Here is a 55129-nt window from a genome sequence, read left to right as displayed (position 1 = left end):
AGCGAGACCGGCCCGGGAACGGCGTACCTCCGGGGAGGAGATGTGCAGTGGGGAGGGGCGGATCCGGCATTTCCGTCCTCCGGACTTCACATCTCCTCCCGAACGGCACGCCGACCCCGACGGGCACGCCGATCCCAACGGCACGCCGACCCCGAGCCGAGCCGGGTTCAGGCGCCCACCGATCCCCCGCGCCGCCCCACGTAGACTGAACCCTCGTGAGTGAACGCGTTCTCGTCAAGCAGCTGCAGTCCCTCCCCGACGGCCCGGTCTCCGTGTCGGGATGGGTCGAGACGGTGCGGGATCAGAAGAAGGTGCAGTTCGTCATCCTGCGCGACGAATCCGGTGCCGTACAGCTGGTCAACCCCGCGACGCGGGCGCTCGCCGAGCCTTCGACGAGCGGAGAGACCGGAGAAACCACCTCGGGTCCCGGATCGGCCGCTGCTCTCGCCCTGACGGAGACGATCTCCGCCCTGACCACCGGCACGTTCCTCACGGTGACGGGCGACCTCAAGCACGACGAGCGCGTCAAGCTCGGTGGCGTCGAGGTGAAGATCGGCAGGCTCGACATCGCGGCCGAGGCGCTCCCCGAAACGCCCATCGCCGCCGACAGCGGCCTGGACAAGCGCATGGACTGGCGCTTCATCGACCTCCGCCAGGCGCGGAACAACCTCATCTTCCGCGTGCAGACCACGCTCGAGCATGCGATGCGCACGTACTGGATCGAGCGCGACTACATCGAGATCCACTCCCCCAAGCTGATGTCGAGCCCCTCGGAATCCAACGCCGAGCTGTTCAGCATGGAGTACTTCGAAGACAAGACCGCCTACCTCGCGCAGAGCCCGCAGCACTTCAAGCAGATGGCGCAGTCGGCCGGCTTCGGCAAGATCTTCGAGATCGGCGACGTCTTCCGTGCCGACCCGTCGTTCACGAGCCGCCACGCGACCGAGTTCACGTCGGTGGATGCGGAGATCAGCTGGATCGACTCCCACGAAGATGTCGCCCGCATGCAGGAAGAACTCCTGCAGGTCGCCATCCAGGCCGTCAAGGACAAGCACGGCGCGGAGATCGAAGAGCTCTTCGGCATCGAGGTGGTCGTCCCGACCCTCCCCTTCCCCCGCATCCCCCTCGCAGAGGCCCGCGAGACGGTGAAGCAGCGCGGGTACGAGATCCCGCGCACCGACGGCGACCTCGACCCCGAGGGCGAGCGCCAGGTCGCCGCGTACATCGAGGAGACCTACGGACACCAGTTCGTGTTCGTCACCGACTACCACCCCGAGATCCGGCCGTACTACCACATGCGTGACCCCGAGACGGGGATGACCAAGTCCTACGACCTGCTCTTCAAGGGCGTCGAGATCACCACCGGCGCCCAGCGCGAGCACCGCGTCCGGGTGCTCGAGGAGCAGGCGGTCGAGAAGGGCCTGGACCTCGCCGGCGTCGCCGACTACCTCGACTTCTTCCGTTACGGCACCCCGCCGCACGGCGGGTTCGGCATGGGCCTCGCGCGCCTGCTGATGCTGCTGCTCGGCGAATCGTCGATCCGCGAGGTGACCTTCCTCTTCCGCGGCCCGACGCGCCTCGCCCCCTGACCGCTCACGCCCTAGCCTGAGGGAGTGACGGACTTCGATGAACTCGACGGCACGTACAACTTCCGCGACCTCGGCGGCCTTCCGCTGGACGACGGCAGCGCGACCGCGTCGGGGGTCTTCTTCCGCGCGGACGCCCTGCATGCCCTGAGCTCGCGCGGAATCGAGCAGCTCACGGCGTCGCCGGTGGACACGATCGTCGACTTTCGCACCCCGGTCGAACGCGACACCGCGCGTGACCGGCTCCCCACCGGCCGCCGGGTGAAGGAGCTGCATCTCCCCCTGCTGGAGGGCGCGATGTCACTCCTCATCGAGGAAGCGCTCACCGCCCATGCGACGGGCGACCGCGACGCCGCGAACCGCGCCGTCCAGCGCGCCCTGGAGAACCTCCCCAGCCTGGCCGATATGTACCGACAGATGCTGGGGCACGGCGCATCCGCCTTCGCCCGCGTCGCCCAGCTCCTCGCCGATGAGGATGCCGGCGTGCTCATCCACTGCACGGCGGGCAAAGACCGCACCGGTGTCGCCACAGCGGTGGTCCTGGATGCGATCGGCGTGCAGCGGGAGGCGACCATCGCCGATTACGCCCTCTCCCAGGAACGGCTGGGCGGAGCGTGGTTCGACCGGATGAAGGGGATGGTGTCGATGATGGGCGTCGAGGTGACTCCGGCCCTCGCCGACCTCATGGCCGGCAGCCCGCCCAGCGCGATCGAAGCGGCGCTGCAGTGGCTTGATGAGCGCGGCGGCGCTCGCGCGTACCTGCGCTCCGGCGGCGCGAGCGACGCGACCCTCGACCGGCTCCGTTCACGCCTCACCGCCTGACCCCCACCCCCGCACACGGTTACGGCCGACGACGAGGTGTTCCTCCACCGTCGTGCGCACGCACGACGGCACACTCGTGCGGGTGCAGCACGCGGCAGCAGAACGCGTGGAATACGGGCAGGCCGCGCGGATCGCCGTGGTGCCCGCCCCGGTCCTCGCGCGCGGGATCAGCTGAGCAGAACGCACACCTCACCGGCAGCACACCCCCTCGCCAGGCGGGCCGCAGGGTGCTCTCATAGGGGGATGCTTCGCCCGGAGGAGCCGCCGGGCGCGTCACCGAGGAGACCCATGCTGGACAACCCCTGGCTGAACTTCGCGATCACCTTCCTCGTGTGCATTCTCGCCGCGATCCTCTTCACGGCGGTGGTGACGATCACCGCCCGTCTCATCGCCCGCCGCCAGGCGTGGCCCCATCAGCTCGTGCGCCACGCGCGGATACCGTTCCGCACCGCCGTGCTCCTCGCGGGAGTGTGGGCCGCGGTGGGCCTCGCGTTCCCCGAGGCGGCGTGGATGCCGACTCTGACGCAGGTCCTCACGATCCTGGTGATCGCCGCATCCGCCTGGCTGTTGAGCGCCCTCGTGACCTTCGGCACGGATGTGACCCTCGGCCGCTACCGCATCGATGTTCCCGACAACCGGGTGGCCCGCCGCATCCGCACCCAGACCCTCATCGTGCGGCGTCTGGCGATCGCACTCATCATCATCATCGCGATCGGCGCGATACTCCTCACCTTCCCTGCCGTGCAGGCGGTCGGGGCGAGCGTGCTGGCGTCGGCGGGTATCGCCTCGATCGTCGCGGGCCTTGCGGCGCAGTCGGTGCTCGCCAATATGTTCGCGGGACTCCAGCTGGCGTTCAGCGATGCCCTGCGCGTGGACGACGTCGTCGTCGTCGAGGGCGAGTGGGGGCGCGTCGGCGAGATCACCCTGAGCTACGTCGTGCTCGACCTGTGGGATGACCGGCGGCTCGTGCTGCCATGCACGTACTTCACCACGCAGCCGTTCGAGAACTGGACGCGCCGCGGCAGCGAACTGCTGGGCGCGGTGGAGTTCGACGTGGATTGGCGCGTCTCACCGGCCCGGATGCGCGAGCACCTGGACGACGTCCTCGCCCGCACCGACCTGTGGGACGGGCGGACATCGGTGCTGCAGGTCACCGAAGCCACGGGCGGACTCATCCGCATCCGCATCCTCGTCACCGCAGCCGACGCACCGACCCTGTTCGATCTCCGCTGTCAGGTGCGTGAAGCGATGGTGACGTGGATGCAGCGCACGATGCCCGACGCTCTGCCCGTCCAGCGGGTACTCGTCACCGAAGACGGCGAGACCGTGACTGAGCCGGATCCTCCCGCGACAGAGGATCCCGGCGCAGGACTGTTCACCGGCAGCGCCGAGGCCGTGGAGCGCGCCTCGGCGTTCACCAATGCCATCCCGGTGATCCCGGGAGATACCGATCAGCGCTAGGCGGTCGCGTCCAGGATCGCCGTGCGAAGGCGGTCGGCGGAGACCCGCCAGTGGGCGTGCAGCTCACCGTCGATGAGGACGACCGGGATCTTCTCCCACCACAGCGCGTGCAGCGCGCGGTCATCCGCGATCGACGCTTGCTCGATCACCACGGTGTCGGCGACGGCGTCGGGAAGGTCGGCCACCACGGCTTCGACGATCTCCTCCGCCACATCGCACAGGTGGCAGTCCGGCTTGCCGATCACCGTCAGGGTTGTCACCCTTCGATCCTAGGCAGACGCCGCCGGGTGCGAGGCGCGGCACGCGTGCGCCGCAGCGATCAGCGCTCGATGTCGTAACCGGCCTCGGCCCATGCGCTGGTGCCGCCCTCGACGTTGGTGGCCTCGAGCCCCCGCGCCGTCAGCGCCTCGACGACACGGGCCGATCGCCCGCCCACCTGGCAGATGACGTCGAAGGGCCCCTCGGGCAACTCGTCGAGGTGCTCCCCCATGCTCGACATCGGCAGGTTCACGGCACCGGGGACATGGCCCGCGGCGAACTCGTCGGGCTCACGGACGTCGATGAGCGGAACGCCCTCGCGTTCGCGCAGCTGCTGAACGGAGATGGACTGCATGGCGGCTCCTCAAAGGTCAGGCGCGGCGCAGCGAACACGAAACGCCCGCCGCGAAGGACAGGCGCTCGGTGCAGGAGCCGCTTACTTCTTGTTGCGGCGCTGGTGGCGAGTCTTACGAAGCAGCTTGCGGTGCTTCTTCTTCGCCATACGCTTACGGCGCTTCTTGATGACAGAACCCACGGAAAACCTCACAATGTCTGGAGTCTGGGTGCCGATGACCGGCTCCCGGGAACACAAGGCTCAGAAAAAAGGCCTCGGATCAGTCTAGCCGACGTCGGCGACGGGTCGTTGCAGGGCCTCGACCACGGCCGACTCCGGCACGCGATAGCTGCGGCCGAACCGCACGGCCGGAAGCTCCCCCGCGTGCACGAGCCGGTACACGGTCATCTTGGACACGCGCATCAGTTCGGCGACCTCGGCGACGGTGAGGAAGCGCACGTCCGGCAGCTCGGCCATGGCGTTCCTTCCCTCGGGGTGCTGACGACACTCTAGAGCGTCGGCGCGACGCGTGTAAACCCGCGTGGCTGCTGGGACGTGTGGGGTTGTCTCACGCGTGCCCTCGCCCGACAGCCCGGGCGTCGACCCTGGAGTTCGCGGCATTCCCAGCGGACGCTGAACGCAATCATGCGCTGTTCTTAATCTGCCCCGGCAGAGTGGAAGCATGAACGACACGTATGCAGCCGGACACAATCCGGCCCCTTCTCGCACCCCCGAAAACAGCATCCCCACCACCCCGGTCGCTCCCGTCACGAACGAGGGCACCCCCAAGAATCGTGAGGCCAAGAGCCGTTCGTGGCCTGTCATCGCGGCCGCGGCCGCCGGCGGTCTCGTCGTGGCCGGACTCGCGTTCGGCGGCGGCGTCGCAACCGGATGGAACCTCGGCCCCGCCCAGACCTCCGGCTTCGAGCTCAGCAACGGCGGCTCCGACGCGGAGCAGCGCCCCGAGGCCGACGAACGTGGTCCGAACGGCCAGGAGGCCGGCCCCCGCTCCGATAACCCGGGTCAGGACAACGATGCCCCGCGCGACGGCGACGGTGGCGGACGAGGCGACGGCGCGGGCCCTCAGGACGGCGCGGGTCCTCGGGACGGCGCGGGTCCGCGTGACGGCGACCGTCCTCGCGAGGGCGCCGGTCCGCGTGACGGCGCCGGTCCGCGTGACGGCGCCGGACCGGGCGACGGGCCCGACGCGCACAGGGACGCTCCCGACGGCGAGCCGGACGAGTCCGACACCGAGCAAGAGGGCGACTCCACCGACGCGGCCGCCTGAGGCGTCAGCGGCCCGGCAGCTTGCGCAGGGCCGTAGCCACCGCGTGCTTTGCCGAGGCGGCCGCGCGACCGACCACATCCGCGGCGTACGCGGCCGTCTCGGGCAGCACGATCGGACTCGGCGGGTCGATCGTGAAGAACGGCACGAGCCAGTCGTCGATCTCATCCAGCGGCGCGGTCTGGATGCTGTAGTAGCGGTGCTGCCCCTCCTCGCGCACCCACACGAGCTCCACGTCGCGGAGAACCTTCAGGTGCTTGGAGACGGTGGGCTGGCTCACACCGAGCGCCTGCACGATGTGCGACACGCTGGTACCGTCCTGACCGGCGAGGGAACGATCCAGGAGTAGCTGGAGGATGTCGCGACGCGTGCGGTCTGCGATCACGTCGAAGATGTCCGCCATGCCTTCAGATTAGCCGCGCTCGAGCCGGAGTACCATGAGCGGGGTTCACGAGCGAGGCGATGCCCGAAGCGTGCGCAGCGAGACGAAGGGGGTCGGGCGATGGCGGCAGCGCCGGCGCGCCCCCGCGCACTGCGTGGATGGCGCGCTGTCCTCGATGGCGGCTGGGATGCGGTGCGCGACCTCACGACGTCGTCGCCGGCACGGTTCGCCGTCATGGTGTTCGTCGCCCTGATTCTGCTTTTCACGGCGCTGTTCTCGCTGCCGGCCGCCGCCGCCGACGGTCAGCGCACACCGCTTGCCGACGCCCTGTTCTCGGCCGTGTCGACGATCTGCGTGACGGGCCTGGCCACCGTCAACATGTACTCGCACTGGTCACCCCTCGGCCACGTGATCACGTATGTCGGCGTCAACGTGGGCGCGTTGGGCGTCCTGACCCTCGCCTCGATCCTGGGCCTGGTCATCTCCAAGCGCTTGGGCCTCCGCGCCAAACTCATCGCGGCAGGTGACTCCAATCCCATGCGCGTGCACGGCGGCCCGGTGAACGAGGGCCAGACGGTGCGGCTGGGCGAGGTCGGGCAACTGCTGGCCACGGTCGCCCTGTCGACCCTCGTGATCGAGGCGGGTCTGTCGGTACTCCTGTACCCCTCGCTCATCCTCGCCGGCATCGACCCGCTCGTGGCGCTGTGGGAGGCGCCGTACTACGCCGCGATGGCCTTCACCAACACGGGCTTCGTCCCGAACGCCGACGGCCTCGTGCCCTTCGCCGACGACTACTTCCTGCTGACGGTGCTGATGGCCGGCGTGTTCCTCGGTTCGATCGGATTCCCCGTCATCTTCACGCTGTGGAAGCACCACTGGCACGTCCGCCGGTGGTCGCTGCACGCCAAGCTGACCCTCATCACCACCGTGATCCTGTTCTTCGCCGGTGCCGGAGTCATCCTGCTGCTGGAGTACAACAATCCGAAGACATTCGGGAGCCTGGACGCGTGGGACACCACGTTCCAGGCGTTCTTCCTCTCGGCGATGACCCGTTCGGGCGGTTTCTCCGTCATCGACATCGGCGATCTGAACGGGTCGACCCTCATCGTCGGGTCGATGCTCATGTTCGTCGGCGGCGGGTCGGCCTCCACCGCCGGTGGGATCAAGGTGACCACGCTCGCCGTCCTGGCCCTGGCCGTGTGGTCGGAGGCGAAGGGCCGACCGTCCGTCGAGGCGTTCGGCCGCCGCATCCCCAGCGACGTGCAGCGCGTTGCCCTGTCGGTCGTCGCGTGGGGCGCGACCATCGTCGCGCTGTCCACCGTGACGATCGGTCAGATCACCCAAGCCCCGATCGAAGAGGTGCTCTTCGACGTCATTTCCGGGTTCGCCACCGTCGGGCTGTCGACGGGGCTGACCGCCGAGCTTCCCGACCCCGCCAAGTACGTCCTCGCGGTCACGATGTTCATGGGCCGCATTGGTACAGTGACACTCGCCGCGGCGGTGGCTGCGACGTCCCGTTCGCAGCTCTACTCGCTGCCGGTGGAAAGGCCCATCGTTGGTTGACCGCATCCGCAGCGACGCACCCGTCCTCGTCATCGGCCTCGGACGGTTCGGCGCGGCCTGCGCCGGCGAGCTCGATCGCCTCGAGCGCGATGTGCTCGCCATCGACGACAGCCTCGAGCTCGTCCAGAAGTGGTCGGAGCGCGTCACCCACGCCGTGCAGGCCGACGCGCGCAACATCGACGCGCTCAAGCAGATCGGCGCGCAGGATTTCCAGGTCGCCGTCGTCGCGGTGGGGTCGCTGATCGAAGCATCCGTCCTCATCACCGCGAACCTCGTCGACCTCAAGGTGCCGCAGATCTGGGCGAAGGCGGTGTCCCAGGCGCACGGCAAGATCCTCGCCCGCGTCGGGGCCAACCACGTGATCTATCCCGAGCGCGAGGCCGGCGAACGCGTGGCGCACCTCGTCAGCGGGCGGATGCTGGATTTCATCCGCTTCGACGACGACTTCGTGCTCGCCAAGATGTACCCGCCGAAGTTCATCCGTGGCGTCGGACTGAACGAGTCCGGCGTGCGCACGAAGTACAACGTCACGGTCGTCGGAGTGAAGAGCCCCGGCCGGCCGTTCCGTTACGCCGAGGCGAACACGGTGGTCACCAACCACGACCTCATCATCGTCTCGGGGACGAACTCCGACATCGAGCGCTTCGCGGCTCTGGACCGCTGACGGGCCGTTCCCTCAGCCGCCGTCAGGCGCCGGCGGCGAGCTCGCGCGCCCTGGCCAGTGCCGCATCGGTCGCGCGACCGAAAACACCCGCGAGATCAGCCTCCTGCAGCACGGTGATCGCCCGCTCTGTGGTCCCCTTGGGGCTGGTGACGCGGCGGCGGAGCTCCGCAGGCTCTTCGTCCGCAGCATCCAGCAGCGCCGCAGCGCCGATGAACGTCTGCTCGGCCAGCAGCCGCGCTTCGGCCTCGCCGAAACCCTTGGCCACGGCGGCCTTGGTGAGTTCCTCGACGAGGAGGAACACGTAGGCGGGACCGGACCCGGAGATCGTCGACAGTGCGTCGATCTGTGACTCCGGCACCTCCACGACCGCGCCCACCGTCTCGAACAACCGCCGGACGATGGCGATGTCGTCGGGGGATGCGGCGGCATCGGCCGCGATCCCCGTGACGGCTTTGCCGACCACGGCGGGGGTGTTCGGCATCGACCGGAGCACGACGGGGCCGGGGCCGAGGATGTCGACGAACGTCGCGATCGGCACCCCGGCGGCGAGCGACACGACGATCGCACCGTCGCGCAGGTGCGGGGCGATCTCGCGGAGCAGGTCCGGGACCATCCCCGGCTTGACTCCGATCAGGACGATGTCGGCCGACGCCGCCGCATGGAGGTTGCCGTCGGGCTGCTCTTCCAACGCGACGCTGGTGACCCCCTCCAGGCCGGAGAGGTCGGCGGCCTTCGCCGCGGTGCGGTTGGTCGCGGTGATCGACGGAGCAAGCCCCGAGCGGACGAGTCCTGCGAGGATCGCACCCCCCATCGATCCCGCGCCGAGGATCGCGATGTCGGGCAGGGGCGTGGGAGATGGCGCGGTCATGGCGCCATCCTAAGGTTTCGCTCGGTGCCCCCGTTCGGGCTTCGCTCGCACGCACGCCCGGCGCGTTCCGTCGCGTCGGGGCCGGAGATATAGTCGAATCGCAGGTGTCCCGACGCCTGCGACGAAGTGCGGAGGATCTCCCCATGACCGTGTTCGACGGCATCGTTTCGCGTCGCATCGAGACGTCCCGACTGAGTGTGAACGTGCTCGAACGGGAGGGCGACGACCCCGCCACCCCGGCCGATCGCACCGTGGTGTTCGTGCACGGCACCGTCGGGTCATCCCTGTTCTGGCAGGAGATCCTGCAGGACCTGCCGAGTGACCTCCGCGTCGTCGCGGTCGACCTCCGTGGCTACGGCGGCACCGAGAACGTCCCGGTCGACGCCACCCGCGGCGTGCGGGACTTCAGCGACGACCTCGCGGCGACCTTCGACGCGCTCGGCATCGAGACCGCGCACCTGGTCGGCTGGTCGCTCGGCGGGGCGGTGGTCCTGCAGTACGCCCTCGATCACCCGGCGCTGACCCTCACCCTCCAGGCCCCGATCTCACCCTTCGGTCTCGGGGGGACGCGCCGAGATGGCACGCGCCTCACCGACGAGGGTGCCGGGACGGGCGCGGGAACGGCGAATCCCGACTACGTCCGCCGCCTGGGTGCGGGAGACACCACCGACGAGGCGGAGACCTCTCCGCGCAGCGTTTTCCGCGCCGAGTACGTCGCCAGCGGGTACTCCAGCGCGCACGAGGACGTCTGGGTCAGCGCGATGCTCGCCACCTCGACGGCGTCGGGCAACTACCCCGGCGACATCGTGCGAACGGCCACATGGCCGGGCTACGCAGCGGGCACGGCGGGCGTGCTCAACGCGCTCGCGCCCACGTACTTCGACGTCTCCGGCATCGTGGAGCTCGCCGACAAGCCGCCTGTGCTGTGGGTGCACGGCGAGGTGGACGCCATCATCTCGGATGCTTCGATCACCGACCCGGGCAACCTCGGTCAGCTCGGCATCCTGCCCGATTGGCCGGGCATCGAGATTGCGCCGCCGCAGCCGATGGTGGCGCAGACGCGCGATGTTCTCGACGCGTACGCCCGGGCAGGCGGCAACGTGACCGACATGCTCCTGCCCGGTGTGGGGCACAGCCCGCACCTCGAGGCGCCGGCGATGTTTCGCCACGCCCTCCTGACCCGCATAGGCTACGTCGGTACCCCCGCAGACCCGGCCCCTTCCACGGAGGCCATTATTCTTCGATCGGCAGACTGAGTATGAGTGCATCTGGTGGCAACCGCGCCATCATCGCCGCGTTCCTCGCGAACATGGGCATCGCCATCGCGAAGTTCATCGCCTGGATCGTGTCAGGTTCCGCGTCGATGCTCGCCGAGGCGATCCACTCCCTCGCCGACTCCGGAAACCAGCTTCTCCTTCTGCTCGGCGGACGCCGGGCGCGGCGTCAAGCCGACCGGGAGCACCCGTTCGGGTACGGCCGGGAGCGGTACGTCTACGCGTTCGTCGTGTCGATCGTTCTGTTCTCCGTCGGCGGTCTCTTCTCGATCTACGAGGGCGTGAACAAGCTCTCGCACCCGCATGAGCTCGAGAACGTGTGGATCCCGATCGTGGTGCTTGTGGTCGCCATCGTGCTGGAGTCGTTCTCGCTGCGCACGGCGATCGTGGAGAGCAACCACGTGCGCCTGCCCGGGCAGTCCTGGGTGTCGTTCGTGCGTCACTCCAAGGCTCCGGAGCTGCCCGTCGTCCTCCTCGAAGACATCGCGGCTCTGATCGGCCTGATCTTCGCGTTGAGCGGTGTGGGACTGGCGGCGATCACCCACAACCCGATCTTCGACGCGATCGGCACCCTGTTCATCGGGGCGCTGCTGATCCTCGTCGCGATCGTCCTGGGGATCGAGACGAAGAGCCTGCTCGTCGGAGAGGGCGCCACCGACGCCGACCACGAGCGCATCGTGACGGCCATCGAGAACGGCCCCGAAGTCGACCGCATCATCCACGTCAAGACGCTGTACCTCGGGCCCGACGAGCTGCTCGTCGCCGCGAAGGTCGCCCTTCCCGCGGCGGAGACGCTCGCCGATGCCGCCACGAGGATCGACACCGTCGAGCAGCGGATCCGCGCGGCCGTGCCGGTCGCCCGCGCGATCTACCTCGAGCCCGACGTCGACCGGGCCCGGGTAGGCGGCCCGGAGGGACCGGCGGGTTCGGCCACGGCGGACCAGACCGGCACGGCCTGACAGGCGGGACCGGTGGAGTACTGCGTTTTCACCGAGCCTCAACAAGGCGCGACGTACAGCGACCAGCTCGCTTTCGCTCAGACCGCCGAACGTCTCGGCTTCGCCGGTTTCTTCCGTTCCGACCACTACCTCGCCGGCGAAGGCCCGGGGCTCCCCGGCCCGACCGATGCCTGGACGACACTGGCGGGCCTCGCCCGCGAGACTAGCCGCATCCGCCTGGGGACGCTCGTGTCCCCGGTGACGTTCCGCCTCCCGGGCCCGCTGGCGATCCAGGTGGCGCAGGTGGACGACATGTCGGGCGGGCGGGTCGAGCTGGGCCTCGGCGCCGGCTGGTTCACGCGCGAGCACGAGGCCTACGGCATCCCGTTCCCCGACAAGCGCTTCGGGCTGCTCGAGGAGCAACTCGAGATCATCACCGGGCTGTGGGCGACCCCTGTCGGTGAGTCGTACTCCTTCTCCGGTGCGCACTACCGGCTCACCGATGCGCCGGCCCTCGCGAAGCCGGTGCAGCGGCCGCTGCCGATCATCATCGGCGGGGGCGGAAAGCGCCGCACACCGGAGCTGGTCGCGCGGTACGCCGCGGAGTACAACATCGGTTTTCCGACGGATGACGGGATCGGCGAACGCATCGACAACCTGCGCGCCGCGTGCGAGCGGGTCGGCCGCGACCCGGGCAGCATCCGCCTCTCGATCGCGATGTCCACGATCGCCGGGGCGAACGACGAGGAGATCGCGCGGCGGGCGGCGCGGATCGGGCGCACGGTGGGGCAGGTGCGCGACGGCACGAACATCGTGGGCGGCCCGGAGGAGATCGCCGAGCGGATCGCGGTGTACCGGTCGCACGGCATCGAGCGCGTCTACTTCCAGTTCCTCGATCCGCGGGATGTGGAGCACGTGGAGTACCTCGGCACCGAGGTACTGCCGCACCTCCCCCGCTGACCCGCGTCGACTCGCCAAAAAACGTGCAGTTTCGCGCGGAAATCCGACGTTTTGTGGCGAGTCGACGGGCGGGTTAGCGGCGTGACGTGAAGAAGCGCCGGAGCAGGGCGGTGGATGCATCGGCCTCGACACCCGCCACCACCTCCACGCGGTGCGGCAGCCGGCGGTCGCGGACGACGTCGTACACCGAGCCGGCCGCTCCCGCCTTGTCGTCCCACGCGCCGTACACGAGACGCGGCACGCGGGCCTGGAGCACCGCCCCGGCGCACATGACGCACGGCTCGAGAGTCACCACGAGGGTGCAGCCGGCGAGGTGCCAGGTGCCGAGGGATGCGGCGGCCTGCCGCAGCGCGACGATCTCGGCGTGCGCCGTCGGATCATGCGTGAGTTCGCGGAGGTTGCGTCCTTCGCCGATCACCGCCCCCGCCGCATCCGTCACCACAGCCCCGACCGGAACATCGCCGTCGGCCTCCGCCTGGGCTGCGAGAGTGAGCGCCCGGCGCATCGCGGCGAGGTCGGCGGGCGGGACGGTCATGCGGCTCCGAGGTACGGACGGGATCGAGCGGATAGATTGAGCCTATGCGTGTGCACGTCGCCGACCATCCCCTCATCACTCACAAGCTCACAGTGCTGCGCGATGTGCGTACGCCGTCGCCGGGGTTCCGGCAACTCACCGAGGAGCTCGTGACGCTCCTCGCCTACGAAGCCACCCGGAATGTGCGCGTCGAACCGTACGCGATCCAGACCCCCGTGACCATGACGACCGGTGTGCGCATCAGCGAGCCGCGCCCGCTCGTCGTCCCGATCCTGCGCGCGGGCCTCGGCATGCTCGATGGCATGGTGAAGCTGCTCCCCACCGCCGAAGTCGGGTTCCTCGGCATGGTGCGCAACGAAGAGACGTTCGAGCCCACCACCTACGCCGAGCGCCTCCCCGACGACCTCAGCGACCGGCAGTGCTTCGTGCTCGACCCGATGCTCGCCACCGGCGGTTCGCTGGGCGCGGCGATCGACTTCCTCTTCCGTCGTGGCGCGCAGGATGTCACCGCGATCTGCCTCCTCGGCGCACCCGAGGGGGTCGCGGCCATCGAGAAGCAGGTCGACGGACGCGACGTCACCCTCGTCCTCGGGGCGCTCGACGAGCGCCTGGACGAGAAGGGGTACATCGTGCCGGGGCTCGGCGACGCCGGCGACCGCCTCTACGGCACCGTCTGACCCGCTACCCGCCCGCCCGCCCGCTTCTGGGAGAAACCACGATCCGGACGAGAAACGACGCGAGGCGCCGTTTCTCGTCCGGAATCTCGTTTCTCGCGGAGGGGACCGGGCGTCAGGCGGAGATGAGCGAGGGCGTCGCGACGTCGGCGCCCACGAGGCGTGCGAAAGCGCTCAAGCGTGCCACGCCCTCGGGCGTGCGCGGCAGGTCGTCGAGGAGGCCGGGCGAATACACGAGGTACGCGGCCTGCATCGCCCGCGACAACGCGACGTTGATGCGGTTGCTAAGCAGCAGGAACTCGGGTCCGCGCGGAGCATCCCGCCCGGACGACGCGGCGAGCGACACGATCGCCACCACCGCCTCCTGACCCTGGAACCGGTCGACGGTCCCGACCGGAACGGTGGGGAAGCCGGCCGCGGCAAGAGCCTCCTCCACCGCGACCTGCTGCGCGTTATAGGGCGTCACCACGATGATGTCTTCGGGCCGCAGCGGCCGGGACGGCAGCATCCGCACCTGGCCGTCGTCGCCGGTCTCGGTGGCCGTCCAGGTCCGTCCGACGAGGTCGGTGACGAGCCGCACGACCTCGGCTGCCTCTTCGGGCGAGGATGTGGCGTTGCCGGAATGCCGGAGGGCGATGGGATGGACGCCCGCCTCGATGCCGTCGAGCACGCGCAGAGCCGTCGAGGGATGCGACGCGAGCTTGCCCTCATACGACAGCCGTGACACCGGCTCGGCGACGCGCGGGTGCATGCGCCAGGTGCGCGAGAGGAAGTATCCGTACTCGGGCGGCACGACCTCGGCACCATCCATCACCCAGCCGAGCGCGGACGTGTCCACCGGCTCGGGGTGCGTGCCCTGACTCACCTGCGGCAGCTGCTGCGGGTCACCTAGGAGCAGAAGGCGGGGCGCGGCGAGCGACACAGCGATCGTCGAGGCGAGGGAGAACTGGCCCGCTTCGTCGATGACGAGGAGGTCGAGGCTTCCACGCGGAATGCGGCCCTCGTGGCTGAAGTCCCACGCGGTACCGCCGACGACGAATCCTCCGATGGCGTGTTCGGCCGTGTAGGCGGCGAGACCGTTCCGCGGGAGCGCCGTGAAAGACGGCGTGCACTCGGGGTCTTTGGGGGTCTTCGCCACGAGCGCTGCCGGTACGCCGGCCGCGACGACGCGGTCGAGCATGTGCTCCACGACCGCATGGGACTGAGCGACCACCCCGACCTTGAACCCGCGTTCGGCGACGAGACGGGCGATCACGTGCGAGCCGACGTACGTCTTCCCGGTGCCCGGAGGCCCTTGCACCGCCAGGTAGCTGCGGTCGAGGTCGGCGACGCTGCGGACGATCGCCGCGACGTCATCGCCGGCCGACGGCGTGAGCCCGCCGGGCTCGCCCTGAGCCTGCCGCAGCGTGCGGGGCGGGCGGCGCAAGAGGATGTCGGTCGCCGCGTCCGCCGGGAGGACCGGTGCGGATGCCAGCACGCCGTCCGCCCACGCGTCGATGGCCGCCTGCTGATTGCCCGCGCGCGGCGGAGCGGCGGGCGTGAGGGCGAGGGGCAGCTCGTGCCACGTGAACCCCTCGACCGCGGTCTCCTCGAGGATCGCGCCGTCGTCGAGCACCTCGACCACGCGCACCCACCGCGCACCGTGAATCCAGCGCGGGCGCGCCTGGTACGGGAAGGGGACGGGCAGCTCGTACACGGCGAACGGTTCCCCGCCGGTGGACAACCGCGTGCCCGGGGCGAGCTCGCCGCGCAGCTCGAGCGTGCGGCGCTCGCCTCCCTTGCCCGACTCCGGGAAGTGCCAGTCCTCCACCACGCGCGACCGAGCAGCATCCACCACCATGACGTCGCGCGTGTCTTCCCACACCGACACGGGTTCGCGCAGGCGCAGGAAATGTGTCGCCCAGAACGATTTCGCCTCGCGCGGGTAGTAGTCGATCGCCGCGGCGCCCAGGCGCAGGGCTCCGGCGTCCGACTCCGGCGCCTGGGCCGCCCAGCGCTGCAGCGCGGTCGCGCGGGGTGACTCGTCGTAGGTGACCTCGTCGGGGTCGAGTCCCTGAGCGGGACGGAGGCCCGCCTCGCGGGCGCGGTCGACGAGCCAGTCGCGCAGGCGCCGCGTCGAGACGCAGTCGTAGCGGTTGTAGTCGGCCAGGTCCGCGAAGATCGCCTCTGCCGCGGCCGCCTCGCCATCGGCCGCGAGCGCGCGTGCTTCGACGTACCGCACGATCGAGTCGTCGCCGCGCTGCACGTCGGACGTCCGCACCTCATCGCCCATGTAGAGCGGCTCGAGCTTCTTGATGGAGTAGGAGCGCGAACCGACCCGCAGCGCGCGACGGACGATCGGGTACAGGTCGACGAACACCCCCTCGCGCAGCAGCCGGTCGACATCGGCCTCTCGTACGCCGTAGCGCGCAGCCATGGTGAGCAGATGCGTCGGCTCGTACGGCGCGTAGTGGTAGATGTGCATGTCGGGATGCTGTTGCCGGCGCAGGGCGATGAGATCGAGGAAGCGCTCCAGCGCCTCCTTCTCCGCGGCGAAGTCGTGCGCCCAGAGGGCGGAGTACTGCTCCTTGGTGTCGACCCACCCGAAGAGGTAGTCCAAGCCCCAGTGGGCACCTTCCCCCTCGGTGTACAACGGGTCACCCTCGAAGTCGAAGAACAGGTCGCCGTGATCGGGCCGGGGCAGGGCGCCCAGCGCCTTCGGCGCGACGACCTCGTACACGGGGACGAGCGGCGCGCTTCCGACCGTCTCATCGGGGGCCGGGCTGCGCAGCTGCAGCCGCGCCTGCGTCCGCAGCGACCCGAAGGTGTCGACGCTCATCCCCGCCGGCGGCACGTCAGCAGCCGCGAGCGCGTCGATCGTGTCGAGGCCGGCGGCGGCGAGGCGCGCGCGTTGCACGGGGCGCATTCCGGCGACCAGCAGCAGGTCACGGGAGGCGACGACCTCCATCTCGCACGTGGCGCAGCGCCCGCACGCCACGACGCCCAGCTCACCACGGGGGTCGCCCCACGGGATGGGGGCACCCGCGGCACCCAGCTCCACGCGACGATCGGCGATGAGCGCCCGCAGCCGCGCGCGGCGCAACGCGAAGACCGGCAGCAGGTCGTCCACGTCGTGCGAGCTGACCGTGCCGTCGCCGAGGAGGAGCTCGACACGATCGGAGCGCGGCACCCCGAGGCGGTCCAGCTGATCGACATATGCCGCCAGCTGCATGAGAGCGGTGACGCGCGCGCGGCGCGCGAGCTTCGTGTCCTGCACGAGCCACCGGCCCCCGCGTGAATCCGTCGAAGCGGGGTGCGCTGAGCCTGACGAAGCGGGGTGCACTGAGCCTGACGAAGCGTCGCGCACCAGGAAGTCGGCGAACCCCACGAACTCGTCGGTCGCGAACGCCGCCTGGTAGACGACGTCGGCATCGGAGGCGAGAGCCGCGCGCGTGCGGTCCACCGCGTCGCTCAGCGCCGCCGCATCCGATGACCGTGTCTCGGGGATCTCGACGACGCCGGAACCGAACTTCTCGCGGTACATCTCCAGAACCCGGAGCTCGTGCGCCGTGCCGAGGCGTCCCGCGCGTTCCAGCGTCGGATCGTCCGGGTCCTCGACGGCCTCGACGCGCCCGAGCTTCGCGTCGATGGCACGCAGCCACGCGAATTCGCACTCGGCAGCCGCCTTCAGGTCGCTCGCGCTCCAGACGATCCGGCCTTCGTTCCCGATGTACCGCATGTTCCCCTTTTCCGTCTTCGACACTAGCCGCGGCCTCCGACGTCAATCCCCGCCGCCGGCCGGAGGCGCACCTGCCAGGATGGGACGGTGAGCACGACGCTTCCCTTCGACAACGCGTACCGGCATGGGTTCGCCCGGATCGCGGCGTGCACCATTCCGATCTCGATCGCCGACCCGGCCACCAACGCCGAATCGGTTCTCGCCACCGCGCGGGAGTGCGACGCCGACTCGGTCGCCGTGGCTCTGTTTCCGGAGCTGTGCCTGAGCGGGTACGCCATCGACGATCTCGTGATGCAGGACCCCGTGCTGGATGCGGTGGAGGCCGCCGTGCTGCGGCTCGTCGAGGAGTCGGCCGACCTTTTCCCCGTCCTCGTCGTCGGTGCGCCGCTGCGGCACCGCAACCGCCTCTACAACTGCGCCGTCGTCATCCACCGTGGCCGGCTCCTGGGGGTGGCGCCCAAGTCGTACCTGCCGACCTACCGGGAGTTCTACGAACGCCGCTGGTACGCCCCCGGCGACGACCAGTCGGGCCAGCACATCGTGGTCGGCGACCTCGAGGCCCCGTTCGGACCGGACATCCTGTTCGAGGCGCAGGATGTGCCCGGTCTCGTGGTGCACGCCGAGGTGTGCGAAGACATGTGGGTGCCGGTGCCACCCTCATCGAAAGCGGCTCTCGCCGGTGCCACGGTGCTGCTGAACATGTCGGGCAGCCCCATCACGATCGGCCGCGCCGATGACCGCACCCTGCTCTCGCAGTCCCAGTCACTGCGCTGCATCGCGGCGTATGCGTACGCCGCGGCGGGTCAGGGCGAGTCGACGAACGACCTGTCGTGGGACGGGCAGACCATGATCTACGAGGGTGGCCAGCTCCTCACGACCTCCGAGCGCTTCCCCGATGGACCTCGCCGCAGCGTCGCCGACGTCGACCTCGACAAGCTCCGGCAGGATCGCCTGCGCCAAGGCACCTTCGACGACAACCGCCGCACGTACGATCCCGAGTTCCGGACGGTGCCGTTCGACCTCGACCCCCCCACGACGGATATCGGCCTGCGCCGGTCGCTCGACCGCTTCCCGTTCGTTCCCGATGACCCCGCGCGACTGGCGCAGGACTGCTACGAGGCGTTCAACATCCAGGTGTCGGGCCTGGAGCAGCGCCTCACCGCGATCGGGGGGCCCAAGCCCGTCATCGGTGTCAGCGGAGGCCTGGATTCCACCCACGCCCTCCTCGTCGTGGCGCGGGCGATGGATCGCATGGGCCGGCCGCGGAGCGACATCCTCGCCTACACGCTCCCGGGCTTCGCCACGAGCGACCACACCAGGGAGAACGCCATCGCGCTGGCGACAGCCCTCGGAGCATCCATCGAGACCATCGACATCCGTCCCGCCGCCGAAGAGATGCTCCACCGGCTCGGGCACCCGTTCGCGTCGGGCGAGCCGGTGCACGACGTCACGTTCGAGAACGTGCAGGCGGGCCTGCGCACCGACTACCTCTTCCGGCTCGCGAACCACCACGGCGGACTCGTCATCGGCACGTCCGACCTGTCCGAACTCGCGCTCGGCTGGGCCACCTACGGGGTCGGCGACCAGATGAGCCACTACGCCGTCAACACCGGCGTGCCGAAGACGCTCATCCAGCACGTCATCCGCTGGGTCATCTCGGCCGGCGAGGTGGATGAGGCGAGGGACGTGCTGCAGTCCGTCCTCGACACCGAGATCAGCCCGGAACTCGTGCCGGCGGGGCAGGACGGGAAGATGCAGTCCACCGAGGACCGCATCGGACCCTACGCGCTGCACGACTTCACGCTCCACCACATCCTGCGCTTCGGATTCCGGCCGTCGAAGATCGCGTTCCTCGCGCACGAGGCGTGGAAGGACGCCGAGGCGGGCGAGTGGCCGCCCGGCTTCCCGGAGGCGGACCGCTACGCCTACGACCTCCCGACGATCGCGCGCTGGCTCGAGGTGTTCCTGAAGCGCTACTTCGCATTCGCGCAGTTCAAGCGCTCCGCCATCCCGAACGGGCCGAAGGTCTCCCCCGCGGGGTCGCTGTCGCCCCGGGGCGACTGGCGTGCCCCGTCCGACGGCAACGCCCGGGCGTGGCTCGCCGAACTCCACGCCGCGCTGCCCGAGGTCTTCCCCTCCTGACGCCCGCCTGACGTTCGCCCCAGGTCCGCGAGAAACGACGATCCGGGCGAGACACCACGCGACGCGGCGTTTCTCGCCGGGGATGTCGTTTCTCGCGCAGAGGCTTACTCGTGGAGGCCGACGCGGTCGGGGATGTCGAACGCCAGCCCGGGCAGCCAGGACCCGGGGTCCGGCCACGGCCGCGACGTCGGCAGAGACGTGAGCAGGCGCGTGAGGGCCGCATCCCGAGGTGTGGTCGGCGCCGTGGCGGGCAGGATGCGCCGGGGCGCGCGGTGTCCGAGCGCCCCCAGCCACCAGTGGCGCCACGTCGCGTCGGCCTGGTCGGGGTCGAGCACGATGTAGTAGTCCGGCATGATGGCCCGCCCGGCCCCGAAGTGGGCGAGCACCGCCTCCACCTCCACCTCGAGAGTGCCGAGGGTGGCGCGCTCCTCGTACAGCTCGACCCACGCGGACGCGACATGCTCGAGGGGATCGGCGTCGTGCACGATCCAGGGGGCGGATGCGGCGGCGATCCGCCGTGCGGCGAGGGCGGGGTCGGTGCCGTGCAGACTGAGGGTCTCGACCCCGGGCAGCGCGTCCAGGGCGCCGAGCGCCTCGTCGGATCCGGCCCCGACGACGGCCACGATGGTCCCGGTTCGCGATGTGTGCGCCATGCTCCACGGTACGACAGGATCCGCTCCCGAGGTCGGCGACCGCGCCGGAACGCCTCCGAAGCGCCCCGCAACCCGCTGCCGCCGGCGGTGGGGCGCCCCTACCCTCGGTTCATGGACGGCTTCGCTGCGATCGACTTCGGGTTCGCCCGCGAGGTGCTTCAGCGCGGTATCGCGGCCATCTACGTCGTGGCGTTCCTGTCCACAGCCGCGCAATTCCGCGCGCTCCTCGGTGAGAACGGCCTGCTGCCCGCTCCGCAGCTACTGGGCTGGGTGCGGTCATCGAAACGGGCACAGCGGATGCTGCATCCCACGATCTTCCGGTGGTGGCCGTACACCGACCGCCGCCTGCTCCTCCTCTGCGGCGCGGGGATGCTGGTCGCTGCATCGCTCGTGGTGGGACTCCCCCAGCTCGGCCCCGCGTGGGTGCCGATGCTGTGCTTCCTGTTCGTGTGGCTGGCGTACATGTCGATCGTCAGCATCGGCCAGACGTTCTACGGCTTCGGGTGGGAGATGCTGCTGCTGGAGGCCGGGTTCCTCGCGGCCTTTCTCGGCTCGTCCTCGTCCCCGCCGCCGACCGTCGTCATCGTCCTGTTCTGGTGGCTCGTGTTCCGCCTGGAATTCGGCGCCGGGATGATCAAGATCCGCGGCGGATCGGAGTGGCGAGATCTCACCGCCCTCACGTACCACCACGAGACGCAGCCGATGCCCGGTCCGCTGAGCCGGCAGGCCCATCTGCTGCCCCGCTGGTTCCACAAGGGCGAAGTGCTCGGCAACCACTTCGCGCAGCTCGTGGTGCCGTGGTTCTTGTTCGTCCCTCTCCTGGGCGTGTGGATCCCCTGGCCCGGGTTCGCCTGGATCGGCACGGTCGCCGGCGCCATCGTCGTCGCCACGCAGCTGTGGCTCGTGGTCACCGGGAACTTCGCGTGGCTGAACTGGATTTCCATCGTGCTCGCGTTCTCGGCGATCAGCATCCCCGGCGCGGGGGCGTCCGCCGCGTTGCCGCTGCCCTGGCTTGTGGTCACCTCGGCGGTCGCGGCGCTGTACGTGGTGCTGAGCTGGCCGGCGGTGCGCAACCTCACCGCTCGCCGACAACTCATGAACGCGAGCTTCAACCGCTGGAACCTCGCCAACGCCTACGGCGCCTTCGGTACGGTCACCAAACGCCGTATCGAGTACATCGTCGAGGGCACCGACTCCGAGGACCCGGGCGATCCCGCCACCGTCTGGCAGGAGTACGGGTTTCGCGGCAAACCGGGGGACGTCCGCCGCATCCCGCCCCAGGTCGCTCCGTACCACCTGCGGCTGGACTGGCTGATGTGGTTCCTCCCCCTCGGCCGATCACTCGAGGACTGGTTCGAAGCTTTCGTCGGGAAACTCCTCGAGGCCGACCCGCGGATGCTGCGGCTCCTCCGGCACGACCCCTTCTCCGGGCGCCGACCGACCTGGGTGCGCGTGACCGCGTACCACTACCGATTCACCACGCGCGCGGAACACCGCCGATCGCGCGCGGTATGGCATCGCACACCCCAGGAAACGGTGCTCGGCCCCGTCCGCCTGCTCCCGACCGGATACCCTGGTCGGGATGGATAACGACCGCCCCGCCCGACGGCCCCCGACCGCCGCGATCATCGGCATCGTCATCGGCGTGGTATTCCTGGCACTGGCAGTGCTGGCGTACCTGTTCGGCGGGGGGCCGATCGTCGCCCTGATCGCCGCGATCGGGGGCGTGCTCACGCTCGCCGCCGCCATCTTCACTCTCGTCCGACCCTGAGGACCCCATGCTCCCCGCGAACGACCCGAAAAAACCGTCCCCGGCGCGCGTCGGCATCTGGATCATCGTGGGTGGGATCGGTGTGTACATGCTGGCATCGGGGATCATCGGGATCCTCACCTCCGGTGGCTGAGCCGGAGCGGAAGGAAGATTGATCGCATGAGACTGCTCGTCGCCGCGCACGCGGACGAACTGACCGCCTTCGAGCCCGAGCTCCCGGGGTTCGACCGACTCCTCACGGGGGTCGGCAAACTGCAGGCCACCTATGCGCTGACACGAGCGCTGGATGCTGCGCACTACGACGAGATCGTGGTGGTCGGAACGGCGGGCGCCGTCGACCCCGGTTTGGCGCCGGGCGTGTACGAGATCGACGCGACGGTCCAGCACGACGTACAGGATCTTGCGGGCGTGCGGGGCCAGCATCTCTCCCTCCCCACCCGGGTGGTCGTGGGGGCCAGAGGAGTCACGATCGCGACCGGAGACTCCTTCGTGGACGACGCGGAGGCGGTGACGGTCATCCGCGGGCTGGGGGCAGGCCTGGTCGACATGGAGTCCTACGCCTACGCGTGGGTGGCCGCGCGATTCGGCGTGCCCGTGCGCATCCTCAAGGCCGTGTCCGACCGCGCCCAGGACGGCGCCACCGAGCTGTGGGACACCGCGGTGCTGGAGTGCTCACGCCAGTTGCGCGAGAGCGTGCGCGAGCTTTACGGCGTCTGATCCGCGCCGGCGGGCGTCATGGGTTCGCCTCTGCGCCGACGTGAGGCCAGGTCGACGACACCGGCGATGAGCGCGAGCCCCAGGAAGACGCCGACCGCGATCATCCCGGTCGCATACGCATCGTGGTAGACCACGAGGTCGGGCTCGCTGCCCTGCTCCCGATACACCGTGGAGTAGAACAGCGCCAGCGCGACCGCCGTGCCGACGGCCGTGCCGATGCGCTGACCGAGCTGACCGATGGATCCGGCGACGCCGCCCTGCTGCACCGGGATGTCGGCCAGCATGAGCGTCTGGTTCGGGGAGATCACCAGGCCCGCAGCGAATCCGCCCAGCACCATGACCGCGGTCATCGCCCACGCCGTCCATTCGGGCGGGGTGAGCAGGACGACGAGGACGAGCCCGCCGACGCTGACCAGAAGACCGACGAGGCCCCAGACCACGAGCGGTCGTCCGAGACGGTTGACCAGGACGCCGCCGATCCAGGAGGAGAACGCCGAGGCGACCGCGAAGCCGATGGTCACCATGCCCGCGAAGACGGGTGCCAGGCCGAGCCCGGTCTGCAGGTACAGCGTGCCGAGGAGGAACATGGCGGGGCCGCCGGCGAAGTAGGCCGCTGAGACCATCACCCCGTTGCGGAAGGACCCGGCACGGAAGACGGAGAAGGGGATCAGCGGCAGCTTTCCCCGCCCGGCGTATCGCCGCTCCCAGACCAGGAACAGCGCAATGAAGACCACGCCGGCCACGAGGAACCACCAGCGCCGCGGGTCGTCCCCCGGAGCGCCCGTGGTGAAGAGGAACGGCCACATGAATGCCAGCACGGTGAGACCGAACAGCACGACACCCACGGGATCCAGGTCGAGTCGCCGGTGCGATTTGGTGCGCGTGCTCGGGAGCATCGTTGCCGCGAGGACGATGACGATGAGGGTCAGCGGGACGTTGATCCAGAAGATGAGCCGCCAGCCGTCGGCCTCGCCGCCCAGGGCGATCAGCAGACCTCCGAGGGTCGGGCCGAGGGCCGTGGCGATGCTGATCGTGGCACCGAACAGACCGAAGGCGCGACCGCGCTCGGCGCCGACGAACAGCTGCTGGATGAGCCCGAGCACCTGGGGCATCTGGATGCCTGCCGCCACGCCCTGGAGGAGGCGGAACGCGAGGAGCCACCCGGCGTCGGGTGCCAGCGCGCACGCCAGGCTCGTGACCAGGAACAGGGACAACCCGACGATGAACAGCATCCGCCGTGATCGCAAGTCGCCCAGGCGGCCGGCGGGGACGAGCACAAGGCCGAACGTGAGGATGTAGCCCGACACGATCAGCTGGAGCTCCGTCGGGCCGGCGTTGAGCGCGGTCTCGATGACCGGCAGCGCGACGTTGACCTTGGTCAGGTCGAGGATGGTGATGGCCGCGACGGAGACGGCGATCCAGTACGCACGCCACCGGTGTGCGGGCGAAAGCACGATGTCGCGGGTGGGCGGGTGCCCGCCGGCTGGGCTCGCGGAGCGGGAGTCGGAGGACATTCCCCTCAGGGTACTCTCCCGCGGCGGGCCCTCCGGCCTCAGGCGAGCGCCGTCGCCCCCGAGCGGATGACGCTGGCGCCCTGGGGGCCCGCCTCCACGAGAAGCTGGGCGGGCAGTTGCTCTTTCATCGCGGCGACATGGCTGATGACGCCGACGGTGCGTCCGCCCTGGCGCAGTTCGTCGAGGGCGCGCATGGCGAGTTCGAGGGTGTCGTCATCCAGCGAACCGAAGCCCTCGTCGATGAACAGGGTGTCGAGGCGGATGCCGCCGGCTCGTGCCGTCACGACCTCGGCGAGGCCGAGCGCCAACGCCAGAGAGGCGAGGAAGGTCTCGCCACCGGAGAGCGACTGCGGAGGACGCGCCTGACCGGTGTAGGCGTCCAGCACCTCGAGGCCGAGACCGGAGGCCGCGCCGCGCGCGGCGAGCGCGTCGGAGTGCTGAAGCCGGTAGCGGCCGTTCGACATGTCGGCCAGGCGCAGGTTCGCCGCAGCGACGATCTCCTCCAGCTCGGCGGCCAGCACGAACGTCTCGAGGGTCATCCGGTGCGTGTTCGGCGCGCGGCCGGACACCGTGTTCGCGAGGCGGGTGACGACGGCCGCTCGCGCGCTGGTCTCGGCGATGGCCCGGTGCGCGGCATCCGTCCGCTCGGCGAGGTCGCGCAGGCGGTCGACCACGGCGGTCGTCTCGGCGACGGTCGCGGCCGCCGCCGTGACGCGGTCGCGCGCGTCGGTCAGCGCGGCGCGCACCGGCTCCAGGTCGATCGGCTCCTCCGGCTGCTCGACAAGGGCGAGCTCGAGTTCGAGGAGGCGGGAACGATCGGCACGCTCGGCGCTCTCGTGTGCCCGCACCTTCTCCTCCATCGACGCGCGGTCGCCGGCGCTGCGCAAGGCCGCCCGTGCCTCGTCGGCATCGGCGAAGACGGAGGCGGCGAGGCGCGCATCCCGATCGACGACAGCGTCGCCCCACACCTGGGCGCGCAGGGCACTGTCGGCCGCGCGATCCCCGAGGGCGCGGAGCAGGCCACGGCGCCGCTCGGCGTCGTCGCGGCGCTCGGCGACCGAAGCCGCATCCCCGCGCGCTGCGTCGACCCGGGCGCGGAGGGCTTCGGCACGCTGCCCGGCGAGGGCAGCCTCCTGCCGGCAGCTCGCGGCTTCAGCCACGAGCGCCTCGCGGGCGGTGGCGGCCTCGGCGTCGGCGGCGGCAAGGCCCGCACGCTCGGCGGACAACCGCTCGAGCGAGGCGAGGTTCTGCTCCGCCACCGCGAGCGCCTTATGCGCGGCCTCGGCGGCGCGTTCGGCCTCCTGGAGGGAACCACTGCCGGCCCGACCCATCGCCGCGGCATGGGCGTCGCTGGCCGCACGCAGCGCCTCGGTGGCTCGTCGGTCGGCGGTCAGGGCGTCGTCCTTCGCGCGGGCGGCTGCGTCGAGTTCGGCGTCGGTGACCGGCTGATCGGACGGCGGTGCGGGATGCGGATGCTCCGCGCCTCCGCAGACCGGGCAGGGTTCACCCGCGACCAGTCGGGCGGCCAGGTCGCCCGCGGCCGACGACAGCCGCCGTTGGAGGAGCAGGGTGTGCCGAGCGGTCGCCTCCGCGAGAGCGGAGCCGCGCTCGACGGCGCGGAGTTCGGCCGTGTGCAGGGGCGCCGCCAGGGCATCGGCCTCGCGCGCGGCAGCGAGGCGGCGTTCGGTGTCCGCGACGAGCGCGGCCGCGGTGGCATGATCCGCCGGCGCAGACGCAAGGGCGCTCAGCTGCGCATCGAGGTCGTGCAGGAGCCCGGGGACGGCCGCTCGCTGGGCATCGAGGTCTTCCACGGCCTGCTCGGCGGCGGTGGCCGCCTCCGTGGCGCGGGCGACGTCCTTCTCGGCGGCGGCCAGCTCGCCCTCGGCGGTCAGCGCCTCCGTGCAGGCGGCGACGACCGCGGCCAGCTCGTCTTCGCGTGCCCGCAGCTGCGAGGGCGTGGTCGCAGTCTCCCCCGCAACGGCCCAGGACTCGATCGCCGCAGCCGCCGCGGCGGCGCTCGTGGCCGCGGCCGCTGCCGCACGATCGGCGGCGTCCAGCGCCGCGCGCAGGTCTTTCGCCGCGCGCGCCCGCGCAAGGGTGCCGCGCTGCTGCTCGATCGCGGGCGCCTCGACTTCGAGACGCGCCAGACGCGCTCGCACCTCGAGCCGCTGGCGCTGCTGCTCGGCGAGCGACACGGCGGCTCGCTCGCGTGCGAGAGCATCGTCCAAGGCGGCGTCGACGGTGCGGAGCTGTTGCGCGGCAGCGTCCGCCCGGTAGGCGGCACGCTCCACCGCGCGGACGACGGCGGCCAGTCGCCCCGCGATCCCGGCCTCGGCCGCACCGTCCTCGGGCAGGAGATCGGAGGAGCGGGCGGTACGCTCGGCCTCCTCCAGCAGCATCCGCACGTTCTCACCTTCACCGGCCAGAGCCGCCTCTGCGTCTTTGCGCATGCGGTCGAGGATCTCGGCGTACTCCTCGTACGTGCGGGTGCCGAACAGCGTCCGCAGCAGCGCCTGGCGCTCGTCGTTGCGGGCGAGGAGGAAGCGGGCGAACCGGTTCTGGGCGAGCAGGATGACCTGCAGGAACTGCTGCTGCGTCAGGCCGACGATCTCGTCGAGATGCGCGGCGACATCGACGGGGCGGGCGGCCACGCCGCTCCAGCGGGCGCCGTCGTACTCCTCGAGCATCGCCCGGTGCGGCTCGGTGGTCATTCCGCCGCCCCGCAGCTTGGGCCTTTCGTATTCCGGCGAGCGGGTGACGCGCCAGCGCCGATCGGCCGCCGTGAACTCGAGGACGACCTCGGTGGGGTCTTCGGGGTCGCAGTGGTCGCTGCGCAAGCGGCGCTCACTGCCGTCATAGCGCGGCACTCCGCCGAACAGGGCGTAGCAGACGCCGTCGAGGACGCTGGATTTCCCCGCCCCGGTGCGCCCGGAGATGAGGAAGATACCGTCGTCGGCGAACGCATCGAAGTCGACGAACTGACGCTCGCGGAAGGGACCGAACCCCGCCAGTTCGAGCCGGTGCAGTTTCATGCGTGCGCCTCCGCGACCGTGCGCGTGTCGACGACGTCGCGGATGAGGTCACGCTCGGCGTCGCTGGCACCGTCGCCCGCGCGCACGTGGGCGAGGAAGGCTTCGAACAGCTCGACATCGTCGCGCGCCGCGCGCACGCGACCCGAGTAGTCGCGGCCGTCGGGAGCCGGGACACCCTCGGGGCTGTGGATGACCGTGGCGCAGAACGCGAACCGGCGCTGCAGGCGCCGCAGGGGCTCGATCTGCGGCGTCGGGTCGGTGTACTGCGCACACACCCAGGCGTCTTCGTCGGCGGCGAACCGCGCGTCGTCGAGGAGTTCGTCGAGCGTTCCGCGCAGGGTGACGAGTCGCCGCGGAACCGGGAGCGGCAACCATTCGACGCCGGACAAGCCCGCGGCATCCAGCTCGACCAGCCAGGAGCCGCGCGGCTTGTCGCCCTCGCCGAAGCTGTAGTGCAGCGGTGCGCCGGCGTACCGCACGCGCTCGGACAGCTGCTGGCGCCCGTGGATGTGCCCGAGCGCGACGTAGTCCGGTCCGTCGAAGGCCGACAGCGGCACGACGTCGAGACCGCCCTGGCGGATCTCGCGTTCCACGCCGGGCGTGGCCTCCACACCCGCGGCGAAGCAGTGCGCCAGGGCCACGGAACGGCCACCGCGCTCGGCGAGGTCGGCGCGGACGAGATCCATCGCGTGGATCATCGTCTGGGCCTGGCTGCGCAGCTCGACACCCTCCCAGCGGTGCCGGACGATCGCCGGCTCGAGGTAGGGGATGCCGTAGAAGTGCACGGGACCGTCGGCGTCGGCGATCGTCACCGGGGTCCCGACAGCACCGGGATCGGTGAGAACCGTGATGCCCTCCCGCAGGAGCGCGGACTGGAACCCGAGGCGTGCGGCGGAGTCGTGGTTGCCGCTGGTGACGACGATGCGGGCCCCCGCCGCGGAGATCGCGGCGAGCGTGTCGGTGAGCAGGGCGTAGCAGGCGGGGGCCGGAGCGGCGGAGTCGAACACGTCACCGGCCAGCACGACGACATCCACGCGGTGCTCCTCCACCTGCGCGACCAGCGCACGCAGCACGTCGCGGAGCGCATCGAGGGTGGCATGTCCGTGGAAGGACCGCCCGATGTGCCAGTCGGAGGTGTGCAGGATGCGCATGCCAGCACGCTACGTCGCCCCTCCGACATCGCCCCGGAGGCACCCCGCACCCCCGTCGACTCGCCAGCAAACGCACGGTTTGGCGCGAGACCGCCGCCGATTGTGGCGAGTGGATGGGACGCGAGAGCGCCACACGACGGAAACACGGGCCGGATAGCCTCGACGCGTGGATCTGCCCGACGTGTGCGTCGTCTATCTCCTCCGCGACCGTGCGGACGGCGGCCTCGACGTGCTCCTCGGCTACAAGCGCCGCGGACTCGGGCTCGGCCGCGTCGTCGGCATCGGCGGCAAGGTGGAGCGCGGCGAGAGCGTCCGCGAGGGCGCGGTCCGGGAGATCACGGAGGAGACGGGGCTGCGGGTGGATGCGGACGACCTCGTCCCCGCCGGAGTGCTCGACTACCTCTTCCCGACGCGACCGGCGTGGTCGCAGCGCTCCCACGTCTTCACCTGCCGACGGTGGGAGGGCGAGCCGGCCGAAACGGAGGAGATCGTCCCGGCGTGGTTTCCCGTCGGCGGCATCCCGTTCGCGGACATGTGGGACGACGCGGCGCGGTGGCTCCCCGACGTCCTCCGCGGCGGCTCGGTCAGCGCGACCTACACGTTCGGCGATGACCTGGCCACGGTCGTGGCGGAGGGCCCGCGCTCGGTCGCGTGACGCACGGGGCGCCGGACACCGTCAGGATGCAGCGGCGACGCGCGGCGCGTACCGGCCCGAGCGCTCGGCGCGGGCGCGTGCCTTCGCGGCTTCCTCATCGCGGTCCTTCGGCGGGGCGACGGCCACGAGGTCGTGGAGGAGGTGTTCGGTGGCATGCGCGATGTCGGCCACCGCCCGGTCGAACGCCTCCTGGTTCGCACGGGAGGGCTTGGTCGTTCCGGCGATCTTGCGCACGTACTGCAGCGCGGCCGCGTGGATCTCGTCGTCCGTCGCGGCCGGTGCGAAGTTGTGGAGGGTGTGGATGTTCCGGCACATGCCGCCACGGTACGCGCGTCGCGTCTCCGCATCCAGAGCCGCTAGCGTCGAGGCGTGGAGCCCGAACTGAGCGATGATGCGTCGGTCAGTTCGTTCACTGCTTCCGGGTCGACCCTCGTAGCCGAAGCCCAGGGCACCGGGCCGACGACGTTCGTGCTGGTGCACGGCATCGGCATGGGCCGTACTGTCTTCGCGGACGCGGCACGGCACCTCCGGCGGCACGGCCGCGTGATCGCGATCGACCTGCCCGGCTACGGCGAGGCCCCTGAACCCGCCCGCACGCCCGCGATCGAGCGGATGGCGGACCTCGTCGCCGCCTTTCTCGTCGCGCGCGTCCCTGGCCGCATCGTGATCGTCGGACACTCGATGGGCTCGCAGGTGGCACTGGAGGTGGCCGCCCGCCACCCCGGCATCGTGTCGTGCCTCGTCCTGGCCGCCCCGACCGTCGACCGCCACGCCCGCAACCTGATCGTCCAGGGGTGGCGGCTCCTGCGCGACGTCGCGAACGAGCACCCGAAGGTCATCTTCGCCGGCGCCCGCGAATACGTCCGCGCCGGGCCGCACCTGAGGCGCAAGTTCCGGGCGATGCTGGCGCATCGGCCGGAGAACACCCTTCCGCGGGTGAAAGTGCCGACGCTCGTGCTGCGCGGCGCGCACGATCCGGTATGCCCGCGGGATTGGTGCCGCTTCGTCGCGGATTCTCTCCCCGACGGTCGGCTGGAGGAGATCCCCGACTGCGGACACGAGATGATGATCCGGGATGCAGCGCCCGCGGCGGCCCGCATCCTGGTGTTCGCCACCGCCTGACACGCAGCACGGGCAGAAAATATTGGCGTGCCGTGTCCACCGGTGTCAACGGTCAAATTCCCCGACGTCCAGGCCGCTAAGTTCCGAGGACCGAAGGCGACGACTGGCAGGGGGCAAGCCGTCCGACCGAGGGTGAACGGGGCAGTTCGTGTCGGAAACGAATCGGGCAGACGGAAGCGGACGGCGCGGCGGGTCGAGGAGGCGACGGCGCGCCATCGCGACGACATCGGCGGCACTGGCCGCCGCGCTCGTCATCGCGGGAGCGACGCCGGCGTTGGCGGCACCGGGGGATCGCGCAGAGGCGGAGGGGTTATTCCTCTCCGGCTCGGGCGGCGCCGTGAACATCGACGCCCTGGCGACGCTGCAGGCGCCGTACAACGCCTTTCCGCCGGGCGGGTCGTCGCGCCAGGCGCTGGACGTCACCGCGCTCGGACTTCTGGACCTCGGGCTCGGCGTCCAGCTCTTCGGCGGCAGTGACGTCGTAGAGCTCGGGGCTGTCGATCAGTACGCCCGGACGGACGCGACCGGCGCCTTCGCATCCTCCGGCCTTCTCGCCGCCGACGGCGCAATCGCGGCCGGTACGGGCGCTCCGGGTGAGAACACCACCGTGGACCTGACGCCGGTGCTCTCGGCCCTGGATGCCACGGATCTCCTCAGCAGCGCCTCGCTCGAGCTGGGCGCCCTCGCCGCCGAGGCGAGCGCCACCCGCACCACCACCGGTGCCACGATCGACAGCGACTACCAGATCGCGAGCGGTGACCTCATCCTGCAGTCGCCCGCTCTGGCCGCCCTGTACGCGGGATTGACGACCGAGGTCGCAGACCTCGACGCCGCCGTGGGCGCGCTCGATGTGGACGCATCGGGCCTCCTCGGAGTCGTGACCGGCACCCTGGACGACCTGCTCGCGGGAGCGGTCGTGCTCGGGACCCCGACGGTCGACGTGGATGTGGACCTGGGTGCCGCCCTCACTGCCGCCGCGGCCACGCCCCTGACTGCCGACGGCGTGACGATCGTGCTGTCCACCGGCACCATCATCCTGGACCTGGAGGAGCTCCAGGGCCTGAACGGTCTCGATCCGAACACCGTGCTGCTGAGCGATGCCGCGGTGATCTCCGCGATCGACGCGACGATCGACGGTCTCCTCACGGGAGTGCTTCCCACCGCGCTCCAGAACGCTCTGAACGCCGCGTCTCTCGACATCGAGGTCGCGACCAGCCTCACCGTCGCCGGGGTGCCCCTCGGCGAACTCGTGATCGACGTCGACGGCACGGTGGGGGGCTTCCTCGACCTCCCCGGGGCCGCGGAGCCTGAGGCGAGCGTGGACGCGCCCGGCCTGCCGGCTGTGGTCGACCTCGACCTCCTCCTCGACCCGCTCGCGGACTACGTGACGGCAACACTGGTCCCCGCTGTGGGCGCCGTCCTCGAGCCCGCCCTGAACCCCGCGGCATTCGAGGCCTATCTCGACAGCACCACGAGCGGGGCCGTCACGGCCCTCGCGCCGCTCCTCGGCGCGGTCAATGAGGTCGTGGAGATCACCGTCAACGTGCAGGAGAACCCCGGCACGTTCCGCAACGCCGCCGGAACGGATGCCGGTTCGTTCACGCAGCGCGCGGTGCAGCTGCGGATCGCGCCGGATCTGGGACCGAGCGTGATCACCCTTCGCCTGGCTTCGGCGACCGTGCGCGCCGTGGCACTGGCTCCGCCTGCCGGGCTCGCGATCGATCCGCCCCGCGGCCCGGTGACCGGCGGAACCCCCGTGACGATCACGGGGACCGGCCTCACCGACGTCACCGACGTGACGTTCGGCGGCGTGCCCGGGACGGAACTCCTCGTCAACTCGGACACCAGCCTGACGGTGGTCACCCCGGCGGGAGCAGCCCCCGGAGTCGTGACGGTCGCCGTCACAGGCCCGGACGGTACGAACACGTCACTCGTCTTCGAGTACTACGCCGTCACGGCCGTGACCGCCATTGCTCCCGATTCCGGCACGACGGAGGGCGGAACCGAAGTCACGATCACCGGCGTCTGCCTCACCGGTGCGACCGAGGTGCTCTTCGACGGTGTCGCCGGGACCGATCTCGACGTCGTCAGCGACACCCAGCTGACCGTCACCGCCCCGCCGGGCACCGCCGGTCTCGTCGACGTCACCATCGTCAACCCGACCGAGTGCGGGAACGAGACGGTGCAAGACGGGTTCACCTACGTCAACCCCGGCGCCCCGACCATCATGGGAATCGACCCCGACCGGGGCCCCGAGACCGGTGGCACGACGGTGGAGATCACCGGCGTCGACTTCACCGGTACGACGGCCGTGACCTTCGACGGCATCCCCGCGACGGAGTTCGAGGTCATCAGTGACACGCTGATCAGGGCGGTCTCGCCGCCGCACGCGCCCGGCGGAGTCGACGTGATCGTGACGAACGCCGCCGGCGACTCGGCAGGGTTCGACTTCGAGTACTTCGCCGTCGCGGACATCTCGTCCGTCTCCCCCGACGCCGGTCCGGTGGCGGGCGGCACGACGGTGACGATCACCGGGTCGTGCTTCACGGATGCCACCGCCGTGGAGTTCGACGGCATCGCGGCCACGAGCTTCACGGTCGTGAACGACACGACGATCACGGCGGTCGTCCCCGCCGGAGCGGGCGAAGGCGCGGTCGACGTGACCGTCGTCGGCGCGGGCGATTGCGGCACGGCGGAAGCGCCCGACGCATTCGAGTACTTCCTGCCTCCGGTCGTGACCGATCTCGACCCCGCACAGGGGCCGGAGACCGGCGGCACGCCGGTGACGATCATCGGCTCCGGCTTCGCCGGCACGACGGATGTCACCTTCGACGGCATCTCCGCAGGCACGGTCGAGGTGGTCAGCGACACGGAGATCCGGGTGGTGGCACCGCCGCACGCGCCCGGCCCCGTGACGGTCACGGTCGTGCACCCCGGCGGCGACGTCGATGCCGGCGACTTCCTGTACCTCAACGTGCCGAGCATCGCCTCGCTCACACCCGACCAGGGGCCCGAGGACGGCGGCACGGTGGTCGTGATCACCGGTGAGGGCTTCACCGGTGCGACCGGTGTCACCTTCGACGGGGCGGCCGGCACCACGTTCACGGTCGACAGCGACACGCAGATCACGGTGACGAGCCCCGCGCACGTGCCGGGGAACGCCGCCGTCGTGGTGACGCACCCCAACGGCGACGCGCCGCCGCTGTCGTTCGCCTACATCGAGGGCACCGAGGTGGACGCGGTGACGCCTCCGGGCGGGCCGTTCGCCGGCGGGAACACGGTCGTCATCACGGGCGTCTGCTTCACCGGCGCCACGGACGTGTCGTTCGGCGGCGTGCCGGCGACATCCTTCACCGTCGACAGCGACACCCGGATCACGGCGACCGTTCCGGCGGGCACCGGCATCGTGGACGTGACCGTGGAAGGTGCCGACGCGTGCGGCACCGACACGCTTCCCGATGCCTACGAGTACACCGACGACCCGGTGATCGGGACGATCGATCCCGCGGTCGGCCCCGAGACCGGAGGAACGGTGGTGACCATCACCGGCTCGAACTTCACGGGCGTCACCGGCGTGACCTTCGACGGGGCTGCCGGAACCGGGCTCGTCGTCGTCAGCGACACCGAGCTGCGGATCACCGCTCCCGCGGGCACGCCCGGTACCGCGGATGTCGTCGTCACCGGCCCGGCCGGAATCAGTGACGCCGGCGTGTTCACGTACACGCCGGTGACCGCTGTGGACGCCGTCACGCCGGGGAACGGCCCGACAGGTGGCGGCACCACGGTGACGATCACCGGCTCATGCTTCACGGGTGCCACGGCCGTGCTCTTCGGTGGCACCGCGTCGCCGCGCTTCACGGTCGTCAGCGACACGGAGATCCGTGCGACGGCCCCGGCGCGGGCGGCCACCGGTGCGGTGCCCGTCAGCGTGGTCGGCGGAGGAACCTGCGGTACCGGCTCGCTGGCGGGGGGCTTCAGCTACTTCCCGGGCGCGGCAGTGCTTCCCGCCACGGGAGCCGAGGCACCCGTCGCTCTCGCCGGGATCGCGTTGCTCCTCCTCGGCGGTGGCGCGGCCCTGCGGCTCCTGCGACGCCGCACCGCCTGACCCACACAAAGCGAGGGCCGCACCGGAGTTCCGGTGCGGCCCTTCGCGTGAGACGACGCGGCATCCCTCTCGTGCGGGAGTGCGTCGCATCCCCGACATCCATCCCGGTCCCGGAGGCGACGTGGCACTTCGTGCCCTCCCAGCCCGCACAGATCGACTCGGCGAGCACACACGTCATGGGGCACCGTAACGTGTGTGCTCGCCGAGAGGATATGGGCAGGGGCGAGAGGGGCGCGGCGCGGCCGCCCCGCGAGGGGTCAGCGCTGCGCGATCTCCGCAGCGAGCGCGCGGATGCGGTCGTCCCCGACGTCGGTTCCGGTCTCGGTGAAGCGCTGACGCAGGACGTCGGCGATACGCTCCTCCGGGGCATCACCCACGTCGGCACGCGTCTGAGCCACGATTCCGTTGACGCGGTCTTCGTCCGAGGCGTCGTGCATGTCCATGGCCGGTTCGTCCTGCGTGCCGGGCGACCCCGCCGTCGGGGCGTGGGCGTCCGGAGCGACGGCGCCGCCCTGCACGGTCGATGGCGCCTCACCGTGCTGGATGGTGGCGTCGCCGCCGCGATCCTCGTCCTGCGCGGGTTCGATGGGCGACTCGTCATTGCGGTCGGGGTAGTTCCCACCCGGCTTGTCGAATTCGTTCGCGGTTCCGGACATCGTCAGCTCTCCTCATCCGTGGACATGTCGGGGTCGGCGACCTGAGTAGGCGCGTCGCTCTCGACGGGTGCGACGTCGGTCGCATCGTCGCCGGGCTCGGTCGGTGACAGATCGGAGTCGGTCAGACCCGACGAGTCCTGCGCCTCGCGGTTCCGCTCGGCGGTCTCGCCGTCCGCGGTCGCTCCGCTCTCCCAGCCGCCGGCGGGGTCGGCGTTGATGACACCCTCGGGCAGGTCGCGATCATCCATGGCGTGTTCCTTCCGTCGCTCTCCTACCCTCGCGTGTCCCCCGCGCGGCGGGGAAGGGCTTGACGCTCGGAACCGGGGCGACTACCTGCCGGCAGAACCGGTCGCGGCCCGGTCTCGCGCGACGGCACCGGCGACCACATGCGCCCCGGTCGTGGTGAGCGCTCGGCGCCAGGGCAGGACGGCGGCGACGAGCACCTCGAGCCCCAGGAGGATGCCGCCGCCCAGAGTGGTGCGCACCACGGAGAACGCACGCGCGCCCCCTTCGCCCCGCGTGAGGGCGCGGATGCTGAGCACCACGGCGACGACGAACCCCGCTGCCATGGCGACTGCTCCGATCGCCTCGAAGACGACGGCCACCGCGTCGAAGGCGTCCTTCATGTGCACGCGCTCAGTGTAGAGCCGCGAGAACCTCAGGCGGAGTGGCGGGCGCGCAGGATGCCGGCGCGCTCGGGGTGGGCCGCGAACCAGTCGGCGACGTACCAGCACACCGGGATCACCTCACGGTCGCCCGCCGCCTCGAGCTGCGCGACGGCGCGGTCCACGACCTCGCCCGCGTACCCGTGTCCGCGGAAGGTCGGGATCGTGTAGGCCCGCGTCATCGCGACGGTCCGGCCGTCGTCGCGGTAGTCCAGCACGCTCACGAGGTCGTCGCCGCAGTGCAGCGTGTAGCGCGAGGCGTCTTTCTCGTCGGCGAAGCGCAGTTCGGTCACCCCGATAGGGTACGCCTGTCTCCGGCGCACGGCGTCGGGGCGCGGGGTCCTTCGGGCTCGACTCAGTCCGGAAGCACTCCGGTGCGCGCGAGCTCGCTGTACCAGCGGCCGCTGTCCTTCACGGTGCGCTCGAGAGTGTCGAAGTCGACGCGCACGATTCCGAACCGCTTGGAGTAGCCGTAGCCCCACTCGAAGTTGTCCATCAGCGACCAGACGAAGTACCCGCGCAGGTCCACGCCCTGCTCCATCGCCCGATGCGCGGCGGTGAAGTGACGGCGCAGGTAGTCGACACGATCGGGGTCGGGCACCGAGCCGTCCCCCGCCACGACATCGTCGAAGGCGGCGCCGTTCTCGGTCACCATGAGCGGCTGCCCGGGGAACTGGTCCCGCAACGACACGAGCAGCTCCTCGAGTCCCTCGGGGGCGATGTTCCATCCCATGGCCGTGTACGGCCCCGGCTGCTCGAGGAATTCCACGACACCGTCGCTGCCGGGCCAGGCCGTGCCGCCGTCGGCGGCCTTGTGGCCGTCGTTCTGCTGCTTCGGCGACGCTCCGTCCCACATCTGCACCGTGACGGTCGAGTAGTAGTTGACGCCCAGCACGTCGATCGGCTGAGAAATGGCCTTCAGATCGCCGTCCTGAACGAACGACCAGTCGGTGACGGATGCGGTGTCCTCGAGCAGGTCGGCGGGGTATTCGCCGCGCAGCATCGGGCCGGTGAAGGCGCGGTTCGCGAGGGCTTCGACGCGGCGGACCGCCTCGGCGCCGCGATCGCCGCGCCCGCGGGCGACGTGGAAGTTCAGCGTGACCGAGTAGTCCGGGTCGCCGGTCGAGGTGGCCCGGAGTGCCTGCACGGCGCGCCCGTGCGCGAGGTTGAGGTGGTGCACGGCGGCCAGCGCCGCGGCCGGCTCATGGCGCCCGGGCGCGTGCCCGCCCTGCCCGTACCCGAGGTAGGCCGAGCACCACGGCTCGTTGAGGGTCGTCCACGTGTGGATGCGATCGCCCAGCGCCGCGCCGACGACCTCCGCGTAGCGCTCGAAGGCGTCGGCGGTCGTCCGCGCCGCCCATCCGCCGGCATCCTCGAGGGGCTGCGGAAGATCCCAGTGGTAGAGCGTGGCGACGGGCCGGATGCCGCGCTCGAGCAGACCGTCGACGAGACCGGAATAGAAGTCGAGCCCGGCCTGGTTCACGGCCCCCGTGCCGGTGGGCATGATGCGCGGCCAGGCGATCGAGAAACGGTAGGCCCCGAGTCCGAGGTCGCTCATCAGGTCGAGGTCGGACTCCCACCGGTGGTAATGGTCGCACGCCACGTCGCCGGTGTCGCCGTTCCACACCTTGCCCGGGGTCTTGCTGAACGTGTCCCAGATCGAGGGTCCGCGGCCATCCTCCGCCGCGGCGCCTTCGACCTGGTAGGAGGCGGTCGCCGAACCGAAGGTGAATCCTTCGGGGAAGAGGAGGCCGCTGTCGCGGTAATCGGCGTTGCCGGCAGAGGCGGTCATCGGGTGATCTCCGAACGGTCGGCCGACAGGACGGCGGTGCGTCCATCGGGAGTGGTGACGTGCACGTCGGCGGTACCCTCCCCGCCCGGGAAGACCCGGAGGGTGAGGCCGTCGAGGTAGTCGTAGTCGGGGCGGTCGGCGCGCGCCCCCCACGGGAGGACGGTGCCGGGTCGAACATACAGCGGAAGACTGTCGAACCCGTGGCGTTCGCGGCGCCAGCGGCCCCCGTCCACGCTCTCACCGGTGAGGAGATGCGTCCACTCCCCCGCGGGAAGGTAGAAGTCGACCTCGCCCTCGGCGGAGAACACCGGCGCTACCAGGATGTCCGAACCCAGCATGTACTGCCGATCGAGGTGGGCCGCCGCGGGATCGTCGGGGAACTCCAGCGCCATCGGCCGCAGCACCGGCACACCGGTTGCCGCGGCATCCACGCCCGCCTGGTACAGGTACGGCATGAGCCTCATCTTCAGCTGCGTGAAGGTGCGGGTGACGTCCACGGCCTCCTCGTCGAACTGCCACGGCACGCGGTACGAGTCCGACCCGTGGAAGCGGCTGTGCGTGCCGAGGAGCCCGAACGCCGTCCAGCGCTTGAACACGGCGGCGTCGGGGGTGCCTTCGAACCCGCCGATGTCGTGGCTCCAGTGCGCGAACCCGCTCATCGCCAGGGACAGGCCACCCCGGAGGGTCTCGGCCATGGAGGCGAAGGTCGACGTCGAGTCGCCGCCCCAGTGCACCGGCATGGTCTGGCCGCCGGCCGTGGCCGAGCGGGCGAACAGCACCGCCTCGCCCTCGCCGCGGATCTCCTCGAGCACGTCGAAGACGGCCTTGTTGTAGAGGTGCGTGTAGAGGTTGTGCATGCGGTCGGGGGCGCTGCCGTCGGCGTAGACGACGTCGGTGGGGATGCGCTCGCCGAAGTCGGTCTTGAAGCAGTCGACGCCCTGGGCGACGAGGGCACGGAGCTTGTCCTGGTACCAGCGGGTCGCATCGGGGTTGGTGAAGTCCACGAGCCCCATGCCGGCCTGCCACAGGTCCCACTGCCACACCGACCCGTCGGGACGCTTCACGAGGAAACCCTGCTCGGCGGCCTCGGCGAAAAGCGGCGCCGCCTGGGCGATGTACGGGTTGATCCACACGCACACCCGCAGGTCGCGGTCGTGCAGGCGCTGCAGCATCCCGTCGGGGTCGGGGAAGACACGCTCGTCCCACTCGAAGTCGGTCCACTGGAATTCCCGCATCCAGAAGCAGTCGAAGTGGAACACCGAGACGGGCAGCTCGCGCCGCGACATCTCGTCCAGGAACGAGGTGACGGTGGCCTCGTCGTAGTCGGTGGTGAAGCTCGTGGAGAGCCACAGTCCGTAGGACCACGCGGGTACCACCGGCGGGCGGCCGGTGAGGGCGGTGTAGCGCGAGAGGACGTCCTTGGGGGTCGGCCCGTCGATCACGAAGTACTCCAGTGCCTCACCGGGCACGGAGAACTGCACGCGCTCGACCGCTTCGGATCCCACCTCGAACGAGACATGACCGGGGTCGTTCACGAGCACCCCGTACCCGCGGTTGGAGAGGTAGAACGGCACGTTCTTGTAGGACTGCTCGCTGGAGGTGCCGCCGTCGGCGTTCCAGATGTCGACGGTCTGGCCGTTCTTGACGAAGGGTCCGAACCGTTCGCCGAGACCGTAGATGAATTCCCCCACACCGAGGTCGAGCTGCTCGTGGATGAACGCGCGGGGCCGCCCGACCGGGCTGCCGGCGCGCGCGTTCCCCACGATGCCGGGGTCGACCTGGGCGTCGTCGGTGAGCGTCAGATAGCCCTGGGCCTTGTGGCCGCTGGACGTGAGGGTGCGGCCGGCCGACGAGAACGACAGCGACCACGGTGCGCCGGGCGTGATCTGCGCCTGCAGGTTCCCGGTGCGCAGGCTCGCGCCCGCAGCATCCACCTCAACGGCTGCCGTGTTCTCCGTGGCGCCCGGCAGCCCGAACGACAGTCCGCGGCCACCCCCGACGTGGTGCTCGACCCGCACGCGCACGACCCCCTCGGACGGCGAGGAGAGGGTCACCGTGAGCACGGGACGGTTGAGGGTGTCGCCGCGGCGCTCGATGACCTTGGTCGGGGCGATCACGCGGATGCCGGGGCCGTCGGCCGTCCGAGTCTCCCGGATGTCGTAGGCCTCCTGGCCGTACAGCGCCGTGACGCCCGGTCGGAGCTGCCAGAAACCATCGGTGAACTTCATTACTTGACTGCTCCTGCGGTGATGCCGCGCGTGAGGGTGCGCTGGAAGATGAGGAAGAAAAGGAGGGTGGGGATGAGGCCGAGGAGGGCCGATGCGCTGGTGGTCGTGACATCCATCAGTCGATCGCCCTGAAGGACGGCGATCGCGACGGGCACGGTCTGGTTCTCGTTCGAGACGAGGAACGTGAGGGGGATGAGGAACTCGTTCCAGGTCCAGATGAAGAAGAAGATGAGCAGCACCGACAGGGTGGGGCGGCTGATCGGGAAGATCACCCGCCACAGGATCTGCCACCGGCTGGCGCCGTCGATCGAAGCGGCCTCGAGCACCTCCTTGGGGAACGTGCCGTACACCGACGACAACAGGTACGTGCCGAAGGCGGCCTGGATGACGGTGAAGACGATGATGACCGACCACACGTTGTTGTAGAGGCCGACCTCTCGGAACATGTAGTACAGCGGGTAGAGGAGCGCCTCCTGCGGCAGCAGGTTCGCCAGGAGGAACAGCAGCACGATCCACGAGCGACCGCGGACCCGTCCGATGCCGATCGCGAAGGCGTTCAGCACGGAGATCAGCACCGCCAGGACCGACACCATCCCGGCGATGAAGAACGAGTTCCACACCTTCTGCGGGAAGTTCACCCTCTCCCAGAACGCGACGATCCCGTCGAAGTTCAGGGCCGTGGGCAGTGCGAGCGGACCGCCGTTGGAGTAATCGGTGGGCGACTTGAAGGAGTTGATGAGGATCAGGTAGAACGGCGCGATGATGACGATCGCGGCGACGACCGCGAAGGCGAGCAGCAGCCAGTCCACTCCGCGCTTCTTGGTCATCCCTCCTCGCCCCTTGCCGCCCGCGGGGCGCGGCTTCGCCGAAGTGGGAGCCGCGGTCACGGCTATCGTCGTGGCCATCAGAGCCCCGCCCTTTCCTTGCGCTCCGCGCCGTTCTGCGCGCGGATGAACAGAATCGACACGATCGTGATGACGATCGTCAGCGCCGTGGCGATGGTGGCGCCGTAGCCCACCTGCTGCGACTGGAAGAACTCGCTGTAGGCGTAGTAGGCGGGCACGATCGTCGAGGTGCCCGGTCCTCCGCGGGTGAGGACGTAGACCGGCCCGAACACCTTCAGTGCGGCGATCGTGCACGTGAGGGTGACGACGTAGATCTCGGGGCGGATGATGCTCACCGTGATGGAGCGGAAGCGCTGGAACCAGTTGGCACCGTCGAGCTCCGCCGCCTCGTACAGCTCGGGATCGACGCGCTGCAGGGCGGCCATGAACACCACGACCGGGTAGCCGATCTGGATCCAGACGAGGACGACCATGATCGCGGCGAGGGCGGTGTCGGGTGAGCCCAGCCAGTTGTGCGCCAGGAAGCCCAGCCCGACGTTCTCCAGAAGCGTGTTGAGTGCGCCGTCCTGCGGGCGCAGGATCCAGCCGATGACGATGCCGGCGATGGCGGCAGGAAGGATCTGCGGAAGGTAGTAGGTGGCGCGGAGGAAGCTCGCCAGGCGCCCACCGAACTTGCGCCCGATGACGTCGAACAGGAGGGCGGCGAGGACGAGCCCGATGATCGTCGGAAAGACGACCATCGCGATGATCATCCAGATGCTGTTGCCGAACGACGTCCAGAACTTCGCGTCGCCCACCAGCTCGATCCAGTTCTCCAGACCGATGAACTCCGGCGGCCGGATGCCCCGCCAGTCCGTGAAGCTCAGATAGATGTTCCAGATCAGCGGGATGACCACGATCACGGTGGCCAGCACGAGACCCGGCACAAGGTACAGCCAGTAGGCGGCCGTGCGTCTCCGGCCCTGGGGAATCAGCGGCTCTTCGGGCGGGAGCTTGGTCCGCGGGGCGCGGACGAAGGGAACAGCGGACATCGCCGGCTCCTCGGGCGTGGATGGATGAAGTGTGCAGGGGGGCGGGGTGGCCCGACGCGGCGGGCCACCCCGGTCGATCAACGGAAGTCGTCGACGTACGAGTCGTACTCGGCGCCGAGGGCCTCCTGGACCTCTGCCGCCGTCTTGGTGCCGTTCACCAGCTCCTGCAACTCGGCGACGAGGCTGTCGTAGAAGGTCGGGGTAGGCCAGTCGGGGTAGAACGACAGCCCGTCCTGCTCGTTGACGGCGTTGAAGGCCTGGATGAGCTCGAGGCTCTTCGGGTCGGTGATGTCCGCCTCATCCGCGGCGACGGGCAGACCGCCGTTGTTGCCGATGAGCGCCTGGATCTCGGGACGCATGGTGATGTCGATGAACTCGTACGCGAGCTCCTTGTTCTCCGCGCGCTCGGGGACCACCCAGAGGTTGCCCGACGAGCCGAGGCTCAGGGCGCTGTCGGGGAAGGGGAACAGCCCGAAGTCGAACCCGTCGATCTCATCGACGAAGCGTCCGTACCACCAGCTGCCGGACACGAAGATCGGTGCCGTGCCGTTGATGAACGACAGACCCGCGTCCTCGGCCTTCTGCCCGGTGACGTCCGGCGAGAAGTAGCCCTTGTCGGCGTACTCGAGGACCGTCTCGGTGGCGTACGTGATCTCGTCGCCGGTCCAGTCGACCGGGTTCTCGTACAGCTGGTAGTCGTTGACCCACTGCCGGTCCGCCTGGCTCAGCGCCAGCTGGTACCAGAGCTGACCGAGCGGGTACTCCAAGCCGGCCTCGGCCAGCGGGGTGATCCCCTGCGCCTGGAAGGCATCGAGCACGGCGATGAACTCGTCGTAGGTCGTCGGCACCGCGAGCCCGGCGGCGGCGAAGGCATCCTTGTTGTAGTAGACCGTGACGAACTCGCCGTAGTTGGGAACGCCGTACCAGGCGCCCGAACCCATGACGCCGTCCTCGTCGTAACGCGCGGTGGTCTGCAGGGCCGAGGCCAGCTGGTCGTCCCAGCCGTGCTCCTCGACCGCGTCGCTGATGTCGGCGATGAGGCCCTGGCTGGCGAGGAACCCGGCCGTGGCGTTGCCCTTGTTGAACTCCATCAGGTCGGGCGCTTCGTCGGAGTTGAGCACCTGGCTCGCCGTGGAGCGGATCTGTTCGAAGCTGCGCTCCTCGAATTCGACGGTCGCGCCCGTCTCCTCTTCGAAGACCTTGATCGCCTCCGCCCAGGCGATGCCCATGGCGCTGTTGTCACCCTCGTAGTGCCAGAGGGTCAGGGTGTCGTCTCCTTCGCTGTCGCCCGATCCGCCGGAGCAGGAGGTGAGAGCGAGCGCGGCCACCGCTGCGGTGGCCAGAGCCGCGGCGGCACGGCGCTGGGTGTTCCTGGTGATTCGTGCCATCTTCGGCACTCCTTTCTGAGTGACTTTTCTTGGTGACGTGCTGGTCGGGTGGGGCGGGGATGACGCGGTGTCGAAGCGCTTCGATGCGAGGCATGCGGATCGGGTTGGGCGGGCGGGTCAGCGGCGGGCGGGGACGACGGGGCGAGCGACCGACCCGCGGTCGACGTACGTCGGCGGGATGAGGTGCAGCCCGGGCACCGGGCGATCGGGGCCGAGCGAGCGCACGGCCAGATCGACGGCGAGGTCACAGGATGCCTGCGGGATGAGCGGGATCGTGTCCACGGGCGTCGGCATCGCCGCGGTATCGAAGGTGGCCCCCACCGCCACGACGGAAACGTCGTCCGGAACGGACACGCCCGAGGTCGCGAGTTCCTCGAGCGCCGCGACGTGGGCCTCCTGCGTGCAGTGCAGCACGATCCCGGTGATGCCCGACTCCAGCAGCTCAGCGACGGCGCGCCGCGTCGCGAGCGGGTCGGTCATCACCGCACCGGAGGAGCGGAACTGCAACTCGACACCGCGCTCGGCGGCTCGCTCCATCGCGCCGTTGCGCACGCGCGGAGGGAAGTTGGATGTGCGGTAGGCGATGTCGGTCTGACCGATGAGCGCGATGCGCTCGTGCCCCGCATCCAGGAGGGCATCCACGGCGAGAGCGGCAGCCCGCTCGAAGTCGAGGTCGACACAGACGAGGCCTTCGTGGTCATCGGGGACCCCGATGAAGATCGACGGCGTCTCGATCGCCCGTGCGAGAGCCACGCGCGGGTCGTCGGGCGCGACATCCAGGACGATGATCGCGTCGACGAGGCCGCTCGAAGCGACGCGGCTCATGCCCGCCTGCGCCTGTTCATCGGTGAGCAGCAGGATGTCGTAGTCCTGTCGCCGCGCAGCGACCGTGGCCGCCAGCACGAACGCCATGTGCGTCGGCGCATGGGTGTCGGGGCGCAACGGCTCCGTCAGGGCGAAGATGTGCGTGCGGTCGCCCGCGAGCATGCGCGCTCCGGCGTTGGGGCTGTAGCCCAGTTCCCGGACGGCACGCTCGATGCGCTCTCGGGTGTCTTTGGCGACGGGCCGCTTGCCACTGAGCGCATACGAGACCGTGCTGATCGAGACACCGGCGGCCTTGGCCACCTCATCGATCTTCGCCATGCGGACTCCATCGTCAGCGGCCAAAGCCGCGGTTTCCCCGTTGTCGAAGCGCTTACGGGAAGCGCTTCGACACAGACGTTAGACCTTCGGCGATCTCGGCACAAGAGGTTTAGCGGATATTGCAACATATCGAGGATGACCGTGCGACGACCGTCGCACGTCGGCGTCATAGAGTGAAACATTGCCCGCGACGGACCTGACACGTTTGACGCATCGCGACGCATACCGACATAATCGGGCGTATGACTGACAACGCGCGTTCTCTGTCCGCCTGGGAGGCGAACGGGATTGCCGGCATGATGATGGCCGGCCGCGCTCAGTCGTGTCGAATGTGTCGCTGACTCGGTGACTCCGTCGGACGACCGCTCGAGCTTCTGAACGCCGAGCACGCCGTCCCCGAGCGCCCCGGAGCGCGCGTCGATCACGCGCACCCGGATGCCTCGTTCCGGCCATCGCGGCCCTCCCTCCCGCATCCGAACCGCCTCCTCGTGCGAGCGCAGGTTCTGCTTTCTTAGGACAGCCATCATCATGTCGACCTCCGCCCTTCTCGACCGCCCCGCTCCCGTCCGCCACCTGCGCGCCGTCGCCACGCCCCCGGCCCCTCCGGCCTCGGTCGTCGCCGAGCCGCCCGCCGCCGAGCGGCACCTGCCCCCCGGAACCGCCCCCCGCGGGTTCGCCCTCTACGTCGGGATCGACGAGGTGAAGGCCGCCGCCGACGGCGTGAGCCTCGGCACCCTGGTGGAGGCCCTCCGCCGAACCCTGGCCGACCTCGCCCCGAGCGCCCAGACCTACGCCACCGTCGCGCTCGCCCCCGCCGGTTCCGGCGGTCGCGATGTGGATGTCGTGCGGCTCGCGCTGCACGAACCCTCGGCCGTTGCCCGCACCAAGCAGGAACCGGAGGACGCCGACACCCTCGCCGGCGGCGTCATCGTGGACATCTCCCGCAAGCGCGTGCTCATCGACGGAGAGTCCGCGGCGTTCACCTTCAAGGAGTTCGAGCTGCTGCAGTACCTCGTCCTGCGCGAGGGCCGGACGATCGACCGGAGCGAACTGGTTGCCTCCCTCTGGCAGGGCACGACGGATGACGAGACGCCGGGCGAACGCACGATCGACGTGCACGTGCGGCGGCTGCGCGCCAAGCTCGGTCGCTACGAAGACATCGTCCGCACCGTGCGCGGCGTCGGGTACCGCTTCGACCGGCACGCCGACGTCGTTCTCCGCTTCGGGCACGGCACCCCCTCCCCCGACCGCGTCTGAACCACCCCGCACCACTCTCGGCCGCCGTGTCGTGACGAGGACGTAGGGTGGCGGGCATGGCTTATCCGGGGGTGCGCGCGCGAGAGATCGCCGCGCGGCGCGGTTCGGAGCCGGCCCCCGCCTTCCGACGTCCGGGCCGCGATGCGCCCGCAGCCGCACGCGACCCGCGGCCGGCGCCGCAGCGACCGGTCGAGACGGTCTATCGTCCGCGGCATCCGCTCGACCTCGCGCGGGCCGTCCTCCCCCAGCGTCATGGCCCCGGAGACCCGACGATGACGACGGCCGGCGGCGTCATCTGGCGGGCGAGCCGCACGCCGGCCGGCGTCGCGACCCTCGCCCTCCGCGAGGGCCCGGGTGGCATCGTCCGGGGCGCGGCGTGGGGTCCCGGCGCGGAATGGGCGCTCGACCAGCTCCCCGCGTTGTGCGGAGGGCAGGACGACCCGGCCGACTTCGACCCCACGGGCCATCCTCTGATCGCCGACGCGCATCACCGCCATCCCGGTCTCCGCATCGGGCGGACCGACCTCTTCTTCGACGCCCTCGCGAGCGCGATCATGGAGCAGAAGGTGACCGCGATCCAGGCGTTCGCCGCCTGGCGGCGGATCGTCACGTGGTACGGCGAGCGCGCGCCGGGACCGACGCCCCGGCCGCTGTTCGCCCCGCCCGATCTCACCGCGTGGCGCCGCATCCCTTCGTGGGCGTGGCATCGGGCAGGCCTCGAGCCCCCGCAGTCGCGGACCATCGTCGAGGCTGCCGCGCGCGGCGATTCCCTCGTCCGCGCCGCGACCGACGCCCCCGACAGCACCACTCGCGACCGAGTGATGACCAGCCTGCCCGGGATCGGTGTCTGGACGAGCGCCGAGACCCGGATCCGCGCCTTCGGCGATCCGGACGCCGTCAGCGTCGGCGACTACCACCTGGCCCATCACGTGGGCTACGCGCTCACCGGCCGGCGCGTGGACGACGACGGGATGCTGGAACTCCTCGCCCCCTGGGCAGGGCAGCGCCAGCGCGTCATCCGGCTCATCTACGCCAGCGGCATGATCGAGCCTCGCCGCGGTCCGCGCCTGCATCCTGAAGACCACCGCGACCGCTGAGTCCAAAGCCTCTCCCACGATGTCGGCACCCCGCGTCATCCTGTCGCCATGGCAACGACGCTCAACCCCTACCTGTCCTTCCGCAGCTCCGCGCGCACGGCGATGGAGTTCTACCGTTCGATCTTCGGCGGCGACCTGACGATCGACACCTTCGGTTCGTATGAGATGGGTCAAGACCCGTCGGAGAACGACCTCGTCATGCACGCGCAGCTCGAGACGCCCGACGGCTTCACGCTCATGGCATCCGACACCCCCAGCTCCGTGCCGTACTCACCGCCCGCGGGCTTCTCCGTGTCGCTCAGTGGCGACGACGCGCCCACCCTGGAGCGCTACTGGGACGCGCTGGCGGAGGGCGGCACGGTCACGATGCCGTTGGACACACCGCCGTGGGGCGGCCGGTTCGGCATGCTCACCGACGCCTTCGGCATCGCCTGGATGGTCTCGATATCCGCTCCCGGCTGAGCTCACGGGCGGGGCGTGATCGCTCAGGCTCTAGGCTGTGCGTATGTCCGAACCCCGCTCCGGCTGGCCGCGCGGCCGCACCCAGTGGCTCCTGGGAACCGTGCTCGTGCTGGCCCTCGGCGTGCTGTTCGGCATGGTCTTCGGAAACGTCTGGCTCGGGATCGTGCTGGGAGCGGCGATCTCGATCGGCTGGCTGATCGCCTACGAGTCGTGGCGCGGGCGCAATTCCGGCGTCAACGACGACGACCGCGGCATCGAACTCTGACGGCGCCGGTGGCCGCTCGGTGGCTGCCGATCAGTGCGATCGGCGTGTCGGTGATCCTGTGGTCCTTCGCCTACGTCCTCTCGGGCTGGGCGCTGCAGACCGCCTCCCCGGCCGTCCTCTCGGTCAGCCGCTTCGGGCTGGCGCTGGTCATCCTCGTGCCGCTCGCCCTCCGCCGCCCGGCGTTCGCGCGCGCCCTGCGACAGCCGCGCACCATCCTGCTGGGGTTCACCGGCGTGACGCTGTACTACTCCCTCTCGAGCATCGGCCTGCTGTTCACCACCCCCGGCACCGCGGCTCTGGTGGCCTCGCTCCTGCCGGTGCTCACGGCGGTCGCCGCTGTCATGGTGATCCGCGAGCGGCTCTCCGGCCGCACCATCGCCGGGTTGACGCTCGCGACCATCGGCGTCGCGCTGGTCGCCGCATCCGGGTTCCGTCTCGACCTCGGCGTGGTGCTCAACGTGGGAGCACTGGCCTCCTACGCGATCTACACCGTCCTGCTCCGCCGGGACGGAGGGCGGGCGGATGCCCCGGACGCGCTGTCGCTCGCCACCGCCACCGGCGTCTGGGGCACGGCCCTGATGCTCCCCTGGCTCGGGTGGGAGGCGGCGACGGGCACCCTCGCCCTTCCGACCGACGAGCGCGGGGTGATCAGCATCCTCGTGCTGGCGCTGGTGGTGACCGCCCCCACGCTCGTGCTCTTCAATTACGGGGCCGAGCGTGTGCCGGCCGCGGTATCGGGGGTCGCGACGGCGGCCATCCCCGCGTTCGGCTACGCGTTCGCCCTCCTGCTGGGTGAGACCCTCGACCCCGTGAATGCGCTGGGCGGCGCGATCGCGCTGGCCGGCGTGCTGCTGGCGATCCTCGCCTCCCCGCGGGTGGAACCCAGCCCGCCGGGATCGATGCTCCCCGACCCGGCCGACCTCGCGCCCGACGATCCGCGCCCGGCCCGCTAGCGAGAAACGACGTTCCGGACGAGAAACGGCGCAGCGCGTGCCGTCTCGCCCGGATTGTCGTTTCTCGCGCTCACATCTCTTCGTGGGTGTCGGGGTCGGCGCCCCACAGGCGCCCGCGGCGGAGTGCGGAGACCGCATCCACCTCGTCGGCGGACAGCTCGAAACCGAACACGTCGGCATTCTCCCGCTGGCGCTGCGGGTCGGATGACTTCGGAATCGGGGTCGAGCCGACCTGCACGTGCCAGCGCAGCACCGCCTGGGTGGGGGTCACCCCGTGCGCGGCGGCGATGTCGGTCACGACCGGTTCGCTGAGGAGTTCGCTGCGGCGGGCGAGCGGGCTCCAGCTCTCGGTCCGGATGCCGAGTTCCGCATGCACGGCGCGCAGCTCCTCCTGCGGGAGGTACGGATGCAGCTCCACCTGGTTGACCGCCGGCACTTCACCGGTCTCGTCCACGAGCCGGCGCAGCATCGGCTCGGTGAAGTTCGAGACACCGATCGAACGCACCTCCCCCGATGCCCGCAGGTCGATCATCGCCCGCCAGGTGTCGACGTACTTGTCCACGCTCGGGTTCGGCCAGTGGATGAGATACAGGTCGATGCGGTCAAGTCCCAGGGTCTCCAGGGATCGCCGCGCACTGGCCGTGGTCTCGTCGTAGCCGTGGTCGCGCCCCGGGATCTTCGTGGTGACGAGGATCTCCTCGCGCGGGATGCCGCTGCTTCGCACCGCCTCCCCGACCTCGGCCTCGTTCTCGTAGTTCACGGCGGAGTCGAGCAGGCGGTAGCCCGCGGCGAGCGCCGAACGCATGGCGTCGATCCCGGCCTCTCCGCGCAGCTTGTAGGTGCCGAGACCCAGTTGGGGGAACGAGGTGCCGTCGTTGAGGGGAAGGGTGGGGATGCTGAGCATGGCCCCATCCTCGCGTGACCGGGATGCTCCCGCATCCGGTTGCCCGGCGGCGCGGGTCGCGCTATCGGGCGGGCGCCTCGATCGCGAAGAGCTCGCAGGTCGTGTCGTAGTACCGGTCGCTGAGACCGAGGTGCCGCATCCCGATCCTCCGGCACACGGCCTGCGACGCGGAGTTCGCCGGGTTGGTCACCGCGACCACGCGGGGGATGCCGCCATCCCACGCCTCCTGCAGCACGGCGGCGGCCGCCTCCGACGCGTACCCGTGGCCCCACGCGTCCGGATGCAGGTGCCAGCCGACCTCGATGTCCTCGGGCGTGCCGGGCGGCACAGCATCCGCCGACCACGGGATGCGCTTCAGGAGCAGGCTGCCCACCCTCTCGCCCTCGTGCGTGGTGATCGCGCGGACGCCGAGGGGGCCGTCCTCGAGCGCCGTCCACCGCCTCACCGCCGCGCGGGCCTCCTCCACGTCGGCCATGAGGCGCGGCGAGCGCCCGAGGTAGCGCTGCACGTCCCCGCGCGAGTACATGTCGAGCACGAAGTCGAGATCGTCGGGGTCGGTCGTCCAGTCGCGAAGTGTCAGCCGATGGGTGCGGAGCGGGGTCACGGCCGCCTCATCGGGATGTGAGTGACTCCGTCTTCTTCGAAGGGCTCGCCCGAGCGCGCGAATCCGAAGCGCGTGTACCAGCCCTCGAGCCCAAGCAGCGCGTCGAGGTTGATGGGCGCACCGGGGTCGCGCCGCTCGCAGCGCTCGATGGCCGCGCGCATGAGGTCAGCGCCGTAGCCGCGGCCGCGTGCCGCGGCTGCCGTGACCACGCGACCGATGCGGAGTGCGCCGTCATCCTGCAGGATCCGCAGGGTGGCGAGCACGGCCTCACCCTCCTCGGTCCACAGGAGCTCCGCGCCGGGCTCGATCTCACGGCCGTCGATCTCGGGGTAGGCGACGTTCTGCTCGACGACGAACACGCTCACGCGCAACCACAGGATTCGGTAGAGCGTCGTCGGGTCGATCTCGGCGACAACGGAGCGGCGGATTTCGGGCATCTGGCTACGCTACCGTGCCCCGCGGCTGCGGGCGCCTGCACGGGCGCCGTTCACCGCGCGCGCAGCCAGGCGTATCCGGCCTCACCTGGTTGACCGCCGGTCATGAGCGCTTCATCGGGATGTGCGGGATGCCGTCTTCGGTGAAGGGTTCACCCGAACGCACGAACCCGAAGCGCGCGTACCAGCCTTCGAGCTGCATCTGGGCGTCGAGGTCGATCGGGGCTCCCGGGGCCACCTCTTCGCAGCGTTCGACGGCGGCGCGCATGAGGTCGGCGGCGTATCCCCGGCCGCGGGCGCTCCGGGCGGTCGCGACGCGGCCGATGCGCAGAGCGTCGCCGTCGCGCAGGATGCGGAGGGTCGCGGGAACCGCGCCGTCCTCCTCGAGCCACATCAGCTCGGCACCGGGTTCGATGTCGCGGCCGTCGATCTCGGGGTAGGCGACGTTCTGCTCGACGACGAACACGCTCACGCGCAGCCACAGGATGCGGTACAGCGTCGTGGGGTCGATGTCGGCGACGGCCGCGCGGCGGAGTTCGGGCATCCGATGACGTTACCGCGCCCCGCATTCGTGAGGGCACGGTGCTCAGCCGCCGCTTCCCCCGGGAGGAGGGATGGAGGGCTCGTCCCACCCTTCCTGCGGGGTGGCGCAGGTTCCACGGAAGACGTACTGCGAGGGAAGTTTGCGTTGCCCGCTCGTCCAATCGATCGGCGGCCGGCGCTGCTCGGTGGGCAGATAGCCGAGCCGGTACACCGCCATCAGCTCGAGGTCGTCCGGCACCTCGAGCAGGCGGACGATCTCGTCCCAGCGACCCGGGACTTCCATGGGGAAGGAGATGAATTGGATCCCCATGCCGAGCTCGACGGTGGCGAGCCAGATGTTCTCCATCGCCGCGCCCATGCTGAACACGGAGTAGAACGATGACAGCTGACCGGGCCGGTACTCCGACCGGTCCAGCATCACCCCGAGCAGCAGCGGCGAGCCGGAGACCAGCTTGCGGTTCTCCTCGCCCAGGCTCTGAGGCACGCGCAACCCGTTCATCAGCTTCTGCCCCCGCGAGGTGAACACCTGGCTGGTGAACGGGCGGAGCGGTGCCGGGAGCCGGTCGAACAGCATCCCATCTCGACGCCGCTCCATCTCCGCGGCGCTGAAGCGGAAGTAGGGCTTGTACCGCTCGAAGAAGGTGCCGTTGGACATCGCCTCGGTCATGCTCTCGCCGCTGATCCGGCCGATCTTCTCGATCGTGGAGCGATCCTCGACGATCACGAAACGCCACGGCTGGCTGTTCAGCTGCGACGGGGCGCGCCCGGCGACCTCCATCAGCAGCCGCTGATGCTCCTCCGAGACCGGATCGGGGAGGAACGCCCCATTCGTCGTCTTCCGACGACGCACCACGTCAAGGAACTCCATCAGCGCCTCCTCCAGGCCAGAATGACAGCGGTCGCAAACGACGGCGCGGCCGACCCCGCGACCGCGATGTGCCGGCTCCGCTGTCCGCCCGCGTAGGGCAGCACGGCGAGCGTCAGCGCCCCCGGCAGGAGAACGAGGGCCTCAGGCCGACGCTGGACGGCATGGGAAGCGAGCGCGAGCGCGGTCAGCGACGCCGTGGCGAGGAACAGGGCGTGGTGGACCCAGCGGATGCGACTGTTGTCGACGGCACCGGATGCCACGGCCGCACCGAAGGCGACGTTGACGGTATAGCTCGCACCCGCGGCTGTGACGAGGCCGCGGCTGAGTCGTCCGTCTCTCACAGCGCTCATCGGGCGCCTCCTTCGTCGGTGAGCAGGTCACACTGCGGGGCGGGGAGGCGACCGGCCACTCGCACGGTGCGACGCATGCAGCTTACGGCCGCGCCGCGCGAGCCTGCCACCGACGACCCCCTCAGGCGTGTCGCCCGAGCCTGCGGACTCGGCGGACGACGCGGCCGGCGAAGTCCTTCACACGTCCGCCCGGCCACTCGCGACGGAGCTCGACCGCCCCATTGCCGGCTGCCACGAGGACGCACGTGCGGCCGGCCAGGAGCGGCGAGCGCCCCGCCCTGGCGAGGATCGCCGGATCCGCTGTCAGGGGCACGTCGAAGGACCAGCGTGCTCGACGAATCTTCACGACGATGCGCCCGCCGTGGGAGCGATCCTTCCGGCTGAAGACCTTCAGCGGGTCGACCGAGAGGCCGAAGGATGCCCGGCTGTCTCGTCGGCGGTCCGCGAGGCGGCGCTCGGTGCCGTCGGTGTCGTCGTGGAGGAGAACCTCGACACGGTCGCGACGAAGGTCGCGGCCGGCCTTGAGGACGGCCGGAGGAAGGTCCTCGAGGGAGAACGAGGATGACAGCACGAGGCGCCCGGGGTCCGAGCCGGGCGACTCGAAGACGAGCGCATCCTCGCCGTCCTGGGTGATCGTCACGCGGATCGTGAGCCGGAGCCCTCCCCCGCGTGACCACGTGGCGGAGGTCGCCACGGCGCGGCATTCCAGACCGGCCTCGAACGCCGCCAGGCACAGGAGATCGGCGCGCCGGTCGCCGCGGAGCAATGCCGAACGGATCCGGTGCGGCAGCGCGAGGCCGTCGTCGACGCCGGGACCGAACCTTCTCCGCGCGATGGGGATGACCACGTCGAGGAGCTGCGCGCGGTAGTCGTCGGGATATCCGAGCATCTGTCGCCCCGCCAGTCGCTTCAGGATCTTCCCGCGGTACCAATGCCGCAGGAGCGTGTCGCGAAGCGGTCCCGGTTCCGTGTGGGCATCGACGAGGTCGAGGACGGCCTCCAGATGGGGGTAGTACGTGCCGGGATCGATCCGCGAGGAGCTGGCGCTGCCGGGGTGCTTCACCCAGGCGTAACAGGGCTCGCTGGCGAGGACGGAGATCGTTTCGGCCTCGAAGTAGGCGCGCATGACGAAGAGGTGATCCTCGAGGCGCACTCGTCCGTCGGGGAAGCGGATGTCGTTCGCTCGGAGAAACGAGGTGCGGAAAAGCTTGTGCGGGGTGAGGAGTTCCAGGAGGGGATCTTTGCCGAGCGTGGCGCGAGGGATGTCACGGCGGAAGATCTGGCGCGGCAGGCGGCGTCCGATTCCCACTTCCTTGCCGATGACCACGTCGGATGCGTGCAGGTCGGCGTAGTCGCAGAGCTTCTCCAGCGCCGCGTCGAAGAGGTAGTCGTCTTGATCGACGAAGTACACGTAGTCGCCCTGCGCCGCAGCGATGCCGTGATTGCGGGGCGTACCCGGCCAGCCCGTGTGCGCGAGGGTCAGCACCCGCGTGTTCGGTCGATCTCGGGCGACACGGGCGAGACGCGCGCGGGTCTCCTCGCCCGATCCGTCATCGCACAGGAGGACTTCGAATTCCGTGTGCCGCAGGGTTTGGCGGTCAAGAGATCCGATGAGTTCGTCGAAGGCCGGTCCCGGATTGAACACGGGGACGACCACGCTCACACGAACGGGCATGGGTATCGGCGACGTCACAACAACTCCTTCGCTCTCCCCGCGTCTATCGTCACCCCGCGGCGGCGGGTGCGGGGCCGAAACATGCGACGTTCTCCGGTCCTAGACTGTGAACCCCTGGGGAGGAGCGTGTTCGATGGGCTTGGATCCGTTCTTCTCCGAGCGATTGCGGGTGCACCGCCGGTATCTGTTCCGGCAGCGCATCGACGCGCTCCGCCTCCGGGTGGCCGGTTGGCGCCGGCTCCTCGGGCGACGAGACGAGCCCGAAGCGCCGACCAAGGCGGCTGGGTCGGGCCCGGCTCGAACGCCGACGTCCGGCGCCGGGGCCCATACGGCAAGGGCGCGGCATCGCCGTGCTGCGCTGGCATGGGATCGCAAGGAGCTCGAAACGGTCGGGACGCCGGGCCCGGAGTTGCGCACCGTTGAGCACCTCGTCCCCGTTCCCGGTCTGCCGGCCGTCCGTGTGCGCATCTACTACCCCCAGCCGGCACAGGGCCCCCCGAACTCGGCCGGCGCCGAGCGCATCCCCGCGTGGCTCGTTTTCTTCGGCGGGGCATTCCGCATCGGGGGCATCGACTATCCGACGACGGATGCCGCGAACCGCCGCCGGGCGGCAGACGCATCCGTCGCGATGGTCGCCGTGGACTACGCCCTGGCTCCCGAGCACCGGTTCCCGACTCAGATCGAGCAGGCACACGCTGCGCTCGTGTGGCTGCACCGCAACGCCGACGAGCTCGGGATCGACCCCGACCGGATCGGGGTCGCCGGGACGTCGGCGGGTGCCTCGATCGCCGCAGCGTTGACGCTCGCCAATCGAGACCGTTCGGGACCTCCCATCCGTCTGCAGCTGCTGGAGGTGCCGGTCACCGACCTCACCGGCCGACACATCGACTTGCGCGCGACGCGGGCGCTCGGCATCCCTTCTCTCCTCGCGCTACGCGAACTCCGTTCGGTGGCCCGCACCTATCTGGCACAGCCGTCCGATGCCCGCGACCCCCTCGCCTCGCCGCTGCTCGCCGCCTCGCATGCCGGCCTTCCCGAGGCGGTGATCCTCACCGCCGAGTACGACCCGCTCCGCGGCGATGGAGCGGCGTACGCGGAGCGTCTGCGCGCGGACGGTGTCGAGGCGAGCGCGGTGCAGTACCTCGGGGTGACGCATGACGTCGCCATCTTCACGGGGGTCCTCCCGGCGGCGCGCCGCTGGCACCGGGACGTCGTCGCCGCCCTGGCACGCCTCCACGGGGCGCGCGGCACCGCGGAGTGATCCGGTACCGGCAGCGTTATCGTGTGCCGCCCGATTCCCCCGGATCTAGACTCGGCTCTGGAATGAACTCGCTGCAAGGTCGATGCCCCCCGGCGCGCTGGGACGCGATCGTCGATGACCTCTCGGCTCGTGGCGTCTCGGGAGAGCCGGCGCTGGTCTCCGTCGAGGCCGTGACGTGGCCGAGCAGCGCCCTCGGCTGCCCGGCGCCGGGGCGGTCCTACGCGCAGGCGATCGTGGAGGGTATGCGGATCGTCGTCGAGGTCGACGGCACGACCTACGACTACCGCTTCGGACGCAGCGACACGCCCATGCTCTGCAAGGGCTGAGCCCGGGGGCGCCGATGAGCGGCGGCCGGGTCGCCCTACCGTCCAGTTCGGCCCGGCTGAGCCGCGCGATGACGGCGCGACGCTCGGCGATTTCGATACATCACTCCGCTGCCACGGGGCGGTTGCCCTCTCCGATGCACACTCCGGGGATCGACAGACGCCGCAGCAGATGCGGGCTCGCCGTGGCGCTGTCGGGGT

General features: G+C 70.3%; 57 protein-coding genes (1 of these 57 running past the window's edge). 26 read left to right on the top strand and 31 right to left on the bottom strand.

From position 1 onward, the window contains the following. The first annotated feature begins 215 nt into the window (after positions 1-215). From aspS to AC4FS1_RS16095, 4 genes are all read left to right on the top strand, one after another. Positions 216-1589, top strand: coding sequence for an aspartate--tRNA(Asn) ligase (gene aspS / locus AC4FS1_RS16110; protein ID WP_491156717.1), 1374 nt, complete (start codon positions 216-218; stop codon positions 1587-1589). A gap of 24 nt (positions 1590-1613) precedes the next feature. Next, a complete protein-coding gene (locus AC4FS1_RS16105) occupies positions 1614-2408 on the top strand; it encodes a tyrosine-protein phosphatase (RefSeq protein WP_491156716.1) in 795 nt (264 codons plus the stop codon). Between the two features lie 52 nt (positions 2409-2460). Next, on the top strand, positions 2461-2583 hold the full coding sequence (locus AC4FS1_RS16100; RefSeq protein ID WP_491156715.1) for a hypothetical protein: 123 nt from the start codon (positions 2461-2463) through the stop codon (positions 2581-2583). A 113-nt stretch (positions 2584-2696) separates the two neighbouring features. Then, on the top strand, positions 2697-3869 hold the full coding sequence (locus AC4FS1_RS16095; RefSeq protein ID WP_491156714.1) for a mechanosensitive ion channel family protein: 1173 nt from the start codon (positions 2697-2699) through the stop codon (positions 3867-3869). Here AC4FS1_RS16095 and AC4FS1_RS16090 read toward each other — a convergent pair. The 4 genes from AC4FS1_RS16090 to AC4FS1_RS16075 form a co-directional block, all read right to left on the bottom strand. After that, entirely contained in the window at positions 3866-4129 is a 264-nt protein-coding gene (locus tag AC4FS1_RS16090; RefSeq protein WP_491156713.1) for a glutaredoxin family protein, read from the bottom strand. The two genes, AC4FS1_RS16095 and AC4FS1_RS16090, sit on opposite strands and share 4 nt — an antisense overlap. Positions 4130-4188: 59 nt before the next feature. After that, a complete protein-coding gene (locus AC4FS1_RS16085) occupies positions 4189-4482 on the bottom strand; it encodes a rhodanese-like domain-containing protein (RefSeq protein ID WP_491156712.1) in 294 nt (97 codons plus the stop codon). A gap of 81 nt (positions 4483-4563) precedes the next feature. Then, complete coding sequence (locus tag AC4FS1_RS16080) at positions 4564-4662, bottom strand: 30S ribosomal protein bS22 (protein WP_003792170.1); 99 nt, start codon at positions 4660-4662, stop codon at positions 4564-4566. An 84-nt stretch (positions 4663-4746) separates the two neighbouring features. Continuing rightward, positions 4747-4938 carry a helix-turn-helix domain-containing protein gene (locus AC4FS1_RS16075; protein WP_491156711.1) on the bottom strand — a complete coding sequence of 64 codons (192 nt, stop codon included), beginning with the start codon at positions 4936-4938 and terminating at the stop codon, positions 4747-4749. A 205-nt stretch (positions 4939-5143) separates the two neighbouring features. Between AC4FS1_RS16075 and AC4FS1_RS16070 the strand changes: the two genes are divergently transcribed. Further along, positions 5144-5749, top strand: a complete 606-nt coding sequence (locus tag AC4FS1_RS16070) for a hypothetical protein (protein ID WP_491156710.1) — start codon at positions 5144-5146, stop codon at positions 5747-5749. Positions 5750-5753: 4 nt separating this feature from the next. Here AC4FS1_RS16070 and AC4FS1_RS16065 read toward each other — a convergent pair whose 3' ends face one another. After that, a complete protein-coding gene (locus AC4FS1_RS16065; RefSeq protein ID WP_491156709.1) occupies positions 5754-6149 on the bottom strand; it encodes an ArsR/SmtB family transcription factor in 396 nt (131 codons plus the stop codon). A 99-nt stretch (positions 6150-6248) separates the two neighbouring features. Here AC4FS1_RS16065 and AC4FS1_RS16060 point away from each other — a divergent pair, with 99 nt between their 5' ends. Both AC4FS1_RS16060 and AC4FS1_RS16055 read left to right on the top strand, forming a co-directional pair. Beyond that, positions 6249-7691 (top strand): TrkH family potassium uptake protein, encoded by a 1443-nt coding sequence (locus AC4FS1_RS16060; protein ID WP_491156708.1) that lies wholly within the window; start codon positions 6249-6251, stop codon positions 7689-7691. Next, complete coding sequence (locus AC4FS1_RS16055; protein WP_491156707.1) at positions 7684-8355, top strand: potassium channel family protein; 672 nt, start codon at positions 7684-7686, stop codon at positions 8353-8355. Before AC4FS1_RS16060 ends, AC4FS1_RS16055 begins: the two co-directional genes overlap by 8 nt. Positions 8356-8377: 22 nt before the next feature. On the opposite strand, the gene proC is transcribed toward AC4FS1_RS16055, so the two are convergent. Beyond that, positions 8378-9223 carry a pyrroline-5-carboxylate reductase gene (proC, locus tag AC4FS1_RS16050; RefSeq protein WP_491156706.1) on the bottom strand — a complete coding sequence of 282 codons (846 nt, stop codon included), beginning with the start codon at positions 9221-9223 and terminating at the stop codon, positions 8378-8380. Positions 9224-9366: 143 nt separating this feature from the next. Between proC and AC4FS1_RS16045 the strand changes: the two genes are divergently transcribed. From AC4FS1_RS16045 to AC4FS1_RS16035, 3 genes are read left to right on the top strand one after another with little or no spacing between them, the layout of a single operon-like run. Beyond that, positions 9367-10479, top strand: a complete 1113-nt coding sequence (locus AC4FS1_RS16045) for an alpha/beta fold hydrolase (protein ID WP_491156705.1) — start codon at positions 9367-9369, stop codon at positions 10477-10479. A gap of 2 nt (positions 10480-10481) precedes the next feature. Then, positions 10482-11456: a cation diffusion facilitator family transporter gene (locus AC4FS1_RS16040; RefSeq protein WP_491156704.1), complete on the top strand. Its 975-nt coding sequence runs from the start codon at positions 10482-10484 to the stop codon at positions 11454-11456. 12 nt (positions 11457-11468) lie between these two features. Next, a complete protein-coding gene (locus tag AC4FS1_RS16035) occupies positions 11469-12395 on the top strand; it encodes an LLM class F420-dependent oxidoreductase (protein WP_491156703.1) in 927 nt (308 codons plus the stop codon). A 73-nt stretch (positions 12396-12468) separates the two neighbouring features. Here the strand turns inward: AC4FS1_RS16035 and tadA are convergent, their stop codons facing one another. Next, the gene (gene tadA, locus AC4FS1_RS16030; protein WP_491156702.1) at positions 12469-12930 is read right to left on the bottom strand and encodes a tRNA adenosine(34) deaminase TadA; all 462 of its coding nucleotides are present in this window, start codon (positions 12928-12930) and stop codon (positions 12469-12471) included. A gap of 44 nt (positions 12931-12974) precedes the next feature. Between tadA and upp the strand changes: the two genes are divergently transcribed. After that, positions 12975-13607, top strand: a complete 633-nt coding sequence (gene upp / locus AC4FS1_RS16025; protein WP_491156701.1) for a uracil phosphoribosyltransferase — start codon at positions 12975-12977, stop codon at positions 13605-13607. A 112-nt stretch (positions 13608-13719) separates the two neighbouring features. On the opposite strand, the gene AC4FS1_RS16020 is transcribed toward upp, so the two are convergent. Next, on the bottom strand, positions 13720-17322 hold the full coding sequence (locus AC4FS1_RS16020; RefSeq protein ID WP_491156700.1) for a TM0106 family RecB-like putative nuclease: 3603 nt from the start codon (positions 17320-17322) through the stop codon (positions 13720-13722). Positions 17323-17409: 87 nt separating this feature from the next. Here AC4FS1_RS16020 and AC4FS1_RS16015 point away from each other — a divergent pair, with 87 nt between their 5' ends. Further along, a complete protein-coding gene (locus AC4FS1_RS16015; protein ID WP_491156699.1) occupies positions 17410-19464 on the top strand; it encodes an NAD(+) synthase in 2055 nt (684 codons plus the stop codon). A 104-nt stretch (positions 19465-19568) separates the two neighbouring features. On the opposite strand, the gene AC4FS1_RS16010 is transcribed toward AC4FS1_RS16015, so the two are convergent. After that, positions 19569-20117 carry a hypothetical protein gene (locus tag AC4FS1_RS16010; RefSeq protein WP_491156698.1) on the bottom strand — a complete coding sequence of 183 codons (549 nt, stop codon included), beginning with the start codon at positions 20115-20117 and terminating at the stop codon, positions 19569-19571. A gap of 111 nt (positions 20118-20228) precedes the next feature. Between AC4FS1_RS16010 and AC4FS1_RS16005 the strand changes: the two genes are divergently transcribed. From AC4FS1_RS16005 to AC4FS1_RS15990, 4 genes are read left to right on the top strand one after another with little or no spacing between them, the layout of a single operon-like run. Next, positions 20229-21707, top strand: a complete 1479-nt coding sequence (locus tag AC4FS1_RS16005; RefSeq protein WP_491156697.1) for a lipase maturation factor family protein — start codon at positions 20229-20231, stop codon at positions 21705-21707. Next, the gene (locus AC4FS1_RS16000) at positions 21700-21888 is read left to right on the top strand and encodes a hypothetical protein (RefSeq protein WP_491156696.1); all 189 of its coding nucleotides are present in this window, start codon (positions 21700-21702) and stop codon (positions 21886-21888) included. The genes AC4FS1_RS16005 and AC4FS1_RS16000 overlap by 8 nt, the downstream gene beginning before the upstream one ends. A 7-nt stretch (positions 21889-21895) precedes the next feature. Further along, on the top strand, positions 21896-22021 hold the full coding sequence (locus AC4FS1_RS15995; protein WP_491156695.1) for a hypothetical protein: 126 nt from the start codon (positions 21896-21898) through the stop codon (positions 22019-22021). 26 nt (positions 22022-22047) lie between these two features. Further along, positions 22048-22605, top strand: coding sequence for a phosphorylase family protein (locus AC4FS1_RS15990; protein WP_491156694.1), 558 nt, complete (start codon positions 22048-22050; stop codon positions 22603-22605). On the opposite strand, the gene AC4FS1_RS15985 is transcribed toward AC4FS1_RS15990, so the two are convergent. The 3 genes from AC4FS1_RS15985 to AC4FS1_RS15975 are packed head-to-tail and all read right to left on the bottom strand — an operon-like array spanning position 22593 to position 28302. Further along, positions 22593-24119: an MFS transporter gene (locus AC4FS1_RS15985; RefSeq protein ID WP_491156693.1), complete on the bottom strand. Its 1527-nt coding sequence runs from the start codon at positions 24117-24119 to the stop codon at positions 22593-22595. The two genes, AC4FS1_RS15990 and AC4FS1_RS15985, sit on opposite strands and share 13 nt — an antisense overlap. A 38-nt stretch (positions 24120-24157) precedes the next feature. Continuing rightward, complete coding sequence (locus AC4FS1_RS15980) at positions 24158-27151, bottom strand: AAA family ATPase (protein WP_491156692.1); 2994 nt, start codon at positions 27149-27151, stop codon at positions 24158-24160. Next, the gene (locus AC4FS1_RS15975; RefSeq protein WP_491156691.1) at positions 27148-28302 is read right to left on the bottom strand and encodes an exonuclease SbcCD subunit D; all 1155 of its coding nucleotides are present in this window, start codon (positions 28300-28302) and stop codon (positions 27148-27150) included. Before AC4FS1_RS15975 ends, AC4FS1_RS15980 begins: the two co-directional genes overlap by 4 nt. Before the next feature lie 166 nt (positions 28303-28468). Here AC4FS1_RS15975 and AC4FS1_RS15970 point away from each other — a divergent pair, with 166 nt between their 5' ends. After that, positions 28469-28957: an 8-oxo-dGTP diphosphatase gene (locus AC4FS1_RS15970; RefSeq protein ID WP_491156690.1), complete on the top strand. Its 489-nt coding sequence runs from the start codon at positions 28469-28471 to the stop codon at positions 28955-28957. A gap of 21 nt (positions 28958-28978) precedes the next feature. On the opposite strand, the gene AC4FS1_RS15965 is transcribed toward AC4FS1_RS15970, so the two are convergent. After that, positions 28979-29272, bottom strand: coding sequence for a DUF2277 domain-containing protein (locus AC4FS1_RS15965; RefSeq protein WP_491156689.1), 294 nt, complete (start codon positions 29270-29272; stop codon positions 28979-28981). 54 nt (positions 29273-29326) lie between these two features. Between AC4FS1_RS15965 and AC4FS1_RS15960 the strand changes: the two genes are divergently transcribed. Both AC4FS1_RS15960 and AC4FS1_RS15955 read left to right on the top strand, forming a co-directional pair. Continuing rightward, the gene (locus AC4FS1_RS15960) at positions 29327-30079 is read left to right on the top strand and encodes an alpha/beta fold hydrolase (RefSeq protein ID WP_491156688.1); all 753 of its coding nucleotides are present in this window, start codon (positions 29327-29329) and stop codon (positions 30077-30079) included. 148 nt (positions 30080-30227) lie between these two features. After that, positions 30228-34184 carry an IPT/TIG domain-containing protein gene (locus tag AC4FS1_RS15955; protein ID WP_491156687.1) on the top strand — a complete coding sequence of 1319 codons (3957 nt, stop codon included), beginning with the start codon at positions 30228-30230 and terminating at the stop codon, positions 34182-34184. Between the two features lie 257 nt (positions 34185-34441). On the opposite strand, the gene AC4FS1_RS15950 is transcribed toward AC4FS1_RS15955, so the two are convergent. From AC4FS1_RS15950 to AC4FS1_RS15905, 10 genes are all read right to left on the bottom strand, one after another. Further along, positions 34442-34840: a hypothetical protein gene (locus tag AC4FS1_RS15950; RefSeq protein ID WP_491156686.1), complete on the bottom strand. Its 399-nt coding sequence runs from the start codon at positions 34838-34840 to the stop codon at positions 34442-34444. 2 nt (positions 34841-34842) lie between these two features. After that, positions 34843-35088 carry a hypothetical protein gene (locus AC4FS1_RS15945; RefSeq protein WP_491156685.1) on the bottom strand — a complete coding sequence of 82 codons (246 nt, stop codon included), beginning with the start codon at positions 35086-35088 and terminating at the stop codon, positions 34843-34845. Between the two features lie 81 nt (positions 35089-35169). Further along, positions 35170-35466, bottom strand: a complete 297-nt coding sequence (locus tag AC4FS1_RS15940) for a DUF1622 domain-containing protein (RefSeq protein ID WP_491156784.1) — start codon at positions 35464-35466, stop codon at positions 35170-35172. Positions 35467-35498: 32 nt separating this feature from the next. Then, positions 35499-35798, bottom strand: a complete 300-nt coding sequence (locus AC4FS1_RS15935; RefSeq protein ID WP_491156684.1) for a GNAT family N-acetyltransferase — start codon at positions 35796-35798, stop codon at positions 35499-35501. Between the two features lie 62 nt (positions 35799-35860). Then, positions 35861-37297: a GH1 family beta-glucosidase gene (locus tag AC4FS1_RS15930; protein WP_491156683.1), complete on the bottom strand. Its 1437-nt coding sequence runs from the start codon at positions 37295-37297 to the stop codon at positions 35861-35863. Next, positions 37294-39525, bottom strand: a complete 2232-nt coding sequence (gene yicI, locus AC4FS1_RS15925; RefSeq protein ID WP_491156682.1) for an alpha-xylosidase — start codon at positions 39523-39525, stop codon at positions 37294-37296. The genes AC4FS1_RS15930 and yicI overlap by 4 nt, the downstream gene beginning before the upstream one ends. Next, positions 39525-40430: a carbohydrate ABC transporter permease gene (locus AC4FS1_RS15920; protein ID WP_491156681.1), complete on the bottom strand. Its 906-nt coding sequence runs from the start codon at positions 40428-40430 to the stop codon at positions 39525-39527. The genes yicI and AC4FS1_RS15920 overlap by 1 nt, the downstream gene beginning before the upstream one ends. After that, positions 40430-41401 carry a carbohydrate ABC transporter permease gene (locus tag AC4FS1_RS15915; protein ID WP_491156680.1) on the bottom strand — a complete coding sequence of 324 codons (972 nt, stop codon included), beginning with the start codon at positions 41399-41401 and terminating at the stop codon, positions 40430-40432. The genes AC4FS1_RS15920 and AC4FS1_RS15915 overlap by 1 nt, the downstream gene beginning before the upstream one ends. 77 nt (positions 41402-41478) lie before the next feature. Continuing rightward, positions 41479-42789 carry an ABC transporter substrate-binding protein gene (locus AC4FS1_RS15910; RefSeq protein ID WP_491156679.1) on the bottom strand — a complete coding sequence of 437 codons (1311 nt, stop codon included), beginning with the start codon at positions 42787-42789 and terminating at the stop codon, positions 41479-41481. Between the two features lie 117 nt (positions 42790-42906). After that, positions 42907-43932 carry a LacI family DNA-binding transcriptional regulator gene (locus AC4FS1_RS15905; protein WP_491156678.1) on the bottom strand — a complete coding sequence of 342 codons (1026 nt, stop codon included), beginning with the start codon at positions 43930-43932 and terminating at the stop codon, positions 42907-42909. Between the two features lie 528 nt (positions 43933-44460). Between AC4FS1_RS15905 and AC4FS1_RS15900 the strand changes: the two genes are divergently transcribed. The 5 genes from AC4FS1_RS15900 to AC4FS1_RS15880 are packed head-to-tail and all read left to right on the top strand — an operon-like array spanning position 44461 to position 47966. Next, positions 44461-45189, top strand: a complete 729-nt coding sequence (locus tag AC4FS1_RS15900; protein WP_491156677.1) for a winged helix-turn-helix domain-containing protein — start codon at positions 44461-44463, stop codon at positions 45187-45189. Between the two features lie 56 nt (positions 45190-45245). Next, a complete protein-coding gene (locus AC4FS1_RS15895; protein ID WP_491156676.1) occupies positions 45246-46286 on the top strand; it encodes a DNA-3-methyladenine glycosylase family protein in 1041 nt (346 codons plus the stop codon). A gap of 48 nt (positions 46287-46334) precedes the next feature. Next, entirely contained in the window at positions 46335-46748 is a 414-nt protein-coding gene (locus AC4FS1_RS15890; protein WP_491156675.1) for a VOC family protein, read from the top strand. 43 nt (positions 46749-46791) lie between these two features. Further along, complete coding sequence (locus tag AC4FS1_RS15885; RefSeq protein WP_491156674.1) at positions 46792-47013, top strand: hypothetical protein; 222 nt, start codon at positions 46792-46794, stop codon at positions 47011-47013. An 8-nt stretch (positions 47014-47021) separates the two neighbouring features. Beyond that, on the top strand, positions 47022-47966 hold the full coding sequence (locus tag AC4FS1_RS15880) for a DMT family transporter (protein ID WP_491156673.1): 945 nt from the start codon (positions 47022-47024) through the stop codon (positions 47964-47966). 70 nt (positions 47967-48036) lie between these two features. Here AC4FS1_RS15880 and AC4FS1_RS15875 read toward each other — a convergent pair whose 3' ends face one another. The 7 genes from AC4FS1_RS15875 to AC4FS1_RS15845 form a co-directional block, all read right to left on the bottom strand. Next, positions 48037-48870, bottom strand: a complete 834-nt coding sequence (locus AC4FS1_RS15875; protein WP_491156672.1) for an aldo/keto reductase — start codon at positions 48868-48870, stop codon at positions 48037-48039. Positions 48871-48931: 61 nt separating this feature from the next. After that, positions 48932-49474, bottom strand: a complete 543-nt coding sequence (locus AC4FS1_RS15870) for a GNAT family N-acetyltransferase (protein WP_491156671.1) — start codon at positions 49472-49474, stop codon at positions 48932-48934. Beyond that, positions 49471-49911 (bottom strand): GNAT family N-acetyltransferase, encoded by a 441-nt coding sequence (locus tag AC4FS1_RS15865; RefSeq protein ID WP_491156670.1) that lies wholly within the window; start codon positions 49909-49911, stop codon positions 49471-49473. The genes AC4FS1_RS15870 and AC4FS1_RS15865 overlap by 4 nt, the downstream gene beginning before the upstream one ends. Before the next feature lie 100 nt (positions 49912-50011). Beyond that, on the bottom strand, positions 50012-50452 hold the full coding sequence (locus tag AC4FS1_RS15860) for a GNAT family N-acetyltransferase (protein ID WP_491156669.1): 441 nt from the start codon (positions 50450-50452) through the stop codon (positions 50012-50014). 42 nt (positions 50453-50494) lie between these two features. After that, entirely contained in the window at positions 50495-51319 is an 825-nt protein-coding gene (locus AC4FS1_RS15855; RefSeq protein WP_491156668.1) for a nitroreductase family protein, read from the bottom strand. Beyond that, positions 51319-51669, bottom strand: coding sequence for a hypothetical protein (locus tag AC4FS1_RS15850; RefSeq protein WP_491156667.1), 351 nt, complete (start codon positions 51667-51669; stop codon positions 51319-51321). The genes AC4FS1_RS15855 and AC4FS1_RS15850 overlap by 1 nt, the downstream gene beginning before the upstream one ends. Positions 51670-51790: 121 nt before the next feature. Further along, positions 51791-53344 carry a glycosyltransferase family 2 protein gene (locus AC4FS1_RS15845; protein WP_491156666.1) on the bottom strand — a complete coding sequence of 518 codons (1554 nt, stop codon included), beginning with the start codon at positions 53342-53344 and terminating at the stop codon, positions 51791-51793. A gap of 133 nt (positions 53345-53477) precedes the next feature. Between AC4FS1_RS15845 and AC4FS1_RS15840 the strand changes: the two genes are divergently transcribed. Both AC4FS1_RS15840 and AC4FS1_RS15835 read left to right on the top strand, forming a co-directional pair. Further along, complete coding sequence (locus AC4FS1_RS15840; protein ID WP_491156665.1) at positions 53478-54605, top strand: alpha/beta hydrolase; 1128 nt, start codon at positions 53478-53480, stop codon at positions 54603-54605. A 62-nt stretch (positions 54606-54667) separates the two neighbouring features. Then, complete coding sequence (locus tag AC4FS1_RS15835; protein ID WP_491156664.1) at positions 54668-54931, top strand: DUF8738 domain-containing protein; 264 nt, start codon at positions 54668-54670, stop codon at positions 54929-54931. A gap of 100 nt (positions 54932-55031) precedes the next feature. Here AC4FS1_RS15835 and AC4FS1_RS15830 read toward each other — a convergent pair whose 3' ends face one another. Further along, a protein-coding gene (locus AC4FS1_RS15830; protein WP_491156663.1) for an antibiotic biosynthesis monooxygenase family protein crosses the window boundary here: on the bottom strand, positions 55032-55129 show its final stretch. Its footprint extends 715 nt past the window's final position; 98 of the gene's 813 nt are visible here — the last part of the coding sequence; the start codon falls outside the window, past its right edge; it ends in the stop codon at positions 55032-55034.

The organism is Microbacterium sp. Z12_35 (assembly GCF_058310475.1).
Note: the sequence above shows the minus strand (reverse complement) of the source record. Positions and strands in the feature narration are given on the sequence as shown.

Coding starts and splice junctions, on each gene's coding strand:
- AC4FS1_RS16095 (WP_491156714.1), top strand. CDS start 2,697: ATGCTGGACAACCCCTGGCTGAACTTCGCGATCACCTTCCTCGTGTGC.
- AC4FS1_RS16085 (WP_491156712.1), bottom strand. CDS start 4,482: ATGCAGTCCATCTCCGTTCAGCAGCTGCGCGAACGCGAGGGCGTTCCG.
- AC4FS1_RS16075 (WP_491156711.1), bottom strand. CDS start 4,938: ATGGCCGAGCTGCCGGACGTGCGCTTCCTCACCGTCGCCGAGGTCGCC.
- AC4FS1_RS16070 (WP_491156710.1), top strand. CDS start 5,144: ATGAACGACACGTATGCAGCCGGACACAATCCGGCCCCTTCTCGCACC.
- AC4FS1_RS16065 (WP_491156709.1), bottom strand. CDS start 6,149: ATGGCGGACATCTTCGACGTGATCGCAGACCGCACGCGTCGCGACATC.
- AC4FS1_RS16060 (WP_491156708.1), top strand. CDS start 6,249: ATGGCGGCAGCGCCGGCGCGCCCCCGCGCACTGCGTGGATGGCGCGCT.
- proC (WP_491156706.1), bottom strand. CDS start 9,223: ATGACCGCGCCATCTCCCACGCCCCTGCCCGACATCGCGATCCTCGGC.
- AC4FS1_RS16045 (WP_491156705.1), top strand. CDS start 9,367: ATGACCGTGTTCGACGGCATCGTTTCGCGTCGCATCGAGACGTCCCGA.
- AC4FS1_RS16040 (WP_491156704.1), top strand. CDS start 10,482: ATGAGTGCATCTGGTGGCAACCGCGCCATCATCGCCGCGTTCCTCGCG.
- tadA (WP_491156702.1), bottom strand. CDS start 12,930: ATGACCGTCCCGCCCGCCGACCTCGCCGCGATGCGCCGGGCGCTCACT.
- upp (WP_491156701.1), top strand. CDS start 12,975: ATGCGTGTGCACGTCGCCGACCATCCCCTCATCACTCACAAGCTCACA.
- AC4FS1_RS16020 (WP_491156700.1), bottom strand. CDS start 17,322: ATGCGGTACATCGGGAACGAAGGCCGGATCGTCTGGAGCGCGAGCGAC.
- AC4FS1_RS16010 (WP_491156698.1), bottom strand. CDS start 20,117: ATGGCGCACACATCGCGAACCGGGACCATCGTGGCCGTCGTCGGGGCC.
- AC4FS1_RS16005 (WP_491156697.1), top strand. CDS start 20,229: ATGGACGGCTTCGCTGCGATCGACTTCGGGTTCGCCCGCGAGGTGCTT.
- AC4FS1_RS16000 (WP_491156696.1), top strand. CDS start 21,700: ATGGATAACGACCGCCCCGCCCGACGGCCCCCGACCGCCGCGATCATC.
- AC4FS1_RS15995 (WP_491156695.1), top strand. CDS start 21,896: ATGCTCCCCGCGAACGACCCGAAAAAACCGTCCCCGGCGCGCGTCGGC.
- AC4FS1_RS15990 (WP_491156694.1), top strand. CDS start 22,048: ATGAGACTGCTCGTCGCCGCGCACGCGGACGAACTGACCGCCTTCGAG.
- AC4FS1_RS15985 (WP_491156693.1), bottom strand. CDS start 24,119: ATGTCCTCCGACTCCCGCTCCGCGAGCCCAGCCGGCGGGCACCCGCCC.
- AC4FS1_RS15980 (WP_491156692.1), bottom strand. CDS start 27,151: ATGAAACTGCACCGGCTCGAACTGGCGGGGTTCGGTCCCTTCCGCGAG.
- AC4FS1_RS15975 (WP_491156691.1), bottom strand. CDS start 28,302: ATGCGCATCCTGCACACCTCCGACTGGCACATCGGGCGGTCCTTCCAC.
- AC4FS1_RS15965 (WP_491156689.1), bottom strand. CDS start 29,272: ATGTGCCGGAACATCCACACCCTCCACAACTTCGCACCGGCCGCGACG.
- AC4FS1_RS15950 (WP_491156686.1), bottom strand. CDS start 34,840: ATGTCCGGAACCGCGAACGAATTCGACAAGCCGGGTGGGAACTACCCC.
- AC4FS1_RS15945 (WP_491156685.1), bottom strand. CDS start 35,088: ATGGATGATCGCGACCTGCCCGAGGGTGTCATCAACGCCGACCCCGCC.
- AC4FS1_RS15940 (WP_491156784.1), bottom strand. CDS start 35,466: ATGAAGGACGCCTTCGACGCGGTGGCCGTCGTCTTCGAGGCGATCGGA.
- AC4FS1_RS15930 (WP_491156683.1), bottom strand. CDS start 37,297: ATGACCGCCTCTGCCGGCAACGCCGATTACCGCGACAGCGGCCTCCTC.
- yicI (WP_491156682.1), bottom strand. CDS start 39,525: ATGAAGTTCACCGATGGTTTCTGGCAGCTCCGACCGGGCGTCACGGCG.
- AC4FS1_RS15920 (WP_491156681.1), bottom strand. CDS start 40,430: ATGGCCACGACGATAGCCGTGACCGCGGCTCCCACTTCGGCGAAGCCG.
- AC4FS1_RS15915 (WP_491156680.1), bottom strand. CDS start 41,401: ATGTCCGCTGTTCCCTTCGTCCGCGCCCCGCGGACCAAGCTCCCGCCC.
- AC4FS1_RS15910 (WP_491156679.1), bottom strand. CDS start 42,789: ATGGCACGAATCACCAGGAACACCCAGCGCCGTGCCGCCGCGGCTCTG.
- AC4FS1_RS15905 (WP_491156678.1), bottom strand. CDS start 43,932: ATGGCGAAGATCGATGAGGTGGCCAAGGCCGCCGGTGTCTCGATCAGC.
- AC4FS1_RS15900 (WP_491156677.1), top strand. CDS start 44,461: ATGTCGACCTCCGCCCTTCTCGACCGCCCCGCTCCCGTCCGCCACCTG.
- AC4FS1_RS15895 (WP_491156676.1), top strand. CDS start 45,246: ATGGCTTATCCGGGGGTGCGCGCGCGAGAGATCGCCGCGCGGCGCGGT.
- AC4FS1_RS15890 (WP_491156675.1), top strand. CDS start 46,335: ATGGCAACGACGCTCAACCCCTACCTGTCCTTCCGCAGCTCCGCGCGC.
- AC4FS1_RS15885 (WP_491156674.1), top strand. CDS start 46,792: ATGTCCGAACCCCGCTCCGGCTGGCCGCGCGGCCGCACCCAGTGGCTC.
- AC4FS1_RS15875 (WP_491156672.1), bottom strand. CDS start 48,870: ATGCTCAGCATCCCCACCCTTCCCCTCAACGACGGCACCTCGTTCCCC.
- AC4FS1_RS15865 (WP_491156670.1), bottom strand. CDS start 49,911: ATGCCCGAAATCCGCCGCTCCGTTGTCGCCGAGATCGACCCGACGACG.
- AC4FS1_RS15860 (WP_491156669.1), bottom strand. CDS start 50,452: ATGCCCGAACTCCGCCGCGCGGCCGTCGCCGACATCGACCCCACGACG.
- AC4FS1_RS15855 (WP_491156668.1), bottom strand. CDS start 51,319: ATGGAGTTCCTTGACGTGGTGCGTCGTCGGAAGACGACGAATGGGGCG.
- AC4FS1_RS15850 (WP_491156667.1), bottom strand. CDS start 51,669: ATGAGCGCTGTGAGAGACGGACGACTCAGCCGCGGCCTCGTCACAGCC.
- AC4FS1_RS15845 (WP_491156666.1), bottom strand. CDS start 53,344: ATGCCCGTTCGTGTGAGCGTGGTCGTCCCCGTGTTCAATCCGGGACCG.
- AC4FS1_RS15840 (WP_491156665.1), top strand. CDS start 53,478: ATGGGCTTGGATCCGTTCTTCTCCGAGCGATTGCGGGTGCACCGCCGG.
- AC4FS1_RS15835 (WP_491156664.1), top strand. CDS start 54,668: ATGAACTCGCTGCAAGGTCGATGCCCCCCGGCGCGCTGGGACGCGATC.